This window comes from Streptomyces sp. NPDC019224, assembly GCF_040632605.1.
GTDB lineage: Bacteria > Actinomycetota > Actinomycetes > Streptomycetales > Streptomycetaceae > Streptomyces.
The window spans coordinates 1-57,671 of sequence record NZ_JBEYCF010000035.1 but is presented as its reverse complement, the minus strand read 5'-3'; the positions used below and the strand labels follow the sequence as shown (position 1 = coordinate 57,671).

Annotated in this window: 46 protein-coding genes (1 of these 46 running past the window's edge); 31 read left to right on the top strand and 15 right to left on the bottom strand. The window is 72.2% G+C overall.

The genetic code is table 11. The annotated features are described in order from the left end of the window. The 9 genes from ABZ564_RS21870 to ABZ564_RS21830 form a co-directional block, all read left to right on the top strand. On the top strand, positions 1–520 hold the end of the coding sequence (locus ABZ564_RS21870; RefSeq protein ID WP_360858907.1) for an aldehyde dehydrogenase family protein. It extends 926 nt beyond the left edge of the window; only the last 520 of its 1,446 coding nucleotides appear in the window; its start codon lies off the left edge, out of view; the stop codon is at positions 518–520. Positions 521–718: 198 nt separating this feature from the next. After that, positions 719–2,665, top strand: coding sequence for an acyl-CoA dehydrogenase family protein (locus ABZ564_RS21865; protein WP_360858904.1), 1,947 nt, complete (start codon positions 719–721; stop codon positions 2,663–2,665). 140 nt (positions 2,666–2,805) lie between these two features. Then, a complete protein-coding gene (gene aroA, locus ABZ564_RS21860; RefSeq protein WP_360858901.1) occupies positions 2,806–4,041 on the top strand; it encodes a 3-phosphoshikimate 1-carboxyvinyltransferase in 1,236 nt (411 codons plus the stop codon). 85 nt (positions 4,042–4,126) lie between these two features. After that, entirely contained in the window at positions 4,127–5,380 is a 1,254-nt protein-coding gene (dxr, locus tag ABZ564_RS21855; RefSeq protein WP_360858898.1) for a 1-deoxy-D-xylulose-5-phosphate reductoisomerase, read from the top strand. After that, on the top strand, positions 5,377–6,687 hold the full coding sequence (locus ABZ564_RS21850) for a site-2 protease family protein (RefSeq protein ID WP_360858895.1): 1,311 nt from the start codon (positions 5,377–5,379) through the stop codon (positions 6,685–6,687). The genes dxr and ABZ564_RS21850 overlap by 4 nt, the downstream gene beginning before the upstream one ends. 185 nt (positions 6,688–6,872) lie before the next feature. Then, entirely contained in the window at positions 6,873–8,027 is a 1,155-nt protein-coding gene (gene ispG, locus ABZ564_RS21845; RefSeq protein ID WP_360858892.1) for a flavodoxin-dependent (E)-4-hydroxy-3-methylbut-2-enyl-diphosphate synthase, read from the top strand. A gap of 167 nt (positions 8,028–8,194) precedes the next feature. Beyond that, positions 8,195–9,040, top strand: coding sequence for a GNAT family N-acetyltransferase (locus ABZ564_RS21840; RefSeq protein WP_360858889.1), 846 nt, complete (start codon positions 8,195–8,197; stop codon positions 9,038–9,040). Positions 9,041–9,080: 40 nt separating this feature from the next. Further along, positions 9,081–9,650: a GNAT family N-acetyltransferase gene (locus ABZ564_RS21835; protein ID WP_360858886.1), complete on the top strand. Its 570-nt coding sequence runs from the start codon at positions 9,081–9,083 to the stop codon at positions 9,648–9,650. A 69-nt stretch (positions 9,651–9,719) separates the two neighbouring features. Then, entirely contained in the window at positions 9,720–11,423 is a 1,704-nt protein-coding gene (locus ABZ564_RS21830) for a proline--tRNA ligase (RefSeq protein WP_360858883.1), read from the top strand. Between the two features lie 65 nt (positions 11,424–11,488). Here the strand turns inward: ABZ564_RS21830 and ABZ564_RS21825 are convergent, their stop codons facing one another. From ABZ564_RS21825 to ABZ564_RS21815, 3 genes are read right to left on the bottom strand one after another with little or no spacing between them, the layout of a single operon-like run. Beyond that, the gene (locus tag ABZ564_RS21825) at positions 11,489–12,412 is read right to left on the bottom strand and encodes an aminoglycoside phosphotransferase family protein (protein WP_360858880.1); all 924 of its coding nucleotides are present in this window, start codon (positions 12,410–12,412) and stop codon (positions 11,489–11,491) included. 43 nt (positions 12,413–12,455) lie between these two features. Further along, positions 12,456–12,926: a DUF4439 domain-containing protein gene (locus tag ABZ564_RS21820; protein WP_360858877.1), complete on the bottom strand. Its 471-nt coding sequence runs from the start codon at positions 12,924–12,926 to the stop codon at positions 12,456–12,458. After that, entirely contained in the window at positions 12,923–13,462 is a 540-nt protein-coding gene (locus tag ABZ564_RS21815) for a hypothetical protein (protein ID WP_360858948.1), read from the bottom strand. Before ABZ564_RS21815 ends, ABZ564_RS21820 begins: the two co-directional genes overlap by 4 nt. A 175-nt stretch (positions 13,463–13,637) precedes the next feature. On the opposite strand from ABZ564_RS21815, the gene rimP reads away from it, so the two are divergent. The 9 genes from rimP to ABZ564_RS21770 all read left to right on the top strand — a co-directional run bounded on the left by rimP (position 13,638) and on the right by ABZ564_RS21770 (position 25,689). Next, entirely contained in the window at positions 13,638–14,135 is a 498-nt protein-coding gene (gene rimP, locus ABZ564_RS21810; RefSeq protein ID WP_360858874.1) for a ribosome maturation factor RimP, read from the top strand. Between the two features lie 2 nt (positions 14,136–14,137). Beyond that, complete coding sequence (gene nusA, locus ABZ564_RS21805; RefSeq protein ID WP_147971225.1) at positions 14,138–15,178, top strand: transcription termination factor NusA; 1,041 nt, start codon at positions 14,138–14,140, stop codon at positions 15,176–15,178. 122 nt (positions 15,179–15,300) lie between these two features. Continuing rightward, the gene (locus ABZ564_RS21800; protein WP_360858871.1) at positions 15,301–15,579 is read left to right on the top strand and encodes a YlxR family protein; all 279 of its coding nucleotides are present in this window, start codon (positions 15,301–15,303) and stop codon (positions 15,577–15,579) included. A 147-nt stretch (positions 15,580–15,726) separates the two neighbouring features. Beyond that, the gene (gene infB / locus ABZ564_RS21795) at positions 15,727–18,810 is read left to right on the top strand and encodes a translation initiation factor IF-2 (RefSeq protein ID WP_360858868.1); all 3,084 of its coding nucleotides are present in this window, start codon (positions 15,727–15,729) and stop codon (positions 18,808–18,810) included. 137 nt (positions 18,811–18,947) lie between these two features. After that, complete coding sequence (locus tag ABZ564_RS21790; RefSeq protein WP_143625183.1) at positions 18,948–19,244, top strand: DUF503 domain-containing protein; 297 nt, start codon at positions 18,948–18,950, stop codon at positions 19,242–19,244. Positions 19,245–19,290: 46 nt separating this feature from the next. Further along, positions 19,291–19,734, top strand: a complete 444-nt coding sequence (rbfA, locus tag ABZ564_RS21785; protein WP_143625185.1) for a 30S ribosome-binding factor RbfA — start codon at positions 19,291–19,293, stop codon at positions 19,732–19,734. After that, positions 19,731–20,678, top strand: a complete 948-nt coding sequence (truB, locus tag ABZ564_RS21780) for a tRNA pseudouridine(55) synthase TruB (RefSeq protein WP_360858865.1) — start codon at positions 19,731–19,733, stop codon at positions 20,676–20,678. The genes rbfA and truB overlap by 4 nt, the downstream gene beginning before the upstream one ends. 216 nt (positions 20,679–20,894) lie before the next feature. Then, the gene (locus ABZ564_RS21775) at positions 20,895–24,692 is read left to right on the top strand and encodes a serine protease (protein WP_360858862.1); all 3,798 of its coding nucleotides are present in this window, start codon (positions 20,895–20,897) and stop codon (positions 24,690–24,692) included. A 43-nt stretch (positions 24,693–24,735) separates the two neighbouring features. Beyond that, positions 24,736–25,689, top strand: coding sequence for a bifunctional riboflavin kinase/FAD synthetase (locus ABZ564_RS21770; protein WP_360858860.1), 954 nt, complete (start codon positions 24,736–24,738; stop codon positions 25,687–25,689). A 46-nt stretch (positions 25,690–25,735) separates the two neighbouring features. Here the strand turns inward: ABZ564_RS21770 and ABZ564_RS21765 are convergent, their stop codons facing one another. The 8 genes from ABZ564_RS21765 to eccE all read right to left on the bottom strand — a co-directional run bounded on the left by ABZ564_RS21765 (position 25,736) and on the right by eccE (position 37,105). Continuing rightward, positions 25,736–26,737 carry an ABC transporter ATP-binding protein gene (locus ABZ564_RS21765; protein WP_360858857.1) on the bottom strand — a complete coding sequence of 334 codons (1,002 nt, stop codon included), beginning with the start codon at positions 26,735–26,737 and terminating at the stop codon, positions 25,736–25,738. After that, positions 26,734–27,762, bottom strand: a complete 1,029-nt coding sequence (locus ABZ564_RS21760; protein ID WP_360858854.1) for an ABC transporter ATP-binding protein — start codon at positions 27,760–27,762, stop codon at positions 26,734–26,736. Before ABZ564_RS21760 ends, ABZ564_RS21765 begins: the two co-directional genes overlap by 4 nt. Beyond that, complete coding sequence (locus tag ABZ564_RS21755; protein ID WP_360858851.1) at positions 27,759–28,709, bottom strand: ABC transporter permease; 951 nt, start codon at positions 28,707–28,709, stop codon at positions 27,759–27,761. Before ABZ564_RS21755 ends, ABZ564_RS21760 begins: the two co-directional genes overlap by 4 nt. Continuing rightward, on the bottom strand, positions 28,706–29,788 hold the full coding sequence (locus tag ABZ564_RS21750) for an ABC transporter permease (protein ID WP_360858848.1): 1,083 nt from the start codon (positions 29,786–29,788) through the stop codon (positions 28,706–28,708). Before ABZ564_RS21750 ends, ABZ564_RS21755 begins: the two co-directional genes overlap by 4 nt. Positions 29,789–29,887: 99 nt before the next feature. Continuing rightward, positions 29,888–31,762: an ABC transporter substrate-binding protein gene (locus tag ABZ564_RS21745; RefSeq protein ID WP_360858845.1), complete on the bottom strand. Its 1,875-nt coding sequence runs from the start codon at positions 31,760–31,762 to the stop codon at positions 29,888–29,890. Positions 31,763–31,960: 198 nt separating this feature from the next. Then, positions 31,961–34,819, bottom strand: coding sequence for an SCO5717 family growth-regulating ATPase (locus ABZ564_RS21740; protein ID WP_360858842.1), 2,859 nt, complete (start codon positions 34,817–34,819; stop codon positions 31,961–31,963). A gap of 328 nt (positions 34,820–35,147) precedes the next feature. After that, entirely contained in the window at positions 35,148–35,867 is a 720-nt protein-coding gene (locus tag ABZ564_RS21735) for a hypothetical protein (RefSeq protein ID WP_360858839.1), read from the bottom strand. Continuing rightward, positions 35,867–37,105, bottom strand: a complete 1,239-nt coding sequence (gene eccE, locus ABZ564_RS21730; RefSeq protein ID WP_360858836.1) for a type VII secretion protein EccE — start codon at positions 37,103–37,105, stop codon at positions 35,867–35,869. Before eccE ends, ABZ564_RS21735 begins: the two co-directional genes overlap by 1 nt. Positions 37,106–37,313: 208 nt before the next feature. Here eccE and eccB point away from each other — a divergent pair, with 208 nt between their 5' ends. From eccB to ABZ564_RS21710, 4 genes are all read left to right on the top strand, one after another. Then, entirely contained in the window at positions 37,314–38,882 is a 1,569-nt protein-coding gene (eccB, locus tag ABZ564_RS21725) for a type VII secretion protein EccB (protein ID WP_360858833.1), read from the top strand. Positions 38,883–38,904: 22 nt separating this feature from the next. After that, complete coding sequence (gene mycP / locus ABZ564_RS21720) at positions 38,905–40,092, top strand: type VII secretion-associated serine protease mycosin (RefSeq protein WP_360858830.1); 1,188 nt, start codon at positions 38,905–38,907, stop codon at positions 40,090–40,092. Between the two features lie 118 nt (positions 40,093–40,210). After that, positions 40,211–40,561: a hypothetical protein gene (locus tag ABZ564_RS21715; RefSeq protein ID WP_360858827.1), complete on the top strand. Its 351-nt coding sequence runs from the start codon at positions 40,211–40,213 to the stop codon at positions 40,559–40,561. A gap of 38 nt (positions 40,562–40,599) precedes the next feature. Continuing rightward, positions 40,600–40,905 carry a WXG100 family type VII secretion target gene (locus ABZ564_RS21710; protein ID WP_360858824.1) on the top strand — a complete coding sequence of 102 codons (306 nt, stop codon included), beginning with the start codon at positions 40,600–40,602 and terminating at the stop codon, positions 40,903–40,905. A gap of 96 nt (positions 40,906–41,001) precedes the next feature. Here the strand turns inward: ABZ564_RS21710 and ABZ564_RS21705 are convergent, their stop codons facing one another. Continuing rightward, positions 41,002–41,235 (bottom strand): DUF397 domain-containing protein, encoded by a 234-nt coding sequence (locus ABZ564_RS21705; RefSeq protein WP_018551844.1) that lies wholly within the window; start codon positions 41,233–41,235, stop codon positions 41,002–41,004. A 109-nt stretch (positions 41,236–41,344) separates the two neighbouring features. Continuing rightward, the gene (eccCa, locus tag ABZ564_RS21700) at positions 41,345–45,343 is read right to left on the bottom strand and encodes a type VII secretion protein EccCa (protein WP_360858820.1); all 3,999 of its coding nucleotides are present in this window, start codon (positions 45,341–45,343) and stop codon (positions 41,345–41,347) included. Between the two features lie 251 nt (positions 45,344–45,594). Between eccCa and eccD the strand changes: the two genes are divergently transcribed. From eccD to ABZ564_RS21670, 6 genes are all read left to right on the top strand, one after another. Continuing rightward, on the top strand, positions 45,595–47,043 hold the full coding sequence (gene eccD, locus ABZ564_RS21695) for a type VII secretion integral membrane protein EccD (RefSeq protein WP_360858817.1): 1,449 nt from the start codon (positions 45,595–45,597) through the stop codon (positions 47,041–47,043). Between the two features lie 175 nt (positions 47,044–47,218). Beyond that, complete coding sequence (rpsO, locus tag ABZ564_RS21690) at positions 47,219–47,509, top strand: 30S ribosomal protein S15 (protein ID WP_360858814.1); 291 nt, start codon at positions 47,219–47,221, stop codon at positions 47,507–47,509. Positions 47,510–47,779: 270 nt separating this feature from the next. Beyond that, positions 47,780–49,993 (top strand): polyribonucleotide nucleotidyltransferase, encoded by a 2,214-nt coding sequence (locus tag ABZ564_RS21685; RefSeq protein WP_360858945.1) that lies wholly within the window; start codon positions 47,780–47,782, stop codon positions 49,991–49,993. Next, a complete protein-coding gene (locus ABZ564_RS21680) occupies positions 49,990–51,369 on the top strand; it encodes a pitrilysin family protein (protein ID WP_360858811.1) in 1,380 nt (459 codons plus the stop codon). The genes ABZ564_RS21685 and ABZ564_RS21680 overlap by 4 nt, the downstream gene beginning before the upstream one ends. A gap of 38 nt (positions 51,370–51,407) precedes the next feature. Beyond that, positions 51,408–52,160, top strand: a complete 753-nt coding sequence (gene dapB / locus ABZ564_RS21675) for a 4-hydroxy-tetrahydrodipicolinate reductase (RefSeq protein WP_360858808.1) — start codon at positions 51,408–51,410, stop codon at positions 52,158–52,160. Positions 52,161–52,171: 11 nt separating this feature from the next. After that, complete coding sequence (locus ABZ564_RS21670; protein ID WP_360858805.1) at positions 52,172–52,645, top strand: tetratricopeptide repeat protein; 474 nt, start codon at positions 52,172–52,174, stop codon at positions 52,643–52,645. A gap of 60 nt (positions 52,646–52,705) precedes the next feature. Here ABZ564_RS21670 and ABZ564_RS21665 read toward each other — a convergent pair whose 3' ends face one another. Beyond that, positions 52,706–53,257, bottom strand: a complete 552-nt coding sequence (locus tag ABZ564_RS21665; protein ID WP_073963628.1) for a hypothetical protein — start codon at positions 53,255–53,257, stop codon at positions 52,706–52,708. Positions 53,258–53,351: 94 nt separating this feature from the next. Next, positions 53,352–53,591, bottom strand: a complete 240-nt coding sequence (locus ABZ564_RS21660; protein WP_360858802.1) for a hypothetical protein — start codon at positions 53,589–53,591, stop codon at positions 53,352–53,354. A gap of 197 nt (positions 53,592–53,788) precedes the next feature. Between ABZ564_RS21660 and thyX the strand changes: the two genes are divergently transcribed. From thyX to ABZ564_RS21645, 3 genes are all read left to right on the top strand, one after another. After that, positions 53,789–54,526 carry an FAD-dependent thymidylate synthase gene (gene thyX, locus ABZ564_RS21655; protein WP_360858799.1) on the top strand — a complete coding sequence of 246 codons (738 nt, stop codon included), beginning with the start codon at positions 53,789–53,791 and terminating at the stop codon, positions 54,524–54,526. 154 nt (positions 54,527–54,680) lie between these two features. Then, complete coding sequence (dapA, locus tag ABZ564_RS21650; protein WP_360858796.1) at positions 54,681–55,580, top strand: 4-hydroxy-tetrahydrodipicolinate synthase; 900 nt, start codon at positions 54,681–54,683, stop codon at positions 55,578–55,580. A 148-nt stretch (positions 55,581–55,728) separates the two neighbouring features. Continuing rightward, positions 55,729–57,414, top strand: coding sequence for a ribonuclease J (locus ABZ564_RS21645; protein WP_360858793.1), 1,686 nt, complete (start codon positions 55,729–55,731; stop codon positions 57,412–57,414). Positions 57,415–57,671 lie beyond the last annotated feature (257 nt).

Genomic DNA, 57,671 nt, shown 5'->3' with positions numbered 1-57,671 from the left:
CGCCGTGGAGGCCCAGGTCACCGGCGACCCCTCCGACCCCGCCACCGACGTCGGCCCGCTCGTCGACGAGGCCGCCGCCCGGCGCGTCGAGTCCTGGGTCGACGAGGCCGTCGCGGCGGGCGCCCAGCTGCTCGCGGGCGGCAAGCGCGACGGTTCGACGTACGCGCCGACCGTCCTCACCGGACTGCCCGACGGCGTCACCCTCGCCACCGAGGAGGTCTTCGGACCGGTCCTGTCGGTGCGGAAGGTCAACGGCGAGGCCGAGGCGTTCGCCGCCGTCAACGCCTCGCAGTACGGGCTCCAGGCAGGCGTGTTCACCCATGACATCCAGGCCGCCTTCCGCGCCCACCGCGCGCTGGAGGTCGGTGGCGTGATCATCGGCGACGTCCCCTCGTACCGCGCCGACCAGATGCCGTACGGCGGAGCCAAGCAGTCCGGCGTGGGCCGCGAGGGCGTCCGGTACGCCATGGACGACTACACCTACGAGCGCGTCCTCGTCCTCACCGGCCTCGCTCTCTGAAGCCGGCGCATGCCGCACGCGGCGGCGGGCAGTGGAGTGGTGGCCGACCCGATCGGCGCTCCGAGGCTGGTGGGGGCGGCGGGAATCGGGTACATACGGACGAGTAGAACCGGACAGGTACGCACGGGCGGACGGTCTCCGTCCGCCCGTGCGCCTGCCGGGTCCACCCACCCGACGACGCGGCGAGGTGAGCTCCTCATGTCCGCTCCATCCGCACAACAGCCCACGCCCAAGGTCACCGAACGCGAAGCGCGCCAGGTCGCCGAGGACGCGCGGGAACGGGACTGGCGCAAACCCAGTTTCGCCAAGGAACTCTTCCTGGGCCGGTTCCGCCTGGACCTGATCCACCCGCATCCGCAGCCCGCCGGCGAGGACGTCCGGCGCGGCGAGGAATTCCTCGCCCGGCTGCGCGAGTTCTGCGAGACCAGGGTCGACGGCGCGCTGATCGAACGCGAGGCCCGGATTCCCGACGAGGTCATCAACGGCCTCAAGGAACTCGGTGCGCTCGGCATGAAGATCGATGTCAAGTACGGCGGCCTCGGCCTGACCCAGGTCTACTACAACCGGGCCCTCGCGCTGGCCGGTTCCGCGAGCCCGGCGATCGGCGCCCTGCTCTCCGCCCATCAGTCCATCGGTGTGCCCCAGCCGCTGAAGACCTTCGGCAGCCAGGAGCAGAAGGACACCTTCCTGCCCCGGCTGGCCCGTACGGACATCTCCGCGTTCCTGCTGACCGAGCCGGACGTCGGCTCCGACCCGGCGAGGCTGGCCACCTCCGCCGTCCCGGACGGCGACGAGTACGTGCTGGACGGGGTCAAGCTGTGGACGACCAACGGGGTCGTCGCCGACCTGCTGGTCGTCATGGCCCGGGTCCCGAAGTCGGAGGGCCACCCGGGCGGCATCACCGCGTTCGTCGTCGAGGCGGACGCCCCCGGCATCACCGTGGAGCACCGCAACGCCTTCATGGGCCTGCGCGGCATCGAGAACGGCGTCACCCGCTTCCACCAGGTGCGCGTCCCCGCCGCCAACCGCATCGGTCCCGAGGGCGCCGGGCTCAGGATCGCGCTCACCACGCTCAACACCGGCCGGCTCTCGCTGCCCGCGATGTGCGTCGGTTCCGGCAAGTGGTGCCTCAAGATCGCCCGCGAGTGGTCGGCCGTCCGCGAGCAGTGGGGCAGGCCGGTCGCCCGGCACGAGGCCGTCGGGTCCAAGATCGCGTTCATCGCCGCGACCACCTTCGCCCTCGAAGCCGTGGTCGACCTCTCCTCGCAGATGGCCGACGAGGACCGCAACGACATCCGCATCGAAGCGGCGCTCGCCAAGCTGTACGGCTCCGAGATGGGCTGCAGAATCGCCGACGAACTGGTCCAGATCCGTGGCGGACGCGGCTTCGAGACCGCCGCATCGCTCAAAGCCCGCGGCGAACGGGCCGTACCCGCCGAGCAGATGCTCCGCGACATGCGGATCAACCGGATCTTCGAGGGCTCCACGGAGATCATGCACCTGCTGATCGCCCGCGAGGCCGTCGACGCCCACCTCAAGGTCGCCGGCGACATCATCGACCCCGACAAACCGCTCTCCGCCAAGGCGAAGGCGGGCGCCAACGCGGCCGGTTTCTACGCCAAGTGGCTGCCCAAGCTCGTCGCCGGCCCGGGCCAGCTCCCGCGCACCTACGCCGAGTTCCACCCGGCGGGCCACCCGGACCTGGCCACGCACCTGCGGTACGTCGAACGCGCCTCCCGCAAGCTCGCCCGCTCCACCTTCTACGCCATGTCCCGCTGGCAGGGCCGGATGGAGACCAAGCAGGGCTTCCTCGGCCGGATCGTCGACATCGGCGCGGAGCTCTTCGCGATGAGCGCCGCCTGCGTCCGCGCCGAGCACCTGCGCGCCACGGACGAGCACGGCCGCGAGGCGTACCAGCTCGCCGACGCCTTCTGCCGCCAGGCCCGCATCCGCGTCGAGGAGCTCTTCACCCGGCTCTGGTCCAACACCGACGACCTGGACCGGCGCGTCGTCGACGGCGTCCTGTCCGGTACGTACGGCTGGCTGGAGGAGGGTGTGGTCGACCCGAGCGGCGAGGGCCCCTGGATCGCCGACGCCACCCCCGGCCCCTCCACGAAGGACAACGTCCACCGGCCCATCCGCTGAGCCACCGCCGCCGCGCCGCGGTCTGCCGGGCCACGGGGCACCCGGCGGGGCTCCGGGCCACCGGGTGCCGCACCGCGGGGCGCGTCCAGTCGCTGGACGCGCCCCGCCGCATGCCACGGTCCACGGCAGGATGGACGCCCGTGACCGTCATCCATGTCCCCGGTTCCAAGTCCGTCACCGCGCGCGCCCTCTTCCTGGCCGCCGCCGCGCACGGCCGCAGCACACTCGTACGCCCGCTCAGCTCCGACGACACCGAGGGCTTCGCCGCAGGCCTGACCGCGCTCGGCTACGAGGTCGAGCAGGAGGCGGAGGCGTGGCACATCACCGGCCGCCCGGCCGGGCCCGCCGCCACCGAGGCCGACGTCTACTGCCGGGACGGGGCCACCACCGCCCGCTTCCTGCCGGCCCTCGCGGCGGCCGGCGCCCGCGGCAGCTACCGCTTCGACGCCTCCGCGCAGATGCGCCGCCGCCCCCTCGCCCCGCTCACCGGGGCCCTGCGCACCCTCGGCGTCGACCTGCGCCACGAGGAGGCCGAGGGCCACCACCCGCTGCGCATCGAGGCCGCCGGCATCAAGGGCGGCGAACTCACCCTGGACGCCGGGCAGTCCAGCCAGTACCTCACCGCCCTGCTGATGCTCGGCCCGCTCACGGAGACCGGGCTGCGGATCACCGTCACCGACCTCGTCTCGGCGCCCTACATCGAGATCACCCTCGCGATGATGCGCTCCTTCGGCGTCGAGGTCACCCGGGGCGGGCCGGGTGACGCCGTCTTCACCGTGCCGCCCGGCGGCTACCGCGCCACCGCCTACGCCGTCGAACCCGACGCCTCCACCGCGAGCTACTTCTTCGCCGCCGCGGCCCTCACCGGCCGCGAGGTCACCGTCCCCGGGCTCGGCGAGGGCGCCCTCCAGGGGGACCTGCGGTTCACCGACGTACTGCGCCGCATGGGCGCCGACGTGCACACGTCGGCCGGCTCCACCACGGTCCGCTCCACCGGCACCCTGAGCGGTCTCACCGTCAACATGCGCGACATCTCCGACACCATGCCCACGCTCGCCGCGATCGCCCCCTTCGCCTCGGGGCCCGTACGCATCGAGGACGTCGGCAACACCCGCGTGAAGGAGTGCGACCGGCTGGAGGCGTGCGCGGACAACCTGCGGCGCATGGGCATCACGGTCACCACGGGCCCCGACTGGATCGAGATCCGGCCCGGCACGCCCCGGCCCGTGGAGATCGAGAGCCACGGCGACCACCGCATCGTGATGTCCTTCGCCGTCACCGGCCTGCGCACCCCCGGCATCACGTTCGATGACCCCGGCTGCGTACGCAAGACGTTCCCCGGCTTCCACGAGGTGTTCGCCGCAGCCACCGCCTGAGGGGAGGAGGCGGGGACGGGACACGCACGGGGTGATCCGGGACACCCTGTCCCCGCACACAGAACGAGCGGCGACAATGGGGGCCATGACCGACAGCCCTGCCCCTCTCGCCGACCCGCACCTCGTCTTCGACGCCGTGGAAGGCCGCCGGGATCTCGTCCTCCTCGGTTCCACCGGGTCCATCGGTACCCAGGCCATCGACCTGGTGCTGCGCAACCCCGACCGCTTCCGCGTCACCGCGCTGTCCGCGGCCGGCGGCCGGGTCGGCCTCCTCGCCGAGCAGGCCCGCCTGCTGAAGGTGCGCGCGGTCGGGGTCGCCTCGCCCGAGGCCGTACCCGCCCTGCGCGAGGCCCTGCGGCGGGAGTACGGGACCGCCGAGCCGCTTCCCGAGATCATCGCGGGACCCGACGCGGCGACCGAGCTGGCCGCGAGCGACTGCCACACCGTGCTCAACGGGATCACCGGCTCCATCGGCCTCGCCCCTACCCTGGCCGCCCTGGAGGCGGGCCGCACCCTGGCGCTCGCGAACAAGGAGTCGCTGATCGTCGGCGGGCCCCTGGTCAAGGCGCTGGCCGCCCCGGGGCAGATCATCCCGGTCGACTCGGAGCACGCGGCGCTCTTCCAGGCGCTCGCGGCCGGTACCCGCGCCGATGTGCGCCGGCTCGTCGTCACCGCGTCCGGTGGTCCGTTCCGCGGCCGGACCAGGAGCGAGCTCGCGGACGTCACCCGGGAACAGGCCCTCGCGCACCCCACCTGGGCGATGGGCCCGGTCATCACGGTCAACTCGGCGACCCTGGTCAACAAGGGCCTCGAAGTCATCGAGGCGCACCTGCTCTACGACGTCCCCTTCGACCGCATCGAGGTCGTCGTCCACCCCCAGTCGTACGTGCACTCGATGGTCGAGTTCACCGACGGCTCCACCCTCGCCCAGGCCACCCCGCCCGACATGTCCGGCCCGATCGCCATCGGCCTCGGCTGGCCGCAGCGCGTCCCCGACGCGGCCCCCGTCTTCGACTGGACCAAGGCGTCCACCTGGGAGTTCTTCCCGCTGGACACCGAGGCGTTCCCGTCCGTCGGCCTCGCCCGGCACGTGGGCGCCCTCGGCGGCACCGCGCCCGCCGTCTTCAACGCCGCCAATGAAGAGTGCGTCGACGCATTCCTGTCCGGCGCGCTGCCCTTCAACGGCATCATGGACACGGTCACCGCGGTGGTGGGCGAACACGGAACGCCCGCGTCGGGAACTTCTCTCACCGTCGCGGACGTACTTGAAGCGGAGACCTGGGCACGGACCCGGGCCCGGGAACTCTCGGCCAAGGCCACTGCGGAGGCACGCGCATGAGCATGACGACGATCCTGCTGACGATCCTCGGCATCGCCGTCTTCGCCTTCGGTCTGCTCTTCTCCATCGCCTGGCACGAGCTGGGCCACCTGTCGACCGCCAAGCTCTTCGGCATCCGCGTCCCCCAGTACATGGTCGGCTTCGGCCCGACCGTCTGGTCCCGCAAGAAGGGCGACACCGAGTACGGCATCAAGGCCATCCCGGCCGGCGGATACATCCGCATGATCGGCATGTTCCCGCCCGGCGCGGACGGCCGTCTCGAAGCCCGCTCCACCTCGCCCTGGCGCGGCATGATCGAGGACGCCAGATCGGCCGCCTTCGAGGAGCTGGAACCGGGTGACGAGAGCCGCCTGTTCTACACGCGCAAGCCGTGGAAACGCGTCATCGTCATGTTCGCCGGCCCCTTCATGAACCTGGTCCTGGCCGTGGCGATCTTCCTCGGCGTCTCCATGTCCTTCGGCTTCCAGACCAACACCACCGAGGTCGCCGGCGTCCAGAAGTGCGTCATCCCGCAGAGCGCCGAGCGTCAGACCTGCAAGAAGTCCGATGCCGTCTCGCCCGCGCAGGCCGCCGGACTGAAGAAGGGCGACAGGATCGTCGCCTTCGACGGCGAGCGGATGGACTCCTGGGACACCCTCTCCGACCGCATCCGCGACACCATCGGCCCCGCCACCATCACGGTGGAACGCGACGGGCAGGAGAAGGACCTGCACGCGGTCCTCCTGAAGAACGCCGTCGCCAAGAAGGACTCCCACGGCGAGACCGTCCCCGGCGAGTACGTCACCGCCGGCTACCTCGGCTTCGCCGCCCAGCCGGAGATCATCCCGCTCTCCTTCGGCGACTCGGTCGTCCGCATGGGCGACATGCTGGAGGACGGCGTCGATTCGATCATCGCCCTGCCCTCCAAGATCCCCGCCCTCTGGGACGCGGTCTTCGGCGACGGCGAGCGCGCCGCCGACTCCCCGGTCGGTGTCGTCGGCGCGGCCCGCATCGGCGGCGAGGTGATGACGCTGGACGTCCCGGCGGAGAACCAGGTCGCGATGATGCTGTTCCTGCTGGCCGGCTTCAACCTCTCGCTGTTCCTCTTCAACATGCTGCCGCTGCTCCCGCTCGACGGCGGCCACATCGCGGGGGCCCTGTGGGAGGCGCTGCGCCGGCACACGGCACGGATCTTCAAGCGCCCCGACCCCGGCCCGTTCGACGTCGCCAAGCTGATGCCGCTCGCCTACGTGGTCGCCGGGGTCTTCATCTGCTTCACCCTGCTCGTCCTCGTCGCCGACCTGGTCAACCCCGTCAAGATCACCTGAGCGGGGCGCCGGACGCGCTCGGTGCACCGCGAGTGACAGGCGGTGCGCGGGGCGCGTCCGGCGGGCCCGACATTCCGTACGGGCCCGGACGCGGTGTGCTCCCGGCCGCCCCCGGTGACGTAACCTCGAAGGCCGGAGCCCGCCGATACCGGGACCTCGATCCACACCTTGGGGATGCTCAGCGCATGACTGCGATTTCTCTCGGAATGCCCGCCGTTCCGACCAAGCTCGCCGAACGGCGGGCCAGCCGAAAGATCCAGGTCGGATCGGTGGCGGTCGGAGGGGACGCGCCGGTCTCGGTGCAGTCGATGACGACGACGCGTACGTCGGACATCGGCGCGACGCTTCAGCAGATCGCCGAACTCACCGCCTCCGGCTGCCAGATCGTGCGCGTGGCCTGCCCGACGCAGGACGACGCGGACGCCCTGAAGACGATCGCCTCGAAGTCGCAGATCCCGGTGATCGCGGACATCCACTTCCAGCCGAAGTACGTCTTCGCGGCGATCGACGCCGGCTGTGCGGCGGTGCGCGTGAACCCGGGCAACATCAAGCAGTTCGACGACAAGGTCAAGGAGATCGCGCGCGCCGCGAAGGACGCGGGTACGCCGATCCGGATCGGCGTCAACGCCGGTTCGCTGGACGCCCGGCTGCTGAAGAAGTACGGCAAGGCCACCCCCGAGGCGCTCGTCGAGTCCGCGCTCTGGGAGGCGTCGCTCTTCGAGGAGCACGACTTCCGCGACATCAAGATCTCGGTCAAGCACAACGACCCGGTCGTGATGGTCAACGCCTACCGCCAGCTCGCCGCCCAGTGCGACTACCCGCTGCACCTCGGCGTCACCGAGGCGGGCCCCGCCTTCCAGGGCACCATCAAGTCGGCAGTCGCCTTCGGCGCCCTGCTCAGCGAGGGCATCGGCGACACCATCCGCGTCTCGCTGTCCGCGCCGCCCGCCGAAGAGGTCAAGGTCGGCATCCAGATCCTGGAGTCGCTGAACCTGCGGCAGCGCCGGCTCGAAATCGTCTCCTGCCCCTCCTGCGGCCGCGCCCAGGTCGACGTCTACAAGCTCGCCGACCAGGTCAGCGCCGGCCTGGAGGGCATGGAGGTCCCGCTGCGGGTCGCCGTCATGGGCTGCGTCGTCAACGGCCCCGGCGAGGCCCGCGAGGCCGACCTCGGTGTCGCCTCCGGCAACGGCAAGGGCCAGATCTTCGTCAAGGGCGAGGTCATCAAGACCGTGCCCGAGTCGAAGATCGTGGAGACCCTCATCGAGGAAGCCATGAAGATCGCCGAGCAGATGGAGAAGGACGGCGTCGCTTCCGGCGAGCCCGAGGTCTCCATCAGCTGAACCCCCTTGCGAACCCCGGCAGCGCCCCCCGAGGAACCCTCGGCGGGGCGCTGTCCGTGAGCGGGCTCACGGCATCCGCGCACAGCCGTTTCCGGCCCCGGGCGGCGTTCGACAGGCTCTTCGGTTACAGTGCGGAAATCAGCAGACCGCATGGTGAGGCCCCCCTCGTGTTGACGCACACCACTACCCGGGTCCTCGAACCCAGCGACCTCGGCGCCGCCCTCGCCGTCCTGGAGAGCGAGCCCGTGGCCAACGCCTTCGTGACGTCCCGCGTCCACATCGCCGGACTCGACCCCTGGCGCCTCGGCGGCGAGATGTGGGGCTGGTACGCCGACGGGCGGCTCCGCTCCCTGTGCTACTCGGGCGCCAACCTCGTCCCCATCTGCGCGGGCCCCGAAGCCGTACGCGCCTTCGCCGACCGCGCCCGCCGGGCCGGCCGCCGCTGCTCCTCGATCGTCGGACCCGCCGAGCCCACCGCCGAGCTGTGGCGGCTCCTCGAACCCGGCTGGGGCCCCGCCCGCGAAGTCCGGGCCAACCAGCCCCTCATGGTCACCGAGAGCCCGTCCGCCGATGTGGAACCCGACCCGCTCGTGCGCCGCGTCCGCAAGGACGAGATGGACATCCTGATGCCGGCCTGCGTGGACATGTTCACCGAGGAGGTCGGTGTCTCCCCGCTGACCGGCGACGGCGGACTCCTCTACCAGGCCCGGGTCGCCGAACTCATCGGCGCCGGCCGCTCCTTCGCCCGGATCGACGACGGCAAGGTCGTCTTCAAGGCGGAGATCGGCGCCACCACACCGCAGGCGTGCCAGATCCAGGGCGTGTGGGTCGCCCCCGAGTACCGCGGCCGCGGCCTCTCCGAGACCGGCATGGCCGCCGTGCTGCGGTACGCGCTGGCCGACGTCGCGCCGGTCGTCAGCCTGTACGTCAACGACTACAACACCCCCGCGCGCAAGGCATACCGCCGTATCGGCTTCCGGGAGACCGGTGCCTTCATGAGCGTGCTGTTCTGACCGGGCCACGCCACAGCGGCCCGGACAGTAGGGTCGGTCCATGGCAGCAGTTTTCGGGGGCGGCCCCCGCATCACCGGCGTCCGGATCGGGCCGATCGACCTCGCCGCACGCGTCGACGAGGCGCTCGCCGTACAGGCCGTCGCCTTCGGCCTGGGCGCCGAGGAGATCGAGGTGCGCCGCCACATCGTGCTCCGGCACCTCGACCACCCGCACGCCCGCGCGCTCGGCGCCCTGACGCCCGAGGACCGGCTCGTCGGCTTCGTCTACGGCATGCCCAACGACCGCGGCCACTGGTGGTCCACCGTCGTCGAGCCCTACCTCCGCGCCACCGGCAGCGCCCACTGGCTCGACGACTCCTTCGTGGTCACCGAACTGCACGTCCACCCGGACTTCCAGAACCGGGGCATCGGACGCAGCCTCATCACCACCCTCACGGACGCGGTCGGCCGGCCCCGCTCGATCCTCTCCGCCATCGACACGGACAGCCCGGCACGCGGCCTCTACCACTCGCTCGGCTACCAGGACCTGGCCCGCCAGGTGCTCTTCCCCAGTGCCCCCAAGCCGTACGCGGTCATGGGAGCACCCCTCCCGCTGCGCCGCCCACGCTGAATGGATTTCCGCCCGCACGGGCCGCCCCGCTAACCTCGGGCCCACCACCCTTCCGAGCAGGAGTTCACCATGGCCCAGGTCCAGCGCATGTCCCGATTGATGATCAAGACACTGCGCGACGACCCGGCGGACGCCGAGACGCTCAACCACAAGCTCCTCGTCCGAGCCGGCTACGTACGACGCACCGCCGCCGGAATCTGGTCCTGGCTGCCGCTCGGCAAGAAGGTCCTGGAGAACATCACCCGCGTCGTCCGCGAGGAGATGGACGCCATCGGCGGCCAGGAGGTCCTGCTCCCCGCGCTCCTGCCCAAGGAGCCCTACGAGGCGAGCGGCCGGTACGACGAGTACGGCGACCTGCTGTTCCGGCTCCAGGACCGCAAGGGCTCCGACTACCTCCTCGGCCCCACCCACGAGGAGATCTTCACCCAGGTCGTCAAGGACATGTGCTCGTCCTACAAGGACCTGCCGGTCATCCTGTACCAGATCCAGACCAAGTACCGCGACGAGGCCCGCCCCCGCGCCGGTGTGCTGCGCGGCCGCGAGTTCCAGATGAAGGACTCGTACTCCTTCGACACCACCGACGAGGGCCTGGCCGAGGCGTACCAGCTGCACCGCGCCGCGTACATCCGCATCTTCGAGCGGCTCGGTCTCGACCACCGCATCGTCTCCGCGGTCTCCGGCGCCATGGGCGGCTCCGCCTCCGAGGAGTTCCTGGCCCCGGCGCCCGCCGGCGAGGACACCTTCGTCGACTGCCCGAACTGCGACTACGCGGCCAACACCGAGGCCGTGACCTTCAACGCCACCCCCGGCGACGCCTCGGGCGTCGGGCCCGTCGAGGAGCTGGACACCCCCGACACCCCGACCATCGAGACCCTGGCCGCCCACCTCGGCGTACCGGCCTCCGCCACCCTGAAGAACCTGCTGGTCAAGGTCGACGGCGAGATCGTCGCCGTGGGCGTGCCCGGTGACCGCGAGGTCGACCTGGGCAAGCTCGGCGAGCACCTGGCGCCGGCCGTCGTCGAGCTGGTCACCGCCGAGGACTTCGTGGGCCGCCCCGACCTCGTGCGCGGCTACGTCGGCCCGCAGGGCCTGGAGAAGGTCCGCTACATCGCCGACCCCCGTGTCGCCGCCGGCACCGCCTGGATCACCGGCGCCAACAAGGAGGGCAAGCACGCCAAGAACGTCGTCGCGGGCCGCGACTTCGAGGTCGACGACTACCTGGACGTCGTCGTCGTCGAGGCGGGCGACCCCTGCCCCAAGTGCGGCACCGGCCTCCAGGTCGACCGCGCCATCGAGATCGGCCACATCTTCCAGCTCGGCCGCAAGTACGCCGACATCTTCGCGCTCGACGTGCTCGGCCAGCAGGGCAAGCCCGTCCGCGTCACGATGGGCTCGTACGGCATCGGCGTCTCCCGCGCGGTGGCCGCCCTCGCCGAGCAGACCGCCGACGACAAGGGCCTGTGCTGGCCCCGCGAGGTGGCCCCGGCCGATGTGCACGTGGTCGCCGCCGGCAAGGCCCTCCAGACCGAACTGGCCCTCGACGTCTCCGACAAGCTGGCCGCCGCCGGCCTGCGCGTGCTGGTCGACGACCGCGCCGGCGTCTCGCCCGGCGTCAAGTTCACCGACTCCGAGCTGATCGGTGTCCCGAAGATCCTGGTCGCCGGCCGCCGTTCGGCCGAGGGCGTCCTGGAGCTGAAGGACCGCCGCACCGGCGAGCGCGAGGAGCTGACCGTCGACGAGGCGATCGCCCGCCTCGCCGAGCAGCAGGACTGACCGGCCGCTGTACGCGCGAGGACCCCGCACGGAACGTTCCGTGCGGGGTCCTCGCGCACAAGGTCCTACAGCCAGTCCGCGAACTCCAGGGTCACTTCGCCCTCCTGGCGGCGCCCGGCCGCCAGCGCCCGGGTGCCCGACTCCACCGCACGGAACAGCGTCCAGCCGTGCAGCCGCTGCTGGTCCATGTCCAGCGAGTCGGCGAGCTTCTTGATCCTGCGCCGGGCCGTCGCCGCGCCGGCGGGCGAGGCGATCAGGTCCTCCACCCGGTCCCGGACCAGCCGCGCCAGGTCGTAGGCCCGCTCACCGACCAACGGCTCCGGGCCGACCGTCAGCCAGGGCGCCCGCTCACCCGCGAGCACCTTGCTCTGCCGGAAGTTGCCGTGCAGCAGCAGCGTCTCGGGGGAGTCGGCGACCAGTTCCTCGCGGGCCGCCAGCGCCGCCGTGACCAGGGGCTTCAACGCCGGGTCCGACGCGGCGGCGGCGCGCATGGCCTCGGTGCGCCGCCCGGTCCGCTCGGCGACCGTCTCGAAGCCGTGCCCGGCCGGCGGGTCGACCCACAGCCGCCGCACCGTCCCGGCCGCCTCCAGCAGCGCCTTCGCCTCCGGCAGCGAGCGCAGCGACATCTCCGGGTGCAGCCGCTCCAGCAGCAGCGCCTCCTCGACGGGGCGCCCGCCGTCCGCGGGATCGAGGAGCCGTACCGCCCCCCAGCCGTTCCAGTGCGCCAGCGCCGCCCGCTCAAGCCCCGGCGCGGCCGCGGACGGGGCGAGCTTCAGGGCGGCCGGGGTTCCGTCGGCCCCCCGGACCAGCAGGACCAGACTGCTGCGCCCGCCGGGGGCCGCGACCCGCTCCACGACCAAGGAGCGCCCGGTCGCGGCCAGCGCCTGTTCGGTCAGTGCCGGAAGCCCCGCGAGCCAGTCCCCGGCGGCCGTATCCCCGTACGACTCGCCGAGCGCTCGCACCAGACGCTGCGGCGGTTCAAAACCCATACGTGCTGTGTTCCCTTTCAGAGCCTTCTACAGTGCGCCTTGTTCAGTGCGCGGCGCCGGCCCCGGCCTGCGTGTCCGCCCCGGCCTTCGCCCCGGCCCGCTCGGCGAGCCCGGGAAAGGGTACGCCGCTGCCCCGCCAGCGCGCCGCGCGCACCGCTGCCTCCCGCAGCGCGTCCGCAGCGCTGCGCCGCAGCGAACCGTCGGCGGCCCGGACCAGGTCGGAGTAGACGTACGCGACGCGGTCCTCCAGCACGGCGGCCAAACGCACCGCGGCCGCCGCGTCCGGCACCGCGAACGGCAGAGCGTACGCGGCGTCCGAGGCCACCGGCTCACCGCCCAGGTCCCGGACCGTGCGTACCAGGGCGTCCCGGCGGGCGCGGTGGGCGTGGTGCGCGGCGCTCGCCTCGGCCCGGCGCGCCGCCGCGACCCGGCCGCCCGCGACCCCGTAGCCGTAGACCGCCGCGTGCTCGGCGGCCAGCGCCGCCTGGGCCGCTTCCAGGGTGCCGTCGCTCATGCGGGGGTCTCCTTCGCCAGTTCCGTCAGCAGGTAGGCGTGCACCGCGCAGGCGGCGGCCACCGAGGCCAGCAGCCGGGCCAGCTCCCCGGGCGCCTCCCCGAGCAGCGCGGTGTACGCGTCCGCCGCGCCGCGCTCGGCGGCGGCCAGCTCCCTGACCGCGGCGGCCGGTCCGGTGGCGCGCGAGCGGGCCACGCCGAGCGCCGGGGCCTTGCCCGGTGAGACGGCCTTCAGATGGGCGCGGACCGCGTCGCGCAGGGGGGTGAGCGCGGCCGCCGTCGACGGATGGGCCCTGAGCACGTGCTCGTAACCGGCGAGCAGGGTCGCCGTGGTGCGTGAGGCGCTGGTGCGCAGGACCTTCTCCGTACGTACCGAGGACGCACCGTCGGCGGCGGTCCGCGCGCCGCCGTGCGTGGAACCCTTACGGGCCCCGCCCGTGTCGTCGGCGTCGCTTCCGCAGCCCGACAGCACCGCCCCGGCGACGAGCGCGCCCGTCGCCGCGAGCGCGCCCCTGCGCGTCGTCCCCGTACGCCGCACTTGTTCTCCTTCGGGCTGGATCTGTCTTGACTGGATCTGTCCGGAAGTGATCACCGCCTGTGAGCGTACCCGCGCTCGGGGGGCCGGCGGACAGCAACACCCCTTGCGACCGGATACCCTTTGACCAGACACGCGAGATACCCACAACAGCACACGCGGCCGAGGAGTCACCCGGATGAGCACCACCCAGAGCGAGAGGCTGCGCGGGCTGGTCGAACCGCTCGTCAGCGCCGAGCAGCTGGAGCTGGAAGAGATCGAAGTCTCCCGGGCGGGCCGCCGCAGGGTGCTGAGGATCGTCGTGGACTCCGACGAGGGCGTCGAGCTGGACGCCTGCGCGGAACTGAGCCGCGCGATCTCCGCGAAGCTGGACGAGACCGATGTGATGGGCGAGGACGAGTACGTCCTGGAGGTCAGTTCCCCCGGGGCCGACCGCCCGCTGACGCAGCACCGCCATTACGTACGCGCCACCGGCCGGCTGGTCGGCCTGACCCTGCGCGAGGGCGGCGAGCTGGTGGCCCGCATCCTCGCGGTGGACGAGGACGGTCTCGACCTGGAGGTGCCGGGCGTCAAGGGCCGCAAGCCCACCGCCCGCCGGATCGCCTTCGACGAGATCGCCAAGGCCCGCGTGGAGCTGGAATTCAACCGCAAGGACAAGAAGGAAGAGGAGGCGTAGCCGTGGACATCGACGTGAAGCTCCTGAAGGGCTTGGCGCAGGACAAGGAGATCCCGTTCGACGTCCTCGTCGAGGCGATCGAGTCGGCCCTCCTCATCGCGTACCACCGCACGGACGGCAGCCACCGCAGGGCTCGGGTGGAGCTGGACGAGCGCGGCCATGTGACGGTGTGGGCCAAGGAGGACCCGGCCGACCTGGAGGAGGGGCAGGAGCCCAAGGAGTTCGACGACACCCCGTCGGGCTTCGGCCGGATCGCCGCCACCACCGCCAAGCAGGTCATCCTCCAGCGGCTGCGCGACGCCGAGGACGACCGCACGTTCGGCGAGTACGCGGGCCACGAGGGCGATGTCGTCACCGGCGTCGTCCAGCAGGGCAAGGACCCGAAGAACGTCCTGGTCGACATCGGCAAGCTGGAGGCCATCCTGCCGGTGCAGGAGCAGGTGCCGGGCGAGGAGTACACCCACGGCCTGCGGCTGCGCACCTATGTCGTGCGCGTGGCCAAGGGCGTGCGCGGTCCCTCCGTGACGCTGTCGCGCACCCACCCCAACCTGGTGAAGAAGCTCTTCGCGCTGGAGGTCCCGGAGATCGCCGACGGCTCCGTGGAGATCTGCGCGATCGCCCGCGAGGCCGGCCACCGCACCAAGATCGCGGTCCGCTCGACCCGGTCCGGGCTCAACGCCAAGGGCGCCTGCATCGGCCCGATGGGCGGACGCGTGCGCAATGTGATGGCCGAGCTGCACGGCGAGAAGATCGACATCGTGGACTGGTCGGACGACCCGGCCGAGATGGTCGCCAACGCCTTGTCACCCGCACGGGTGAGCGAGGTGGAGGTCGTGGACCTCGGCGCCCGTTCCGCCCGGGTGACCGTGCCGGACTACCAGCTCTCCCTGGCGATCGGCAAGGAGGGGCAGAACGCCCGTCTCGCCGCCCGCCTGACCGGCTGGCGCATCGACATCCGTCCCGACACCGAGACCGACGCCGAGCGCGATGTCGCCGACCGTGAGCGGGCCGAGCGGGCCCGGGAACGCTCGGAGCGACGCTGAGCGAGGGCCGTGAGTGGCGCCGGAGGGAATAGATTCCGTCGCCAGGTCGCTGAGATCACGACAACGTACGTTCGATTTTTGCCCCAAAGGGGTGAGGTCGGTGCGGGGAGGTAGACTTAACCGTGTCTGGCCGGACGCACGCCCGCGCTTGCCCTGAGCGAACCTGTGTGGGATGCCGGGAGCGGGCGGCCAAGAACGAGTTGCTGCGCATCGTCGCGGACGGGGACGCCTGCGTCCCCGATCCTCGCGGTACGCTGCCCGGCCGGGGTGCGTACGTGCATCCCGTCCCCGACTGTCTGGGCCTGGCGGTTCGCCGCCGGGCGTTCCCCCGGGCCTTCAAGGCCAAGGGGCCGTTCGACCCCACCGCGGTACAGCGGTTCGTCGAGCGGGTGACACCGTAAGAAATGAACGGCACGGGTCCCCGTGCGGTCAGGTACCTCGCGAGTTGGAAGTAGGTCGAGATTGCGATGAGCACTCGATGAGTACGCGATGAGTACGCCCATGAAGTAGCGACGGTCCGGCGGTAACCCGGACCTAAAAGGAGCGAAGTGGCTAAGGTCCGGGTATACGAACTCGCCAAGGAGTTCGGAGTTGAGAGCAAGGTCGTCATGGCCAAGCTCCAAGAACTCGGTGAGTTCGTACGTTCGGCGTCCTCGACGATCGAGGCGCCGGTTGTACGCAAGTTGACTGACGCACTGCAGGGGCCCGGCGGCAACGCCGGCAAGTCCGCTGCAAAGCCTGGCGCGCCCCGTAAGGCCGCCCCCGCCAAGCCCGCGGCGCCGTCTCCGGCCGCCGCGGCACGTCCGGCTGCCCCGAAGCCCGGCGCCCCGGCCCCCAAGCCGGCCGCCGCCGAGGCCCCGAGCAGCACCCCCTCCGCCCCGTCGGCGCCGGCTCCCGGCCCGCGTCCGGGCCCGAAGCCCGCGCCGAAGGCCCCGGTCACGCCGGTGCCCGCCGCGGAGTTCTCAGCTCCGGCCCCGGCCCAGCCGGCCGCGCCGCAGGCGCCGCGCCCCACCGGCGCGACCCCCGGCCCCCGTCCCGCGCGTCCGGCCCCGGCCGGTCAGCAGGGCGGCGGCCAGCGTGACGGCGGCCAGCGCGACGGTGGCCGCGGCGGCGAGCGCCCCGCGCGTCCCGCCGGCCAGGGCGCCCCGCGCCCCGGCGCACGTCCGGCCGGTCCCCGTCCGGGCAACAACCCCTTCACCTCCGGTGGCTCGACGGGCATGTCCCGTCCGCAGGCACCCCGTCCCGGCGGCGCCCCGCGTCCCGGTGGCGGCCAGGAGCGCCCCGGCGCCCCGCGTCCGCAGGGCGGCCCCGGTGGCGCCCCGCGCCCGCAGGGCCAGGCCGGCGGTGCCCGTCCGACCCCGGGCGGCATGCCCCGTCCGCAGGCGCCCCGTCCGGGCGGCGCCCCCGGTGGTAACCGTCCCAACCCGGGCATGATGCCGCAGCGTCCCGCTGCCGGCCCGCGTCCCGGTGGTGGCCCCGGCGGTGGCCGCGGTCCCGGTGGCGGCGGTCGTCCGGGCGGCGCGGGCCGTCCCGCTGGCGGCGGCTTCGCGGGCCGTCCGGCCGGTCCCGGCGGCGGTGGCGGCGGCTTCGCCGGCCGTCCCGGTGGCGGCGGTGGCGGTGCGGGTCGTCCCGGTGGCGGCGGCGGTGGCTTCGGCGGCCGTCCCGGCTTCGGTGGCCGTCCCGGCGGGCCCGGTGCCCGTGGTGGCACGCAGGGCGCCTTCGGTCGTCCCGGCGGTCCCGCGCGTCGTGGCCGCAAGTCGAAGCGGCAGAGGCGCCAGGAGTACGAGGCCATGCAGGCCCCGTCGGTCGGCGGCGTGATGCTGCCCCGCGGCAACGGACAGGCCGTCCGCCTGTCGCGCGGTGCCTCGCTCACCGACTTCGCCGAGAAGATCAACGCCAACCCGGCGTCGCTCGTCGGCGTGATGATGAACCTCGGCGAGATGGTCACGGCCACGCAGTCCGTGTCTGACGAGACCCTCAAGCTCCTCGCGGACGAGATGAACTTCGTCCTGGAGATCGTCAGCCCGGAGGAGGAGGACCGCGAGCTGCTCGAGTCCTTCGACATCGAGTTCGGCGAGGACGAGGGCGGCGACGAGGCCCTGGTGCCGCGTCCGCCGGTCGTGACCGTCATGGGTCACGTCGACCACGGTAAGACCCGACTCCTGGACGCGATCCGCAAGACGAACGTCATCGCGGGCGAGGCCGGCGGCATCACCCAGCACATCGGTGCCTACCAGGTCTCCGCCGACGTCAACGGCGAGGACCGTCGGATCACCTTCATCGACACCCCGGGTCACGAGGCGTTCACCGCCATGCGTGCCCGCGGTGCGAAGTCCACCGACATCGCGATCCTCGTGGTGGCGGCGAACGACGGTGTGATGCCCCAGACGATCGAGGCGCTGAACCACGCCAAGGCGGCCGACGTGCCGATCGTGGTCGCGGTCAACAAGATCGACGTCGAGGGCGCCGACCCGACCAAGGTGCGCGGCCAGCTCACCGAGTTCGGGCTGGTGGCCGAGGAGTACGGCGGCGACACGATGTTCGTCGACATCTCCGCCAAGCAGGGTCTGCACATCGACCAGCTGCTGGAGGCCGTCGTCCTCACCGCCGACGCCTCGCTCGACCTGCGGGCCAACCCGGAGCAGGACGCGCAGGGCATCGCGATCGAGTCCCACCTCGACCGCGGCCGCGGCGCCGTCGCGACCGTCCTGGTCCAGCGAGGCACGCTGCGGGTCGGCGACACGATGGTGGTCGGCGACGCCTACGGCCGTGTCCGCGCGATGCTCGACGACAAGGGCGAGAACGTCGAGGAGGCGGGTCCGTCGACCCCCGTCCTCGTGCTGGGTCTCACCAACGTCCCGGGCGCCGGCGACAACTTCCTGGTCGTCGACGAGGACCGTACGGCCCGCCAGATCGCCGAGAAGCGCGCCGCCCGCGAGCGCAACGCCAACTTCGCCCGCAAGGGTGTCCGGTTCTCCCTGGAGAACCTGGACGAGGCGCTCAAGGCCGGTCTGGTCCAGGAGCTCAACCTCATCATCAAGGGCGACGCGTCCGGTTCGGTGGAGGCCCTCGAGTCCTCGCTGCTCCAGCTCGACGTCGGTGAAGAGGTCGACATCCGGGTCCTGCACCGCGGTGTGGGTGCGGTCACCGAGTCGGACATCGACCTGGCGACCGGCTCCGACGCCATCGTGATCGGCTTCAACGTGCGCGCCGCCGGGCGTGCGCAGCAGATGGCCGACCGCGAGGGTGTGGACGTCCGCTACTACTCGGTCATCTACCAGGCGATCGAGGAGATCGAGGCGGCCCTCAAGGGCATGCTCAAGCCGGAGTACGAAGAGGTCGAGCTGGGTACGGCGGAGATCCGCGAGATCTTCCGCTCGTCCAAGCTGGGCAACATCGCCGGTGTGCTCGTCCGGTCCGGCGAGGTCAAGCGCAACACCAAGGCGCGCCTGCTGCGCGACGGCAAGGTCGTCGCGGAGAACCTCACCATCTCCGGTCTGCGCCGCTTCAAGGACGACGTCACCGAGATCCGCGAAGGCTTCGAGGGCGGTATCAACCTCGGCAACTTCAACGACATCAAGATCGACGACGTCATCGCGACGTACGAGATGCGCGAGAAGCCGCGAGGCTGACCCGTACCTCAACAGTCGGGGCCGGTCGACGGGACCTATTTCCGTCGATCGGCCCCGGCCGTTCCGTGTACGGTTCTTGTGTCCCCGCCGATCATCGGCGGGGCGCGAACCCGAACCGGCGGGACATCCGGACATACATGTATGTGGGGACACTGTCCTTCGACCTGCTTCTCGGCGACGTACGGTCGTTGAAGGAGAAGCGCTCCGTGGTCCGTCCGATCGTTGCCGAACTCCAGCGCAAGTACGCGGTGAGCGTGGCGGAGACGGGCGGACAGGATCTCCATCGCAGGGCCGAGATCGGCCTTGCCGTGGTCTCCGGGGACACCCGGCACCTCACAGACGTACTCGACCGGTGCGAGCGCCTCGTCGCCGCCCGGCCGGAAGTGGAGCTGCTGTCCGTACGACGGCGGCTGCACAGCGACGAAGACGATTGAGCAGGTCCGATTCCGGGTCGGACCAAAGGCAGAAGGAGACGGACCAGTGGCCGACAACGCGCGGGCTAAGAAGCTGGCGGACCTCATCCAGGAGGTGGTCGCCGGGAAACTGCAGCGCGGCATCAAGGACCCGCGGCTGGGGACGCACGTGACCATCACGGACGTCCGGGTCACCGGTGACCTGCGGGAGGCCACGGTCTTCTACACGGTCTACGGCGACGACGAGGAGCGGGCGAGCGCTGCGGCCGGCCTGCAGAGCGCCAAGGGCATCCTGCGGTCCGCGGTCGGCTCGGCGGCGGGTACGAAGTTCACCCCGACGCTCACCTTCGTGGCGGACGCGCTCCCGGAGAACGCCCGGGCCATCGAGGACCTGCTCGACCGGGCACGGGCCTCGGACGCCAAGGTGCGTGAGGCGTCCTCGGGCGCCACGTACGCCGGCGACGCGGACCCGTACCGCAAGCCGGAGGACGAGGACACCGCCTCCGAATGACGCAGAACAACAGGACGCCTCGGGAAAGGGGCGCGAGCGCAGCGACCCCGGGCAGTGGCGAGCGGGAGAGCGGACTTGTCATCGTCGACAAGCCGTCCGGCTTCACTTCGCACGACGTCGTCGCCAAGATGCGCGGCATCGCCCGCACCCGCCGCGTCGGCCACGCCGGCACCCTGGACCCGATGGCGACCGGTGTGCTCGTGCTCGGCGTCGAGAAGGCGACCAAGCTCCTCGGCCACCTCGCGCTGACCGAGAAGGAGTACCTCGGTACGATCCGGCTCGGCCAGAACACCGTCACGGACGACGCGGAGGGCGAGATCACCTCGTCCGCCGACGCCTCCGGTGTGACGCGTGAGGCGATCGACGCCGGGGTCGCCGCCCTCACGGGCGCCATCATGCAGGTGCCGTCCAAGGTCAGCGCCATCAAGATCGACGGCAAGCGGTCCTACGCGCGGGTGCGCGGCGGCGAGGAGTTCGAGATCCCGGCCCGGCCGGTGACCGTCTCGTCCTTCCGCGTCTACGACGTCCGCGAGGCCGTGGCCGAGGACGGCACCCCGGTCCTCGACCTGGTCGTCTCGGTGGTCTGCTCCTCCGGTACGTACATCCGAGCCCTCGCCCGCGACCTGGGCGCCGGGCTCGGTGTGGGCGGCCATCTGACCGCCCTGCGGCGCACCCGCGTCGGCCCGTACGGGCTGGACGCCGCGCGTACGCTCGACCAGCACCAGGAGGAGCTGGCCGTGATGCCGGTGGCCGAGGCCGCCGCCTCGGCGTTCCCCCGCTGGGACGTCGACGAGAAGCGGGCCGGGCTGCTGCTGAACGGCGTACGGCTGGACATGCCCCCCCACCCGCCGGGGCCGGTCGCCGTCTTCGGGCCGGACGGGCGGTTCCTGGTACTCGTCGAGGAGCAGAAGGGCAAGGCCAAGAGCCTCGCCGTCTTCGGCTGATCCGGCACCGGCCGCCGTCGCGCGGCCGTGCGGACCCACATCGTGGAGCGGGCAGAGCCCCCGTGCCCGCTCCACGATCCCCCCACCGCTTTCTGTCCACCGAACGCCCCTGATTCACCCCAACGGGCAGGCGCTCGGAGTGAATCAGGGGGGTGACGGGGGCGCTTTCGCCCGGAGTGGCCCTCGCGGGGATCTTCGCCGCCCTACCGTCGGATCATGGGATGCGGGGACCGGGCGACGCTGGTACGACTGTGCGATCCGGCCGGCCGGCCGCGAGGGACCGGCTTCGTCGCCGACGACCGGGGGACGGTCGTCACCAGCCACGAGGCGGTCGACGGCCTGCCCTACCTCCTGCTGCACGGCACGGACGGCCGTAGCCGCCGCGTGGAGGCCGCCGACATCACCGCCGTGCCGGAACGGGATCTCGCCCTCCTGCCCACCGGGGGACCGGACACCCTCGGTGTCCGGCCGCTGCCGGTCTGCGCGCGGGAGCGCATCGACCCCGGTACGTATGTGACGGTGGTGGCCCACGGTCTGCGCGAGGCGCGGATCCTGGGCCGTACGCCGGTGACGTACACCAGTCACGGCCGCACCCACCGGATCGACCGGGCCCTGGAGCTCGCCCTCGGTACGGACGGCAGCGACGCGCTCCGGCTGGGCGGCGCGGCGGTGGGCGGGCCCGTCCTCGACCCGGAGAGCGGGGCGGTCATCGCCGTCCTCGGCCTCGCCCTGCGGGCCTCGCACGCCACCGCGGGCTGCGCGACACCGCTCGCCGGGGCGCCCGGGGAGGGGCCGCTGGGCGAGCTGCTGCGGCGCAACGCCGTGACCGTCCCCGGCTACGGGCCCGGTCTCAACCTCGCCGGGGCCCTCCAGCTCACCGCCATGTCCGTGGGCTCGGCGAGCGGCCCCGGCGACCGGCACGACCCGGTGGAACGGCCCGACGTCCGCACCGAGTCCGAGGCGTTCGCGACGGCCGGCCCGGGAGAGTCCGCCGTGGTCCTGGGCCTCGTCGGCGAGCCCGGCACCGGCCGCACCACCGAGCTCGCCGCCATCGCCGCGCGCCGGGCGACGGGACCGGTGCCCGCGCCCACCCTGTGGCTGCGCGGCGCCGACCTCCTCGCGGACGACACCTCCGTCGCCGACGCCGTCGCGCGCACGCTCCAGCAGGCCGGGCGCATCGTCAGCGCCGCCGGGGCCACGGGCGACATGGCGAGCGCCACCCCGGAGCGGGTCGCCCGGCTGGCCGCCGACGCCGGTGTGCCGCTGCTCGTCCTGCTGGACGCCCCGGAGGAGATGCCGCCCGTCCTGGCGCACCGGCTGGCCGCCTGGACCACGGGCACGGTCGGCTGGCTCCGTGAGAACGGCGCCCGGCTCGTCGTCGGCTGCCGGCCCGAGCACTGGGAGACGGCCGGAGCGCTCTGCCCGCCCGGGGCGCTGCACCGGCCCGCCAGGCCCGCCCGCCGGCTGCCCCCCGCCGTCCGCGTCACCGACTTCACCGCGGGCCAGGCCGAACACGCCCGGGAACGGCTCGGCCTGCCGCCCGACGCCCTCGCCGCGGGCCACGACCGCCACCCGCTCACCCTTCGGCTGCTGGCGGAGGTACGCGCGGCCCTGCCGCCGGACACGCCCGGGCGCCCCGGTACGGAGGAGGTCTTCGCCGCCCACCTCGACCTGATGTGCCTGCGCATCGCCGTCCGCATCGCCGCCGGGAGCCGGCCCGGCGGCACGGCGGTGCGGCGCCTGGCCGCACGGGTGGCGGGGCAGGTCCACGAGGCGGCCCGGCGCTGCCTCGGCCCCGGACAGGGGGAGCTGGACCGAGCCGCCTTCGAGGAACTCTTCCCCTGGCGCACGGGCTGGGCCCCGGCGGTGCTCACCGAGGGACTCCTCGTCCCGGCGGGCGCCGGCTACCGCTTCGCGCACGAGGAGGTGGGGGACTGGATCCAGAGCACCCACCTCGATCTGGACGCGGCGCTGCGGGCGCTGGTGCACCGGTGGCACGCGGAGGCGGGGGAGGACGGCGGCCGGGTGCCGCGCCCCCGCCGGAGCGGACCGGCCGGGTCGAGCGAGGGTCCTCCTCCGGCGGGCCCGCGCAGCCTCCCCGTACCCCGGCACCGGATTGGCCCGGTGATCCAGGCCCTGCTCCTGCTGGCCCGCCGCCATGGCACGGCCGCCCTGGCCCATCGCCTGGCCGACCTGATCGAAGCCCTGGACCGGTTGCCGGAAGGTGTCGGAACCGGAGAGGGGGCCGACGCCGGCGGTGCGGCAGCGGGGTCCGGCGGAGCCGGTGATCCCGTGGGTTCCGTCGGCGGGGCGGGTGCGGGCGCCTACGCCGCGCGCGCCGGCGGTGCGCTCGGCCCCCTCGGCGGGCCCGCGGGCGAGGGAATCGGCCCGGTCCGCGCCGACGGGCCGCCCGCGCCGGTCGTGCCCGGTCGTGCCCGCCCGCTCTCCGACCCCCGCTGGTGGGCCGCTCACCTGCTCGCCGAGACGCTGTCGCGGGTCCCCGACGCGCGTCCCTACCTCGGGGTGCTCCGACTGCTCGCCGGGCGCGTCGTGCGGAGTTCGGACGAGGACGGCGGGGCCGGCGGGGCGTACGCCGAGTTCGGCCCCTGGTTCTGGCGGGGGCTGCGGCTGCCCGAGGCGGACCGGATGGATCTGTTCCGGCGGCTCGTCCCCGCCGACGGGCCGCCCGGTGCCGGGAACGGCGAGGGACGGTTCCTGGACGCTGTCGACCGGCGGCTCGCCGCCCATCCGCGTACCCTCATGCCTCTCCTGTGCACCTGGTTCACCGACGAGCGACCGCTCGCGGCCGGCCCGGACGCCGCGGTCCGGCCGACCGTCGCCGCCGCCGCGCAGGCGCTGCTGTACGCCCGCCGGGACCTCGCCGTCGACGACCTGGCCGACGCGCTGGTCTCGGCCGGACACCCCAGGGCCGAGGAACTGCTCGCCGCGCTCGCCGAGGACGAGCCGGCCGCGCTCTGCCGGGCCGTCGAGCGGTGGGCCGGGGACGGGGACCGGCGCGGCCGGCGGGTCGCCGCCGTCTCGTACGCGGCGCTCGTCGCACCCCGGCTGACCCACGACGCCGATCGCGACCGTCTGCGCCGGGCCGCCCTCGCGGTGCTGGCCCGTCCGGCCGACAGCGAACTGCACGGGCCGGTCCTCGCCCTGCTCGTCGCCGACCCCCGGACCCGGGACCGCTACCTCCCGCAGGCCGTCCGGGCGTTCACCGCCGTCGGGCCGCAGGACGTGCGGGTGCCGGCCGCCGCGCTCGCCGCCGCCCTGCCCACGCACCCGGAGGCCGTGGTGGGCGCGTACCGGGACCGGCTCGCGCGGCCGGACCAGGGCGCGGGGGAGGTGCTGCGGGCCCTGGCCGGGATCGACGCGCCCGCGCTCGCGCTGCACGCCGCCGGACTCGTACGCGCCTATGCCGACGGCCACCCGGAGGACACCGCGCACACCGCCGCGTACCTCGACCGCCGGCTGGAGCACGGGCCCGCCGCGCGCGCCCTGCTGCTGCCGCTGCTCACCGGCCTGCTCCGGGGCCGCCCGGTGGCCCCGCCGGTCCGGGGCTCGCTGGCCGCGGTGCTCGCCTCGCCGGGCAGCCCCGCCTCTCAGCCCACCCGGGACGAGCTGCTGGAAGTGCTGCTGGACTTCGAGCAGGGCGGGGGAGCCCCGGACCCGGTGGTGCTCGATGCGCTGCTGCGGGCCACCGCGACCGGATGCGGCGGGCGGTCGCCGGTGCGCACCAGGGCGCTGGTGCACCGGACCGGGATGCTTCTCGTGCGTACCCCCGAAGGGGCCGCGCTGTTCGACCGGCGGCTGGTCGCGCTCGTCCGCGAGGTCCCGGGGTTCGGCGCCCTGGTCGCGGGCTGGCTGGCCGAGGCGCCGCGGGAGTGGGCGGCCGTCGTCGGGCCCGGCGCACGGCGGACGGTGGAGGGGCTGACGGTGCCGGAGCCCGCGATGCCCATGCCGATGCAGGCCGCAGGGCGTGAGCATGGCAGTCTTAGACCTGCGTAAGCGAGACAACCACGTACACAGGTTCGGGCGAGGAGCGGTCAGAGTGCAGCGCTGGCGAGGCTTGGAGGACATCCCCCAGGACTGGGGGCGCAGCGTCGTCACCATCGGCTCGTACGACGGGGTGCACCGCGGGCATCAGCTGATCATCGGCCGGGCCGTCGAACGGGCGCGGGAGCTGGGTGTGCCCTCGGTCGTCGTGACCTTCGACCCGCACCCCAGCGAGGTGGTCCGGCCCGGCAGCCACCCGCCGCTGCTCGCCCCGCACCACCGGCGCGCGGAGCTGATGGCGGAGCTGGGCGTGGACGCGATGCTGATCCTGCCGTTCACCACGGAGTTCTCGCGGCTCGCGCCGGCCGACTTCATCGCGAAGGTACTCGTCGACAAGCTGCACGCCCGGCTGGTCATCGAGGGCCCCAACTTCCGTTTCGGCCACAAGGCCGCGGGGAACGTCGAGCTGCTGACCGAGCTGGGCGCCGAGCACGACTACCGCGTCGAGGTCATCGACCTGAGGGTGCGCGGCGAGGCGGGCGGCGGCGAGCCGTTCTCCTCCACGCTCACCCGGCGCCTGGTCGCCGAGGGGGACATGGCCGGGGCCGCCGAGATCCTGGGCCGCCCGCACCGCGTCGAGGGTGTCGTCGTCCGGGGTGCTCAGCGGGGGCGCGAGCTGGGTTTCCCCACCGCCAACGTCGAAACCCTCCCGCACACCGCGATTCCCGCCGACGGTGTGTACGCGGGCTGGCTGCACGCGAACGGTGAGGCGATGCCCGCCGCGATCTCGGTCGGCACCAATCCCCAGTTCGACGGCACCGAGCGCACGGTGGAGGCGTACGCGATCGACCGCGTCGGCCTCGACCTGTACGGCCTGCACGTCGCCGTGGACTTCCTGGCGTACGTACGCGGGATGCTGAAGTTCGACACGATCGACGACCTGCTCGTGGCGATGGCCGCCGACGTGAAGAGGTGCGGCGAGCTGATCGCCGCGGCCGAGCGGGACTGACCGGCGGGGTTTCCCGGCCTGCGCGGCCGGGAAACCCGTACGACCGTCAGGAAGCGGGTGCCGTGACCTTCGCGGTGGCCCAGTGACACGCCACCTGGGTCTCCCCGCCGCCCGCCAGGACCGGCAGGTCCTGCGTACGACACAGGTCCGCGACGCCCGCCCGCTCCGCCTCGCCCGACGCCAGCACCTGGCAGCGGGCGTGGAAGCGACAGCCGGACGGGACCCGGGACGGGTCCGGCGGCTCACCGGTCAGCACCACCGGATCGCCCGGCGCCTCCGGCAGCACCGACAGCAGCGCCTGGGTGTAAGGATGGCGCGGGGCCGTCAGGATCTGCTCGACGTCACCCGTCTCCACGATGCGGCCCAGATACATCACCGCGACCCGGTCCGCGATGTTCCACGCCAGACCGAGATCATGCGTCACCACCAGCGCGGACAGGCCCAGCTCCTCGCGCAGCCGCAGCAGCAGCGCCAGGATCTCGCCGCGCACCGACGCGTCCAGCGAGGCCACCGGCTCGTCCGCCACGATCAGCTCCGGCTCCAGGACCAGCGCCCCCGCGATCACGACACGCTGTCGCTGACCGCCGGACAGCTCGTGCGGGTAGCGCAGGAAGAACCGCTCCGGGGGACGAAGCCCGGCCCGTGACAGCGCGTCGTGCACCGCCTGTCGCTCGTCGCCCCCGTAGCCGTGGATGCGCAGGCCCTCGGCCACCGCGTCGTACACCGTGTGGCGCGGGTTCAGCGAACCGCTGGGGTCCTGGAGGACCAGCTGCACCCGCTTGCGGTACGCCTTGAGCGCCCGGCTCCCGTAGTCCAGCGGCTTCCCGTCGAACGTGACCTGCCCGGCCGTCGGCGGGACCAGGCCCAGCAGCGAACGGGCCAGCGTCGTCTTGCCGCACCCCGACTCGCCGACCAGCGCGACGATCTCGCCGGGCCGGATGTCCAGGTCCACGCCGTCCACCGCACGCGCCGGTGCGGCCCCGTGCCGGCCGGGGAAGGTGATCCGGAGCCCCTGCGCGCTGAGCAGGTCCACGGGGGTCGTCGTCATGATGTGCTCCTTGCTTCCTCGGCGCCCGGCAGGACCGGCGCGGCGGCCCCCTCCGGATCCACCAGCACGCAGGCGGCCTGCCGCCCCGGGCCCGCGTCCCGCAGCTCCTGGTCCAGCGTGGCGCAGGAGTCCAGGGCCAGCGCGCAGCGCGGGTGGAAGGTGCAGCCGGCCGGCAGCGCCGACGGGTCGGGCGGGTCGCCGGGCAGGCCCTGGGGCGCGAACCGGGACGCCGGGTCCCCGATGCGCGGGAAGGCGCCCGACAGGGCCCTGCTGTACGGGTGGTGCGCGTTCTCGTAGACCTCGGACGCCGGACCCTGCTCGACGACCCGGCCCGCGTACATCACCGCGAGCCGGTCGCAGGTGTCGGACAGCACCGCGAGGTCATGGCTGATCATGATCAGGCCGAGATCCTGTTCGGAGACCAGCTCCTCGATCAGCCGCAGGATCTGGGCCTGGATCATCACGTCCAGGGCCGTCGTCGGCTCGTCGGCGATGATCAGACCGGGGTCGCAGGCGAGCGCCATCGCGATCATCACGCGCTGCCGCTGCCCGCCGGACAGCTCGTGCGGATAGGCGTCCGCCCGGGCCGCGGGCAGCCCGACCTGTTCCAGCAGCTCACCGGCCCGTTTGCGGGCCGCCGCCGGGGTCGTCCTCCTGTGCAGCAGGATCGGCTCGGCGATCTGGTCCCCGATGCGGTGGACCGCGTTCAGCGAGTGCATCGCGCCCTGGAAGACGATCGATGCGCCCGCCCAGCGCACGGCCCTCACCTGGCCCCACTTCATCGCGAGGACGTCCTCGCCGTTCAGCAGGATCTCGCCGGTCACCTTCGTGCCCGCGGGCAGCAGCCGCAGCAGGGCCAGCGCCAGCGTGGACTTCCCGCAGCCGGACTCCCCGGCGATGCCGAGCTTGCGTCCGGCCTCGACCTCCAGGTTCACCCCGCGGACGGCCTGCGCCCCGCCGGCGTACGTCACCGTCAGGTCGCGTACCTCCAGAAGAGGCGCCTTGCGGATGCTCGTCGTACTCAACGGGCCACCCCCAGCTTGGGATTGAGGACGGACTCGATGGCGCGGCCGCACAGCGTGAACGCCAGGGCGACCAGGGCGATGGCGATGCCCGGCGGTGCCAGGTACCACCAGTCGCCGGCGCTCACCGCCCCCGCGGCGCGCGCGTCCTGGAGCATGCTGCCCCAGGAGGTGATGGTCGGGTCGCCGAGGCCGAGGAAGGCCAGCGTGGCCTCGCTCAGGATCGCGCTGGAGATCGCCAGCGTGGTCTGGGCGAGCACCAGCGGCATCACGTTCGGCAGGACGTGCCGCAACATGACGTGGCCGTGGCCGCCGCCCAGCGCGCGGGCGCGCTCGATGTACGGGCGGGACTCCACGGCGAGGGTCTGCGCCCGCACCAGCCGGGCGGTGGTCGGCCAGGTCGTGACGCCGATCGCGATGACGATGGTCCACAGGGAGCGGTCCATCACGGTGGCGAGGGCGATGGCCAGTACCAGGGTCGGCATCACCAGGAACCAGTCGGTCACCCGCATCAGCACGGTCGAGTACCAGCCGCGGTAGTGGCCGGCGATGATTCCGACGATCGTGCCGATGGCGACGCACAGGAACGCCGCGAGCAGCCCCACGGTGAGCGAGACGCGCGCGCCCCACACCAGCAGCGCGAGCACGCTGCGCCCGAACTGGTCGGTGCCGAGCGGGAACTCGCCGCTCGGCGACTCCAGCGCCCCACCGGACGCCTCGGTGACGCTCTGCGAGTCGGCTCCGACGAGCTGCGGCGCGGCCAGCGCGATCAGGGCGATCAGCACCAGACAGCTCAGGCCCCACATACCGCCCTTGTGCGTGCGGTACTCCCGCCAGAAGCGGGCCACGGACTGGCGTTTGCGGGCCCGGGCCAGGGCACGGGCACTCCTGACCGGCCCGGGCGGGGCCGGCGCCGGTGCCGGCGTGGGCATGGAATCGGTCGTGGTCATCGGCCCACCCGGGGATCGAGCAACGGATACAGCACATCGGCAAGGGTGTTCGCCAGGATCACCGCGGTGGCGAAGACGAAGAACAGGCCCTGGACGAGAGGCAGGTCGGGGGTGCTCAGTCCCTGGTAGAAGAGGGAACCGAGACCCGGCCAGGAGAACACGGTCTCCACCAGGATCTGCCCGGCGACCACATGCCCCAGGTTGACGAACATCAGGGTGAAGGTGGGCAGCATGGCGTTGGGGACGGCGTGCTTGCGGCGCACGACGTCGTCCCGCAGCCCCTTGGCGCGGGCCGTCGTCAGATAGTCGCTGCCCATCTCGTCCAGCAGCGAGGAGCGCATCACCAGCAGGGTCTGCGCGTAGCCGACGGCCACCAGGGTGATGACCGGGAGCACCATGTGGTGCGCGACGTCGGCGATGTGGCCGAAGCCGCTCGCCCCGTCGCCCGACGTCATTCCGCCCGTCGGGAACATTCCGGGGATCGGGCCGACGCCCACCGAGAAGACGATGATCAGGAGCAGCCCGAGCCAGAACGACGGCACCGAGTAGAGCGTGAGCGCGAGCGCGGTGTTGAACCGGTCGTTCGCCGAGCCGTTGCGCCACGCGGTGCGGGTGCCGAGCCACAGGCCGAGCAGGCTGTAGAGGACGTAGGCGGTGCCGGTGAGCAGCAGCGTCGCCGGCAGCTTCTCGACGATCTTGTCGATGACCGGTGCGTGGTACGCGTAGGAGGCGCCGAAGTCGCCGGTGAGCGCGTCCCCGATGTAGCTGGTGAACTGCTGCCACATCGGCTGGTCGAGCCCGAACTGGTGGCGCATCGCTTCGAGCTGTTCGGCCGATACGCGCCGGCCGCCCGTCATCTGTTTGACCGGGTCGCTCGGAATGAGCCGGAAGAGGAAGAAGCTGGTGACCAGAACCGCGAACAGCGAGACGACGGCGCCCGCGATCTTGGCGGCCACGTACTTCAGATAGGCCTTGGTGTTGCGCGCCCGTGGACCGCGTGCGGCCGAGGGGCCGGCCGGAGGGCCGTCCGTGGCCGCGTCCGCCTGTTGCACGAGCGCCGGAGTGCTGTCAGCTGTCATGGGGAACTCTCGTTACTCGTGTCGTTCCTGGAAGAACCGGCCGGCGCGGGCCCGGTACCGCACCCGCGCCGGCCGGTTCCTCTCATCCCGTTCGAGAACCTACTCGCGATCGTCCGCGGTGGTGCGGCGGCGCCGCGAGATCAGGAACCCGCCACCTGCGAGGACCACGACCGCGACGACGATGCCGATGATCACACCGGTGGACGAGCCGGAGCTGTCACTGTCCGAGTCGCCGCTGCCGCTCGCCGGCACGGCCGACCACCAGCTCCAGTAGCCGTCCTGGCCGTAGATGTTGCCGGCCGCCTCGGGCATGGTCGTGATCGACTTGATCTGGTCGGTGCGGTATGCCTCGACCGCGTTCGGGTAGGCGAGGACGTTCATGTACCCGGAGTCGTACAGCCACGACTGCATCTGTCCGACGATCTCGGCCCGCTTCGCGGGGTCGTACTCGGCGAGCTGCTTCTTGTACAGCCCGTCGTACGTCTTGTCGCAGATGAAGTTGTCGGTGGCCGCACTGGCCTTGGCCTTGAGCGGCAGAGCCGCGCAGGTGTGGATGCCGAGGACGAAGTCCGGGTCGGGGTTGACCGACCAGCCGTCGAAGGCGAGGTCGTACTCGCCGGCGTACCAGGGCACGGAGACGTCGTCGAGGCAGTCGACCTTCAGCCCGATGCCGAGCTTGCCCCACCACTCCTTCAGGTACTTGCCGACCGCCTTGTCGTTCGGGTCGGTGGCGTGGCAGAGGATGCGCAGGTCCAGCGGCTTGCCGTCCTTGCCGACGCGCTGGGCGCCCTTGAGCTTGTAACCCGCCTGGTCCAGCAGCTGCGCCGCCTTGTCGGGGTCGTAGTTCAGGGCCTGGCTCGCGGACGGCTCCCAGGAGTACGCCGAGAAGCGCGGCGGGATGTAGCCCTTGCCCTCGACGGCGTGCCCCTGGAAGACCCTGTCGATGATCGTCTCGCGGTCGATCGACAGGAACAGCGCCTGGCGGACCTTCTGGTCGAGCAGCGCCTTGTTGCCGTTGCCGAACTTCTTGCCGTCCTTGGTCTGCGCGCCGGGGTTGGTCGCCAGTGCGTAGAAGCGGCGGCCGGGACCCTCGTTGACCTTGATGTTCTTGTCGCCCTTGAGCGAGTTCGCCTGAGCGGGCGTCAGCGCGGGCGAACCGGCGACGAAGGAGACCTCGCCCTTGCGCAGGGCGGCGACGGCGGCGTCCTGGTCCTTGTACGTCTTGAAGACCAGCTCGTCGAACTTCGGCGCCCCGCGCCAGAAGTCCTTGTTGGCCTTGAGCTTCACGTACTGGTCGACCTTGTAGTCCGTCAGGATGAACGGTCCGTTGCCGACGACGGGGAACTTCGTGTCGTTGTTGAACTTCGAGAAGTCCCCGACCTTCTCCCACACGTGCTTGGGCACGATCGGCACGTCGAGCGCGGCCATGGTGGCCTGCGGCTCCTTGAGCTCGATGACGAGCTCGGTGGGGCTGGGTGCCGTCACCTTCTTGAAGTTGGTGACGAAGCTGCCATTGGACTGGGCCGCGGCCTCGTCGTCCATGATCTTGTTGAACGTCCAGGCGGCGTCCTCGGCGGTGGCCTGCTGCCCGTCGGACCACTTCGAATTGGTCCGAATGGTGTACGTCCACGTCAGCTTGTCGGCGGACGGCTCCCACTTGGTGGCGAGGCCCGGGACGGCGTGGTTGTCCTTGGCGTCGTAGTTCGTCAGGAAGTCGTACATGAGCCGCGAGACGCTGGTGCTCAGCAGCTTCTGGGCGAGGAACGGGCTCAGGGAGTCGACGCTCTGCGCTACCGCGACGGTCAGCGTCTTGCCGCCGCTGTCGGCGGCCTGCGCCTGCTGGGGCGCGGCCCCCAGAGGCATGCCCGGTACGACGGACCCGGCTGCGAGAGCGAGGGCGGCGGCACCGGAGGCCAGGAACACACGCAGGCGTGAGCGTGGCTGGGCGGAGGGTGGTGGAACTCTTACGACCATGGTCGGGGTCCTCGCGTCATGACTCGCACGGAGAAGGCGGGTTGAACTCTGGTTCGCCGGCTGGTGATGCGAAGGTCTATCAGCGGTGGTCGAGCCGCGTCAACGGTCACCGAAAACGGCGTGTGGTCTGCGGATATGCCAAAAGGGTCCGCATCGCGGAGGCGATGCGGACCCTCATTGGTTCAGACCTCTGACGCCCTACTGCTGAGGCGCTGGCGGTGGCTGCTGCTGCCATCCGGCGGGCGGTACGGGACCCTGCAGCCCGGGGTGCGCGGCGGGGCCGGGCTGTTCCGGCCTGCCCTGCCGGCCGGGGTGACCTGGCTGGTCGCCGTGGGGCTGGGGCTGCTGGTACGGCTGTTGGGCCTGCGCGGGCGGCTGCTGCCGGCTCTGCCCGGCGCCGGATGCCTGCTGCGGGGGATAGGGCTGCTGGCCGCCGTACGGCTGCTGCGGGTACGGCCGGCCGGGCTGCTGGGGGGCGTAGGGCTGACCGGGGTACTGCGGGTGCCCCGGCTGCTGGGGCGCGTACGGCTGCTGGCCCGGGGCCTGCTGACCGGGCATCGGCTGTACCGGCACCTGCTGGCCGGGAATCTGCCGGCCCGGAAGCGGCGGGGCGTACTGCGGCGGCGGGCTGCTGCCGTCCGACGTCCACAGCCCCTGCTGCTGCTGGGCGCGCGCGAAGTCCTCGGCGACGAGGGCGGAGAGGTTGAAGTACGCCTCCCGGGTCTTCGGCCGCATCATGTCGAGGTCGACCTCCGCACCCGCCGACAGGTGTTCGTCGAACGGCACGACGACCACCCCGCGGCAGCGCGTCCGGAAGTGCTGCACGATGTCGTCGACCTTGATCATCTTTCCGGTCTCACGTACCCCGGAGATCACGGTGATGGACCGTTGCACCAGTTCGGCGTACCCGTGCGCCGACAGCCAGTCCAGGGTCGTGGAGGCACTGGAGGCGCCGTCGACCGAGGGCGTCGAGATGATGATCAGCTGATCGGCCAGGTCCAGCACGCCGCGCATGGCGCTGTACAGCAGACCGGTGCCCGAGTCCGTGAGGATGATCGGGTACTGCTTGCCGAGCACGTCGATCGCGCGCCGGTAGTCCTCGTCGTTGAAGGCCGTCGAGACCGCCGGGTCCACGTCGTTGGCGATGATCTCCAGACCGGAGGGCGCCTGCGAGGTGAACCGGCGGATGTCCATGTACGAGTTGAGGTGCGGGATGGCGTGGACCAGGTCGCGGATGGTCGCCCCGGTCTCGCGGCGCACCCGGCGGCCCAGCGTGCCGGCGTCGGGGTTGGCGTCGATGGCGAGGATCTTGTCCTGCCGCTCGCTGGCCAGGGTCGCACCGAGCGCGGTGGTGGTCGTGGTCTTGCCGACCCCGCCCTTGAGGCTGATCACCGCGATCCGGTAGCAGGAGAGCACCGGGGTGCGGATGAGGTCGAGCTTGCGCTGCCTCTCCTGCTCCTCCTTCTTGCCGCCCAGCTTGAAACGCGAGGCGCCCGAGGGATTGCGACTGCTCCGCGTCTTCTGCTTGCCGCGGATCAGCCGGTCGGACGTGAGCTCCACCGCCGCCGTGTACCCCAGCGGGGCGCCCGGCATGGAGCGCTCGCGCTGATCGTGGGCGACCGGCGTGGGCCATGCGGCGCCCACCCGCGGGTCGACAGGCTGAGCCTGCGGGTGCGGCTGGGGCTGGTGGGGCTGGACCTGGACGGGGAGGTTCGGGGCGCCGCCCTCGGCCGGCGGGTGCGGAGCGCCCGGGGCCGGCGCCTGCGCGGCCTGCGGGAAGCCGTAACCGCCCTGCGGCTGTGCCTGCTGTGCCTGCTGTGCCTGCGGGGGCTGCTGTGCCTGTTGTTGGGCGGGCCAGGCGGCCTGCGGCTCGGGGGCCTGCAGGGCCTGAGGTGCGGGCGGCTGCGGGCGCTGCGCCGGGAGACCGGCCGCCGGGGCGGCCTGGTGCGGCTGGGCCTGTGGCTCCGGCTGCTGGGGCTGCTGGGGGAAGCCGTAGCCGGACTGTGGGGCAGGGGCAGGGGGCGGGGTCGGGGCGGGGTCGGGGGCCGGCGTCGGGGCCGGGCCCGGGGCCTGCGGTTGTACGGCTTCGGGCTGCTGGGCCTGCGGCTGCGGGGCTGCCGGCCGGAACTCGGGCGGCAGCGGCGGGAGACCGCCCTGCGCCGGAGCCGGAGCCCAGGGCGTGGCGTTCTGCGGTGCGCTGCCGGCCTGCACGCCGCCGGGGACCGCATCCGGGGCGGCACCGGAGGCGGGGGTGTCGGACGGCGTGACGCTGGACGAGGCGGCGGTGGGCGGGGCGGCCTCGGAGGAGGTTGCGCCCGACGGTGCGTCGTCGGCCGCTGCGTCGTCGTCCGCCCGGGGGGAGCCGACCTCGGCGGCGCCCGTTGCGGTGGCGTCGAGCGGCGAGGCCTCGGACGGGCCGGTGTCCGAGGGGGCGGCAGCGGCCGGTCCGGAGGCGTACGGCTCCGAGGGCGCGCCGGCCGGCGTGAAGCCGGCTTCGTCGTCCGCGTGCACCGAGGCAGGGGCAGGGGCCGGGGCCGGGGCCTCCGCCTCCTCGGGCTCGAGGCCGAAGACCCTGCCCGCGGCGTCGTCGTCCCGTGCGTCCGCGCCCGGCGTACCCGTCACCGCGTCGTCCGAACCGGAATCGGCAGCGGAGGAGTCGCCCTCGGCGCCGGACGGCGCGCCGCTGCTCACCGCCTCGGCGGCCGCCTCACGCTCCGCGATCTCCTGCTTCAGCGCGGCGGCCGAGAACCGCATGGTGGCGCCGCTCTCCAGGTCGCTGCTGTCGGAGGGCTCCGGGGGGGCCGGCGTCCAGTCGGGGTCGAAGCCGCGGTGTGCCGTCGGCGGAGGCAGCGGCACCGGCTCTCCGCTCGGCGGCGGGGGCGGTGCCGGCGGGGTGCCGGCCCCGTCCGAGGAGGCGCCCGGTGCGTTCTGCGTATACCAGGCGGGCGGGGTGTAGTCGATGGTGAACTCACCCGTCGCATCGGCGGGCTCCGCGTCGGACGACTCGTCGACGGGCTTGTCCCAGCCCTCGCGCATCTCGTTCCGATCGCCGTTCACTTTGCCTCCTGGTGTGGTCGAGCACCCTTGTGCCGTGGTGGGTGGGGGCGTTCCCGTAACGCGAACCGCCCGGCTCTACCCCTGGGACGCACATGGCCTGCCCGCAGGTTCTCTGCCGCGTCCGGACCCACCCTAATCGCCAGGAGGGCCGCCACGGCAGGCCGTACGGCACCGCGAACGCTGTCCCGTACGTCACGTACTGCACCCAAGTGGACTGAGTGCGGCACGCAATGGAAATCAAAGCGGTCAAATGCGTACAAGTGCAACGGGAATGCCGACTGTCCTGCCCCTGCTACCAGGCAGAGTCGGTCAGGCAGGGCGGGGACCGTCAATCCACCCGGCGTGCGGCGCCCAGCAGTCCCGACTCGGCGTCCGTCGGCCGGGTCGTCACCAGTCGGCTCTCTCGCCGCGTGCACCAGAGGGTGGCCCCGTCCTCCAGGGCGGGCAGCGCGCGGACCGCGTCGGCCGGCAGTCGCATGAGGTGCCCGACCTGTTCCGCTTCCTCGGGCGATACGCGCTGGACGCCGACCAGGGACGCCTTTCCCAGCAGCCCGGGCGCCGCCGCGCCCAGATACGGCAGCAGCGTCACCACCGACTGCCACGGCCCCGGCACGGCCCGCCCGTGCGGCGGCCGCATGCCGCAGTCCCGCACCACGACGACCGGCGATGCCGCCGATGCGCCCGGCTGAGGCACCCGGCCGACCTCGTGCAGCGCCACACAGCCGCTGTCGCCGGTGGCCCGCGCCAGGCTCGCCCAGGCATGCGACCGCGCCGTCTCCACCACGATCCGGGCCCCCGTCGCCGCTGCCCGCAGGGCAAGCACCTGCGCCGTCCACAGCCCGCCGACGAGCGTGATGTCGTACGCGGACGGCCGGTTGAGACCGAGTACGGCGGGGAAGCCCTCCTCGTCCACGCCGATCACCACCCCGTCGTCGCCCACCGGCAGGGTCAGCGAATCCAGTTGCTCGGGCCCGATGGTGTACCGCCGCCGACGCGGGCCGACCGGCCCGAACCCCAGCCTGCCCCGCGCGCGCCCGGCCGACGCCATCAGCGGGTCCTCCCCAGCGGCAGCGTGGCGAGCACCCCGGGCAGTTGCTCGCGGTCGAGTCGCACGAGCGAGACCCGCACCCCACGCGCGACGCGCTCCAACTCGCTCCGCGCAGCGCGAAGTTCCTCGCCGCTGCGGGCGCTGATCCGGAGGTGCCCCGAGGCGGCGACCTCCTGCCGGTCGCCCCGTGCCAGCGTGAGGCTGAACGTCGTGGCCAGTGCGGGGACCGAGGTGAGCAGTGCGACGAGCCGGGGCATCGGCGCGTTGCCGGAGCGGGGCCAGCGGCGCACCCAGTACGCGGTGTGCCAACGCCCGTCGCAGCTCCAGGTCCTCGAGGTCTCCCGGGTGCGGCGGGCGGGCGGCACGGGCGGCGCGGAACCGTCGCCGACCGTCGCCGCGGTATCCGCACAGGCCGCGGCGGCGAGCGCCGAGCCGAGCTCCTGCTCCGTCAGCACCGTCGCGCCGAACCCCGCCCCGGTCAGGCGGCCGGACAACTGCTCGGCCACCCGCAGCAGGCACCGCTGCGCCCCGGCGAGGCCGCCGCCGCGGGCCCGTACGGCCTCCGGGCAGAGCTCCGGGTCGAGCGTCAGCGTGATCCAGGTGAGGCGTACCGCCGGTGACCCCGTACGGGCCTGCAAGGGGGCGTAGTTGAGCGTGGCGACCGCATCACCGGGAAGGTGCGGGGCGGGGGCGGTCCGGGTGTGCTGCACGATCCGCGCCGACTCCAGCCGGATGCCGTCGACGTCCATCACCTCCCGTACGAGCCCCGGCGGCAGCGGCCGTACGGTCCGGTCCGCCCGCAGCACCGTGTCCTGCGCGTCGACCCGGAGGACCACCGTGAGGTGCGTGCCGTCGCCGACCATGCCGACCGGCCGCCGGTCCCGGTGTGTGAACGAGCAGGTGTGCAAGGCCGGTACGCATTCGGTCAACGGGGCGACCGGGGAGGCTGCGCCCGCAGCGCCGGTCGCCGGCAGCTGCGAGGCGGCCCTCCGGGCCCGCGTCCGCAACGCGACGACCGTGCCCAGCCACGCCGGGAGGGAGCGACGACGCCGGCGCACGGCGGCGAGGACCACGAGCACCGCGGCCGCCACCCCCGCGGGCCCCAGCAGTACAGGCCCGACGACCCAGGCACACAGCAGAACCGCAACCGCGATTTCGAACAGCACCAGCTGTTGCAATCGAAAAGTTCCGATCGGTCCCGCACGTCGGTTCCAGCGCGCGCCACCTCTGGACGTCATCGTGACATGCCCCCGTTCACACAGGCCCGGCCCGCGCCGCGCCCGTCCCGCCGGGGCCTCCGGCGAGAGCGAACAGCGTACCGGTACTCGGTCAACACGCAGGCCCGGACGGCATAGTGGTCGACGGCGGCGGGGAGCCCCGCCGGGTTGCGAGCGGTGAGCGTCCGTCGGTGTGCGGCACGGGCGGACAGGGAAGGCAGGCCGGGCCATGGTGACCCGACGGGATGAACTGAACGCGTACACCTTTGTGAAGAGGAGGACCCTGGCCGCCTTTCTCCAGCCCTCGCCCTCAAGCTCCGACGAGGGCGCTCCGCGCCCGCTGCGCGCCGTCCTGCCGGGCGTTCTCGCCGGCGCCCTGCTCCTCGCGGGCTTCGGGGCCTACGGCATGTTCCGTCCGATCGCACCGAAGGACTGGGACCGCCCCGGCGTCAAGGTCGTCGTCGGCAAGACGTCGACCACCCGCTACGTGGTGCTCACCACCGGCCGGGGCGCCCATCGCCGTACCCGGCTGCACCCCGTGCTGAACCTCGCATCGGCGCGGCTGCTGCTCGCTCCGGACAACTACGGCGTCGTCCAGGTCGCCGACGACGTCCTCGACGCGGGCAAGCCCCCGCGCGGCCCGGTCCTGGGCATTCCGTACGCCCCCGACCGGCTCCCGGACAAGGAGGACGCGGGCACCGCCAAGCGGTGGGCCGTCTGCGTACGGCCGGGAGGCAAGGGCGCCGGTGTGCAGAAGGCCGGCTTCGTCCTCGCCGCCCGCGACCACCGGCTCACCGAGGGCCCGAACCGGCTCACCGGCGGCCAGGTGCTCTACGTACGCGACCCGCACGGCACCCGGTACCTCGTCGATGCCCGGGGCACCAAATACCGTGTCGACGAGCGGCCCGCCGACCTCGGCCACCTCACCGACGCCCTGGTCGGCGGTGCCCGGCCGCAGCCCGTCACCGGCGAGTGGCTCGCCACCCTCCACACCGGCAGCCCGGTCACCTTCCCCGTGATCCCCGGCGAGCCCGGCGCCCCCGCCCGCGTCGAGGGCCACCTGTCCCCGCGCGAGAACCGGATCGGCGCGGTGCTGCGGACCACGACCGGCGCGGGACCCGCGTACTACGTGGTGCTCGACCGGAAGGTCCAGCGGGTCTCGGAGTTCACTGCCTGGCTGCTCGTCAACTCCCCGCAGACCGCCCCCCTAGATCAGGCCGGCACGGCGTACCACGCCGGGCTGCAGGACTTCGTGCCCAACCCCGTCCCCTTCGCCGGCCAGGCCGCGCACTGGCCCGCCCACAAGGCCGTCCGGGGCGACACCGCGCACCGGAACACCCTCTGCTCCGTACTGCGAGGAACGGACGGCAGGGGCCGCACCATCCTGAGCACCTGGGCGGGCACCGCCTACCCCGCGTCCGTCGGCGCGGGCGGCACGAACACGTACGTCACCCCCGGCAGCGGACTCCTGTACACCCAGGTGCGGGGCAGGCAGACCAGGCCCGACGGATCACTCTTCCTGGTGACGGACACCGGATTGAGGTACGCGGTTCAGGGGAACGGCGACGGCGATGCCGGGCGCTCCGCGCCCGGCGCCGACGGACCCAGCGGGCCACCGGCCGGCGATGTGCCCCACGGCCCGAGCGGCTCCTCCGGGCCGGGACGGGGCAACGAGGCGCAGATCCGGCTCGGCTACGGCGAAGTGAAGCCCGCCCTCGTACCGGCCGCATGGTCGGAGTTCCTTCCCAGGGGCCCACGGCTCGACACCACCAGCGCGCGCCGCCCACAGGGTTCCTGACAGCAGAGGAGAACGAACAGCCATGGCGTACCGGACGACGACGCGGACGGCGGCGGCCGTCGCCGCGCTGACCACCCTGGCCGTGGCCCAGCCCGCGCAAGCGGCCACCGGCTCGGACGGCGGCGCGTGTGCCTTCCCGGCGAAGCGGCAGTTCGAGGGCCGCCCCTGGTCGTTGCAGCGAGTGCTCCTGGACGAGCTGTGGCACGACACCCGGGGCGAGGGCGTCCGCGTCGCCGTCATCGACACCGGGGTGGACGACACCCACCCGCAACTCGCCGGCGCGGTGGACACCGCCGCCGGCGCCGACCTGCTGGGACGCGGTGACGGCACCGACGACGCGGTGGGCCACGGCACCGAGGTCGCCGGCATCATCGCCGCCCGCCCCCGCGAAGGGACCGGCTTCGTCGGGCTCGCCCCCGGGGCGACCGTCATCCCCGTCCGCCAGAACGACGCGCGCGACAGCGGCACCGACGCCTCGATGGCCGCCGCGATCCTCCACGCCCTCGCCAGGGGCGCCCAGGTCATCAACATCTCCCAGGAGACCACCCGGCCGCGGGCAGCCGGTTCGGCCCTGGGACGCGCGGTGGCCGAGGCCGTCCGCCGGGACATCGTGGTCGTCGCCTCGGCCGGCAACAACGGCATGGACGGCACCCGCACGCCCACCTATCCCGCCGCGTTCCCCGGCGTCCTCGCCGTCGCCGCGTCCGACCGCGACAACGAACGCGCGCCCTTCTCCAGGCCCGGGACCTTCGTCGACGTCGCCGCTCCGGGCGTCGACATCGTCTCCACCGTTCCCGGCCACGGCCACTGCGCCGACAGCGGAACGAGCTTCTCCGCCCCGTACGTCAGCGCGGTCGCCGCACTGATGCGCGCCAAGTACCCGCACTGGACGGCCGCGCAGATCGCCGCCCGTATCGAACAGACCGCAGAACGCTCCGTCAACGGCCGTGACGACTTCGTCGGATGGGGTGTAGTCGACCCGGTCCGCGCGCTGTCCGGCGACGACTCCCCGCAGGACGTCCCGCACCCCGACACACCGCCCTCCGGAGCCCGGGCACCCGACCCGGCGCCCCTGTCGACGGCGGAGACCCCGCAGCAGCGCGATCGGCGCTACGCCGCCTGGGCCATGGCCCTCGCGGTCCTGCTGACCGGTGCGGTGACGGGCGCGGCGGCCGTCACCCGGGACCTGCGCCGGCGCCGCACGAGGTGAGCCGGACGGTCCCGGCAGGCCCCCTTCGCGCGCCCGTACCGTGCCTCGGCGGTGTCCGGGGCCGGGCGGTGAACTGACTAGCCTGAGCCGCCTGAACGGCCCAGAGAGAGGACCTCGTATGACCAGCCCCGCGAGTGGATTCGCGCTTGCCGACGATCCGGTCGTCCAGGCGAGGAACAAGATCGTCCATACGGCCGAGGCGGTGTCCCGGCAGGCCCGGGAGCTGGCCGACGTCCTTGCGACGGTCGGGGCCGGCTGGACCGGCGCCGGCGCCTCCGGATTCACCTCGGCCCAGCTCGTGATCAACGAGGACCACGACGAGATCCGCCGCCTCCTCGGCGTACTGCTGCACGCCGTGGACGGCACCAGGAACCTCAGCCACGCCAACGACGAGGAGGTCCGCGCGGCCTTCAAGGCGGTACGGGAACCGGCCTCCACGGGCAGCTCCTCCGCCCTGAACGGCGTCTGAACCGGACGCCGTTCCCCGATACGACCAGAGGAAACCCCATGGGGAACGACCCGAACACCAAGGTCAGGTACGAGAGCGTCCAGGAGGTCGCCAACCGCATCCGCGCGGTCTCTCGGAACATCTGCCAGGACCTGGAGGAGATGGACGGCGCGCTCAAGGTCGTCACCGACACCTGGGACGGCCAGGCACACGCCGAGTACGTGGCGCTCCAGCACAAGTACCGGGGCAAGGCCGACCACATGAAGGGCCGGCTGGAAGAGGTCGCGAGGATCATCGAGACCGGCAAGGACCACTACCGGGCCACGGACCTCCGGTCCTCGCGTCTGTTCACCGAGGCGTACTGAGCCGAGCCGGCCGGTCCTGAGCCGATCCGGCCGGGGCCGGCCGCACGAAGGGGGCACGTTCACCCGAACGTGCCCCCTTCGTGTACCCGGCCATGACTACTTCAGGTCGAACTCGCCGTCCCTGGCGCCCAGGACGAAGGCACGCCACTCGGCCTCCGTGTACCTGAGCACGGTGTCCGGGTCCAGAGAGGACCGCATGGCCACCGCCCCGCCGGGAAGGTGCGCGATCTCGACGCGCTCCTCGTCCTGCTCGGTCCCGGGCGCACTCAGCCACTCCACCCCAGAGATGTCGAGTGCGTACAGCTCGTCCTTCTCCGCCTGCGTGCCCATCGTGAGGGTTCCTTTCCGTACCTGGCTCTGCACGGCACCGTACAGGCAACGCCGCGGCGGGGAAGCCGGTCCGCCGAACCCCCGCTCCGGCTCGCCGAGCCGGTGACGCTCACCCCCGTTCCGGCAGCCAGCCGGTCTGCACGAGCCTGTTCCCGCCGCGCCGGGTCGTCAGGCACGCGCGCCCCGGCGGCATCGGCCGCCCGCGCACCGACCCGACGAGATCGCCCTCCGCAGGGTCGCCCGACAGCACCACGCCCTGCGCGCCCAGCTCCTTGAGGCGCTGGAGGAACGGCTCGTACATCGCGCGCGAGGCCCCGGCGCAGTTGCGCGCGACGACGAAGCGCACCCCGGTGTCACGGGCGAATGGCAGGCAGTCGGCCAGAGCGGCCAGCGGGCTGCCCGTACCCGTCGCGACCAGGTCGTAGTCGTCGACGACGACGAAGATCCGCGGGCCCGTCCACCAACTGCGCTCCCGCAGTTGCCGGGGCGTGACGTCCGCCGGCGGCCGGCGCCGCGCGAACACCCCTGCCAACGCCTCCATATGCGTCCTCAGCGTGTCCGGAGTAGGCGCGTACTCCAGCAGATGGCTCTCCGGCAGAGCGCCCAGCAACCCACGCCGGTAGTCACCGACCACGAGCTTCGCCTCGTCGGGGGAGTAGCGGCGGGCGATCTGCCGGGCGAGCAGACGCAGAAGAGCCGTCTTCCCCGATTCGCCCTCACCGAAGACGAGCAGGAAGGGATCGGCGTCGAAGTCGACGAACACCGGTTCCAGATCGGTCTCGGCGATACCGATCGCGACCCCCCGTTCGGGGAACTCGTCCCCCTTGGGCAGCCGTTCGGCCCGCAGCACGGTGGGCAGCAGCCGGACGGGCGGCGCCGTCGGTCCCGACCAGTCCGCCCCGATCCGCTCGACCAGTGCCGCCGTACGGTCCGCGAGGCACGCCGCGTCGTCCGTCCGACCGGTGCACGGCAGCGCGGCCATGAAGTGCAGCCCCTCCGCCACCTGCCCACGGCCCGGCACACCGGTGGGCACCTGGGCGGCGACCTTCCGGTCGAACTCGGAGTCCGAGACGTCACCGAGCCTCAGTTCGAGCCGTCCGGTCAGCTGGTCCTTCAGTGCGGCCCGCACCTCCAGATAACGGGCGGCCGTGAGGACCACATGCACCCCGTAACCGAGGCCACGGGCGGCGATGTCGGTGACGACCGGCTCCAGCTCCTCGTACTCCGTGCGGAAGCCGCCCCAGCCGTCGACGACCAGGAAGACATCACCCCACGCCTCACCGGGCAGCCCGCCCCGGGCCCGCTCGCGCCGGTACGCGGCCATGGAGCCGATGCCCCGCGCGCGGAACAGTTCCTCGCGGCCGCGCAGCACCCCCGCCACCTCGGCGACCGTGCGCCGCACCCGCTCGGGGTCCAGCCGGGAGGCGATCTGGCCCACGTGCGGCAGCCCCGACAGCGAGGAGAGCGCGCCACCGCCGAAGTCGAGCCCGTAGAACTGCACTTCGCGCGGGGTGTGGGTGAGCGCGAAGGACATGACCAGGGTGCGCAGCACCGTCGACTTCCCGGACTGCGGGCCGCCGACCACCAGCATGTGCCCCGCCGCCCCCGAGAAGTCCCGGTACAGCACCTCGCGCCGCTGCTCGAACGGCTTGTCGACGAGCCCGAGCGGGACGGTCAGCACACCGGGTGCGCCGTCACCCGTGACGGTGAAGCCGCGCTCCGGGTCCGTCGCGAGTTCCGGCAGCAACTCGTCCAGACCGGGGGCCCGGTCCAGCGGGGGCAGCCACACCTGATGGGCGGGCACCCCCTGCCCCTCGAGCCGTCGCACCACCACGTCGAGCACGGTGTCCGCGAGGGCGTCCTCCTCGCGGGCCGGGGGAGCGATGGCCGGGGCGACGGGCTCGTCCGCCACCGGCACCGGCAGCGCACGGAACAACGCCGCCGTGCGCCCGCCCGGCACCTGCCCCAGGACGGGCCCGCGACCGCCCGGCCGGTACGGCCCCGAGACGTACGCCGCTTTGAAGCGCGTCATCTCCCGCGTACCGGACTTCAGGAACCCCGAACCGGGCACCGGCGGCAGGTCGTAGGCGTCCGGCACCCCCAGCGCGGCACGCGACTCCTCCGCCGAGAACGTCCGCAGCCCGATCCGGTACGAGAGATAGGTCTCAAGACCTCGCAGCCTGCCCTCCTCAAGCCGCTGGGACGCCAGCAGCAGATGCACCCCCAGTGACCGGCCGATGCGGCCGATCCGGATGAACACGTCGATGAAGTCGGGTTTGGCGGTGAGCAATTCGGAGAACTCGTCGATGACCAGCACCAGCGAGGCCAGCGGCTCGAGCGCCGCGCCCGCCGCCCGCGCCCGCTCGTAGTCGTGGATACCGGCGAAGTTGCCCGCCGCCCGCAGCAGCTCCTGGCGGCGCTGGAGCTCGCCGCGCAGCGCGTCGCCCATGCGGTCGACCAGCGCCAGGTCGTCGGCCAGATTGGTGATGACGGCGGCCACATGCGGCATTCCCGCCATCCCGGCGAACGTCGCGCCGCCCTTGAAGTCCGCGAGCACGAAGTTCAGCGTCTCGGAAGGATGAGTGACCGCGAGACCGAGCACCAGGGTCCGCAGCAGTTCGGACTTCCCCGATCCGGTCGCTCCCACACACAGACCGTGCGGCCCCATCCCGTCGAGCGCCGCCTCCTTCAGGTCCAGCATCACCGGGTCACCGTCCTCGCCCACCCCGATGGGTACCCGCAGCCGCTCCGCCACCGGCCGCGGCCGCCACGTCCGCTCCACATCCACCGCGCCCGCGTCGCCCAGCTCCAGCAGGTCCGTGAAGTCCAGCTCGGCCAGCAGCGGTCCGTCCCCGTCCCGTCCGCCGGCCCGCAACGGGGCCAGCCGCCGGGCCAGCGCCTCCGCCGCGGACAGCGACAGCCCGTCCGGCACGCCGTCCCCCGCCTCGGATCCCACCTCCAGCAGACCGGGACGCACCCCCGGCAGTGGCGCAAGCCCATCCAGCTGATGGCCCACCTTCAGCAGACCGGGACGCACCAGCACCGGCAGAGCACCGCGCGGCCCCTCCGCGTCACCGGGGGCCACCTCGATCAGCGTCACCCCCTGCACGCCCCCGGCCGCACCCAGCACCGAACCAGGCGCCACCACCGCCCCGTCCAGGACCACCACCACATGCGGCCGGTCCGCCGGCGGTGTCCCCTCCGGCCCGAAGCGCCCCCGCCCCTCCAGCAGCCCGCCGAGAAGAGGCTCCAGGCCGGCCGGCTCCCGTACGAACAGCCGCTTCGTACCAGCCCCGTCCACCTCGCCCGGCAGCTGGACGTGCGGCAGCCACTTCACCCAGTCCCAGCACCCCACCGCCTCCGGAGCCGCCATGACCGCCACCACAAGATCCCGCGGCGAGTGCAGCGTCACCAGCTGGGCCACCAGCGCCCGCGCGGCCGACCGCACCGGCTCCGCCGAACCGCTCAGCCGCACCCGGTACGCCTCCCGCAGCGAGACGCACACCGGCAGGCCGTCCAGCGAACCGTGCACCGCCACGAACCGCCGCACCGCGTCCTCGCACACCGGATCCGGCTCACCCGAAGCCTCCTCCGGCACGCATAACGGCGTCGCGAGCCGCTGCCTGCCGAGCCCGATCCGCACCAGCCCGAAGTCCGCGTCGCCGGGCCGCCGCTCCCACACCCGGCTGCCCTCGGCGACCACCGACCACAACTGGTCCGGAGCGGGATGCGTGTACAGCAGGCCGTCCCGCTGCGCCCGTGCCGTCCGCCGCACCGCACGGCGGACCCGCGCCAGCCGGCCGAGGTAGTCCCGCCGCACGTCAGCTGTGCGCCCCTGCGTCCCGCGGCGGTACCGGACGACCTGGGCCACCACCATGGCCAGCGTCGACACCAGCATCAGCACACCCATCACCCGCATGAACCGCGGCGCCTGCGGTGAGAAGAAGAACACCACCGACGAAGCCATGCCCAGTACCGGAAGGAGCTGCATCAGCACCCCCTCGCGCTCCCCGCGCGGCAACACCGGAGGCGGCTCCAACAACACCTCTTTCGTGGGAACTTCCTGCGGCAGGGTGCGAGGCGGACGCTTCACGACGATCTGGCTCACCGGTACATCGATCCTTGGGTGCGGGCGGGCGTAGGACGGGCGAAAAGGGGGAAAGCGGGCGGTCGGCTCAGCGTGGGCCGCGCACAGGCGGATGCGATCACACCGGCACCGATGACCTCGCGCCCCCACCGGCCCGCCTCGGAGCGCCCGTGATCCTACGCACTGTCAGCCTTCGCCCCGTTCCGCCCGATAGGGTGGCCCGCCCATCGTGCGGACACCGCCGACCAGCGACGAACAGGGGCCCCCGACACGTGAGTCCGACCGCAACGACCGGCTTCTGCCGGGTCACCGTCGTCACCCCCGACAGCCGGGTCGACGTCGCCCTGCCCGAGGACATCGCCGCCGCCGACGTCTGGCCGGAGATCCTCCGCCTCACCGGTCCGGCCGGGGCGCCCACCGCACCCCCCGGCCACCACCTCGTGCGCCTCGACGGCACGGTCCTGGACGGCGCCCGCACCCTCGCCGCGCAACGCGTCCTCGACGGCGAACTCCTCACCCTGCGCCCCTTCGCCGCCTCGCTGCCCCCGCCCGTCTTCGACGACGTCGCGGACGCCGTGGCCTCGGCCGTCGGCCGCGACCGCCACCTGTGGAGCGACGAGCTGCTGCGCTGCGCGGCCCCGGCGGCCGGTGCGCTGCTCCTCCTCCTGGCCGCCCTCGTCCTGTGGCGGGCCGATCCGGTCCGCCACGACATGCACGGCCCGCCCGGAGCCGTCGCCGGCGTCGCGGGACTCCTGCTGACCACTGTCGCGGGGGTGCGCGCCCGGGTATACGCCGATCGCGCCACCGCCGCAGCGCTCGGTCTCGGCGCCCTGCCCCTTGTCCTCCTCGCGGGCTCCGGCCTCATCGCCCCCGACCCGGACCGCGGAGCGGGGCGGCTGCAGTTCCTGCTCGGCTGCATCGCCGTCCTCGTCGCCTCCGCCGCCCTGACCGCGCTCGCCCCGCGCGGCGACGCCCCCTTCGTGGGCGCCGCCTTCCTGGCCGGCGCCGGCGCGCTGGCCGCCTTCGGCGCGATCCTCACCGAAGCCTCCGCCACTGCCACGGCCGCGGTCTGCGTGCCCGCCGCCCTCGGGCTCATCGCGTTCCTGCCCGGCCTCTCCGCCCGTTTCGCCCGTCTCCCGACCGGGTACGCGCCGGCCCGGCCCGCCGCCACGCCCACCGACGAGGACACGGACCCCGAAGCGGGCGCGGACCCGCCCCTCGCCCCCGTCGACACCCGCCTCGTCGCGGACCGGGCGTGGCGCGGCCACGAACTGCTGCTCGGCCTGGCCGGCGGCTGCGCGGGCCTGGCCGCGGCGGCCGCCGCCGTGCTCGGCGCCTCCGGCGACACCTGGGGCCGCCTCCTCGCCCTCACCGCCGGGCTCGCGCTGCTGCTGCGCGCCCGCCTCTTCCGCTACACCGCACAGGTCGTCTGCCTGCTGGCGGCGGGCATCGGCGCCCTCGCCGCCCTGACCACCGGCCTCGCCCTGGCCGTCCACGGAGCCGGCCCGGCCCCGTATCCCCGTACGACCGGACTGTGCGCGGTGCTCGCCGCGGGCGCCGTACTCCTCACCGCCGCCGGGGCGAGCGTCCCGCGCAAGGGCCTCTCCCCCTTCTGGGGCAGATTCCTCGACCTGGCGGAGAGCGCGCTCCTGCTCTCCCTTCTCCCGCTCTGCCTCGCGGTCCTCGACCTCTTCGCCCGTGCGAGGGCGCTCACCGGCTGACACCGTCGGGGCCGGTCCGGGCGGCTGGTAGTCTGGCTGTGGCCGTTTGTGTACGCGTTCCCGGTTCGCTCTGGGAACTGCGCCCATCGGACCCTCGCTCCCGAGTCACCCAAGCTCCCCTGAGAACCAGACCAGGGGCACTCGTGGGCGCATCGAACACCAAGAGGAGTACCGCGTGCCGCTCGACGCCGCTACGAAGAAGCAGATCATGACCGAGTTCGCGCAGAAGGAGGGCGACACCGGTTCCCCCGAGGTTCAGGTCGCCATGCTCTCGCGCCGCATCTCGGACCTGACGGAGCACCTCAAGACGCACAAGCACGACCACCACTCCCGCCGTGGTCTGCTGATCCTGGTCGGCCAGCGTCGCCGCCTCCTGCAGTACCTGGCCAAGAAGGACATCCAGCGCTTCCGTACGCTCGTCGACCGCCTCGGCATCCGCCGCGGTGCGGCCGGCGGCGCCAAGTAAGGACGCTGCGCAAGGGAGCGGTTCCCTCACCCAGGGGGCCGCTCCCTTTGCCGTACGTGCGGTACCGGGGGCAACCTCAGTAACCTGGACGTACAACAACAGACGAGGAGAGGCGCCGCACAGCCGCCGCCGGTCCTCGGTAGTGGCCCCCGGGACAACGCCCGGGAGCTTCGATCGAAGACCGGCCCCGCATACACGGCGCGCTTCTCCGCTCTGTCCGGCGCCACACGGGCGCCCGGACAAAAGACGACGAGTATGGAGAATTCACTAGTGGAGAACGAGACCCACTACGCCGAGGCCGTTATCGACAACGGAACCTTCGGCACCCGCACCATCCGCTTCGAGACCGGTCGCCTGGCCAAGCAGGCCGCCGGCTCCGCCGTCGCGTACCTGGACGACGACACCATGGTGCTGTCGGCCACCACCGCTTCCAAGCGGCCCAAGGACCAGCTCGACTTCTTCCCCCTGACGGTGGACGTCGAGGAGCGGCAGTACGCCGCGGGCAAGATCCCCGGCTCGTTCTTCCGCCGCGAGGGACGCCCCTCCGAGGACGCGATCCTCACCTGCCGTCTGATCGACCGCCCGCTGCGCCCCTCCTTCGCCAAGGGCCTGCGCAACGAGATCCAGATCGTCGAGACGGTCATGGCGCTCAACCCGGACCACCTGTACGACGTCATCGCGATCAACGCCGCCTCCTGCTCCACGCAGCTGGCCGGCCTGCCCTTCTCCGGCCCGATCGGCGGCACCCGTGTCGCCCTGATCAAGGGCCAGTGGGTCGCCTTCCCGACGCACACCGAGCTCGAGGACGCCGTCTTCGACATGGTCGTCGCGGGCCGCGTCCTGGAGGACGGCGACGTCGCGATCATGATGGTCGAGGCCGAGGCCACCGAGAAGACCATCCAGCTCGTCCAGGACGGCGCCGAGGCCCCGACCGAAGAGGTCGTCGCCGCCGGTCTGGAAGCCGCGAAGCCCTTCATCAAGGCGCTCTGCAAGGCCCAGTCCGACCTCGCCGCCAAGGCCGCCAAGCCCACCGGTGAGTTCCCGGTCTTCCTCGACTACCAGGACGACGTCCTGGAGGCCCTCACCAAGGCCGTCAGCACCGAGCTCGCCAAGGCGCTCACCATCGCCGGCAAGCAGGAGCGCGAGGCGGAGCTCGACCGCATCAAGGAGATCGCGGGCGAGAAGCTCCTCCCTGAGTTCGAGGGCCGCGAGAAGGAGATCTCCGGTGCCTACCGCGCGCTGACCAAGAAGCTCGTCCGCGAACGCGTCATCAAGGACAAGATCCGCATCGACGGCCGCGGCGTCACGGACATCCGTACGCTGGCCGCCGAGGTCGAGGCCATCCCGCGCGTGCACGGCTCCGCCCTGTTCGAGCGTGGCGAGACCCAGATCCTGGGCGTCACCACCCTCAACATGCTGCGCATGGAGCAGCAGCTGGACACCCTCTCCCCGGTGACCCGCAAGCGCTACATGCACAACTACAACTTCCCGCCGTACTCCGTCGGCGAGACCGGCCGCGTGGGTTCGCCCAAGCGCCGTGAGATCGGCCACGGCGCGCTCGCCGAGCGCGCGATCGTGCCGGTCCTGCCGTCCCGCGAGGAGTTCCCCTACGCGATCCGCCAGGTCTCCGAGGCCCTGGGCTCCAACGGCTCGACGTCCATGGGTTCGGTCTGCGCCTCCACCATGTCCCTGCTGAACGCCGGTGTGCCCCTCAAGGCCGCCGTCGCCGGCATCGCCATGGGCCTGATCTCCCAGGAGATCGACGGCAAGACCCACTACGTCGCCCTCACCGACATCCTCGGCGCCGAGGACGCGTTCGGCGACATGGACTTCAAGGTGGCCGGTACGAAGCAGTTCGTCACCGCGCTCCAGCTCGACACCAAGCTCGACGGCATCCCCGCCTCGGTCCTGGCCGCCGCGCTGAAGCAGGCCCGTGACGCCCGCCTCCACATCCTCGACGTGATGAACGAGGCCATCGACGTCCCGGACGAGATGTCCCCGAACGCCCCGCGGATCATCACCGTCAAGATCCCGGTGGACAAGATCGGTGAGGTCATCGGCCCCAAGGGCAAGATGATCAACCAGATCCAGGAGGACACCGGCGCCGACATCACGATCGAGGACGACGGCACCATCTACATCGGTGCCCAGCAGGGCTCGCAGGCCGAGGCCGCCCGCGCCACGATCAACGCGATCGCCAACCCGACCATGCCGGAGGTCGGCGAGCGCTACCTGGGTACGGTCGTCAAGACCACCACCTTCGGTGCGTTCGTGTCGCTCATGCCGGGCAAGGACGGCCTGCTGCACATCTCGCAGATCCGCAAGCTCGCCGGTGGCAAGCGCGTGGAGAACGTCGAGGACGTGCTCGGCGTCGGCTCCAAGGTCCAGGTCGAGATCGCCGAGATCGACTCCCGCGGCAAGCTCTCCCTCATCCCGGTCATCGAGGGTGAAGAAGACGAGAAGAAGGACGACGCCGCCAAGTGACGTCCCGTAGTTCCGCGACGACGGCCCGCCCCTCCTCGGAGGGGCGGGCCGTCGCCCGTACCCAAACGCTCCTCAAGGGCAGCAACGGCATCGGCACGGTCCGCCGCACGGTCCTGCCCGGCGGTCTCCGCGTCGTCACCGAGACCCTGCCCTCCGTACGCTCCGCGACCTTCGGCATCTGGGCCAACGTCGGATCCCGCGACGAGACCCCCGCCCTGAACGGCGCGACGCACTACCTCGAACACCTCCTCTTCAAGGGCACCGCCAAGCGCAGCGCCCTCGACATCTCCTCCGCCATCGACGCGGTCGGCGGCGAGATGAACGCCTTCACGGCGAAGGAGTACACCTGCTACTACGCGCGGGTCCTCGACACAGATCTGCCGCTGGCCATCGACGTCGTCTGCGACATGCTGACCGGCTCGCTGATCGACCCCGAGGACGTCGACGCCGAACGCGGTGTGATCCTCGAAGAGATCGCGATGACGGAGGACGACCCCGGCGACTGTGTGCACGATCTGTTCGCGCACACCCTGCTCGGCGACACCCCGCTCGGCCGCCCCGTCCTCGGTACGGTCGACACGATCAACGCCCTGAACCGCGGCCAGATCGCCCGCTTCTACAAGAAGCACTACGACCCCACCCGCCTCGTCGTCGCCGCCGCGGGCAACATCGACCACGCCACCGTCGTACGCCAGGTCCGCAAGGCGTTCGAACGGGCCGGCGCGCTCTCCCGTACCGACGCCGTCCCCACCGCGCCCCGCGAGGGCTCCCGCGCCCTGCGCACCGCCGGCCGGGTCGAGGTCCTGGGCCGCAAGACCGAGCAGGCCCACGTGGTCCTCGGCATGCCCGGCCTGGCCCGCACCGACGAGCGCCGCTGGGCCCTCGGCGTTCTCAACACCGCCCTCGGCGGCGGCATGAGCTCCCGCCTCTTCCAGGAGGTACGGGAGAAGCGCGGCCTCGCCTACAGCGTCTACTCGTACACCTCCGGCTTCGCCGACTGCGGCCTGTTCGGCGTGTACGCGGGCTGCCGCCCGAGCCAGGTCCACGACGTCCTGAAGATCTGCCGCGACGAGCTCGACCGGGTCGCGTCGGACGGGCTCAGCGACGAGGAGATCAGCCGTGCCATCGGCCAGCTCTCCGGCTCCACCGTCCTCGGCCTGGAGGACACCAGCGCGCTGATGAACCGTATCGGCAAGAGCGAGCTGTGCTGGGGCGAGCAGATGTCGGTCGACGAGATGCTGGCCCGTATCGGCGAGGTGACACCGGACGACATCCGCTCGGTGGCGGGCGAGATCCTCGGACACCGCCCCTCGCTGTCCGTCATCGGACCGCTCAAGGACAAGCAGGCAGGCCGTCTCCACGAAGCGGTCGCCTAAACCTCCGTGCCCAGATCCTCCCGTAAGGAAGCAGAGCAATGAGCAAGCTGCGCGTGGCCGTTCTCGGCGCCAGGGGCCGTATCGGCTCCGAGGCGGTACGAGCCGTCGAGGCCGCCGACGACCTGGAGCTGGTGGCCGCACTCGGCCGGGGCGACAAGTTGGAGACCCTCGCGGAGACGGGTGCCCAGGTCGCCGTCGAGCTGACCACCCCCGCCTCGGTGATGGAGAACCTCGAGTACTGCGTCGGCCACGGCATCCACGCGGTGGTCGGTACCACCGGCTGGACCGACGAACGGCTCGCGCAGCTGAACACCTGGCTCTCCGCCTCCCCGGAGACCGGTGTGCTCATCGCACCGAACTTCTCCATCGGCGCGGTCCTCACCATGAAGTTCGCCCAGCAGGCGGCCCGCTACTTCGAGTCCGTCGAGGTCATCGAGCTCCACCATCCCAACAAGGCCGACGCGCCCTCGGGCACCGCCGCTCGCACCGCCCAGCTCATCGCCGCAGCCCGCCGCGAGGCCGACTGCGCCCCTCAGCCGGACGCCACCAGCACCGCGCTGGACGGGGCACGCGGGGCCGACGTCGACGGCATCCCGGTCCACTCGGTCCGGCTCCGCGGCCTGCTGGCCCACCAGGAGGTGCTGCTCGGCGGCGAGGGCGAGACCCTCACCATCCGGCACGACTCCCTGCACCACAGCAGCTTCATGCCGGGCATCCTGCTCGGCGCCCGCCGCGTGGTGACCACTCCCGGCCTCACGTTCGGCCTGGAACACTTCCTCGACCTGAACTGACTGGCCCCGCCATGCGCGCAAAGATCACTTACGTCGTCACCGCTGCCGTCCTGGTCTTCTATTTCGTCCTGGTCGGCAGCCGTGGCGTCCTGCTCATCGAGCACGGCACGCTGATCACGGTGACCTTCGGGCTCGCCGTGCTGGTCCTGCCGGCGATCGGCATCTGGTTCCTGTGGAAGAACACCCAGTTCGTCCGCAGGGCCAACGCCCTGGCCGCAGAACTGGACGCGGAGGGCGGCCTGCCGGTCGACGAACTGCTGCGTACACCCAGCGGCCGGATCGACCGGGCCTCCGCCGACGCGGTGTTCGAACGCCGCCGCGAGGAGACGGAGGACACCCCGGACGACTGGCGCTGCTGGTTCCGCCTGGCGGTGGCCTACCAGGACGCCCGTGACACCCCCCGAGCCCGCAAGGCCATGCAACGAGCGATCGCCTTGCACAAGGCGAGCACGTCCGGCGGACAATCCAGCCTGTCCGGCGTTTGAGCAAAAAGAAGCCGTCCGGTGACTGAGGACACCTCAGTCACCGGACGGCACTGTTCCCCGCTACCGCGGCCGGTACTCATCCCCCCACGCCTCAATCGTGTCGGCGGCACGGTCGAACGCCTCCCCCCGCGCAAGGAAGTCCGCGTTGGAGTCCGTGAGCAGCGGCGGCACCGCATCCCCGCCCTTGCGGACGACGATCAGTGCCTGGCCCTGCACGGTACGGGGGAACCCGAGCCACTTCACCGGCTGCTGCACCGTCCGTACGGCGGTCGCCCGGCTCCACGGCACGGTCGTCGTCCGGAAGAAGCCGACGCGGCGCACACCGTGCCGGCTCACCCAGGCGCCGATGCGCAGCATCCGCAGGGCGCACAGGATGATCGCGAGGGCGAGCGCCAGGCACGCCCCCGCTCCGGGCAGTGCTCCTGCGAACGCGATGATCATTCCGGCGAACAGGATGAACGAGGCGAGCAGCAGCAGACCGGCCGCGGCGGCGACCCGCCACGGACCGGGACGGTAGGGCCGCCGCCAGCTGTCGTGGTCGTCGAACGGCAGCGCGACGTCCTCAGCGTTCGCGTCAAACGCGCGGTCGGCCGTCAGGAAGGGCAGGGGCACGACTGATCCTCACTCACAAGCACGCTCGATTGCTGTGCCCGGTGAGGCTACCGAGGAGATGCCCGGACGGACCACCCCAGGGGGTCCGTCCGGGTCAGCGCTTGTGCGCGGCCTCGGTCTGCTGCGTGTGCGACGGCGCCTGCTCGGGCCCCAGCGCCGGCAGGCCCAGAAGCAGCGAGCCGACGAGGCCGGCGACGACGGCGAGACCGACCAGGACGCGGCCCGCCCGCTCGGAGACGGTACTGCGGGGGCGGGGCGGCGGAGTGACGTTACTGCGGAATCGGTCGGCCTCGGCCACGAACGAGAACGGGACGGATTCACGCCGGCGGAACATGGGGTGGCTCTCCTTGGAGTCTTTTTCGGGTGGTGCTACCGAGTCAGACGCACGACGGGCCCATTCGGTGCCGCGAATCGCCGGTTCGTCCGAAGAAATCCTAAAAATATTCTCTGCCGGTACTGGTGTAAACGGGGCGAGACCCGGCCCGTAGAGTGGACGCCGCCCGAGCGACGCCATTGGAAGGACCCCCGCCGGTGACCGACACCCCCGAGCCCACTAAGGCCCACTTTCGCAGCGATGTCACCGTTGACCTGGTGAAATCCGCAGCGGGCGACGCCGACGTCCTGTTCGCCGCCCGAGTCTCCACGGCTGGTGAGCAGTCCCTGGAGGAGATCTCCAAGGACCCCGAGCGCTCCAAGGGGCTCATCAACTACCTGATGCGGGACCGGCACGGGAGCCCGTTCGAGCACAACTCGATGACCTTCTTCATCAGCGCCCCCATCTTCGTGTTCCGCGAGTTCATGCGGCACCGCGTCGGCTGGTCGTACAACGAGGAATCGGGCCGCTACAGGGAGCTGCAGCCGGTCTTCTACGTCCCCGACACGTCCCGCAAGCTCATCCAGCAGGGACGCCCCGGCAAGTACGAGTTCGTCGAGGGCACCCCGGAGCAGCACGCGCTCACCAGCCGCGCCATGGAGGACTCCTACCGGCAGGCCTATGAGGCCTACCAGGAGATGCTGGCCGCGGGCGTGGCCCGCGAGGTGGCCCGCGCGGTGCTTCCGGTCGGCCTGTTCTCCACGATGTACGCCACCTGCAACGCGCGCTCGCTGATGCACTTCCTCGGCCTGCGTACGCAGCACGAGATGGCGAAGGTGCCGTCGTTCCCGCAGCGCGAGATCGAGATGGTGGGGGAGCAGATGGAGGCTCACTGGGCGCGCCTCATGCCGCTCACCCATGCAGCCTTCAACAAAAATGGGCGTGTCGCCCCGTAGGGCGGTGTCCGTATTGCGGCGTTTCGAGAAGTTCATCTAGGCTGATCAAACGGACCCGGTACTGCCTGAACCCCCGAGCAGGCAGTACCGGGCTCCTCTTGTCTTGTCCCCCCGAGGGGGCACTGTGCGCCGAGCAACGAGTAGCGTGTTACCCATGGCTCCGATCTCCACTCCGCAGACCCCCTTCGGGCGGGTCCTCACCGCTATGGTCACGCCGTTCACGGCGGACGGCGCTCTCGACATCGAGGGCGCGCAGCGGCTCGCCACCCACCTGGTGGACGCAGGCAACGACGGCCTGATCATCAACGGCACCACCGGCGAGTCCCCGACCACCAGCGACGCGGAGAAAGACCAGCTCCTCAGGGCAGTCCTCGAAGCGGTGGGCGACCGGGCGCACATCGTCGCCGGTATCGGCACCAACGACACCCGTCACAGCATCGAGCTGGCCCGCACCGCCGAGCGCAGCGGCGTTCACGGCCTCCTCGCCGTGACCCCGTACTACAACAAGCCGCCGCAGGAGGGCCTGCTGCGGCACTTCACCGCCATCGCGGACGCCACCGGCCTGCCGGTGATGCTGTACGACATCCCGGGCCGCAGCGGTGTGCCGATCGACACCGAGACGCTCGTGCGGCTCGCCGAGCACCCCCGCATCGTTGCGAACAAGGACGCCAAGGGTGACCTCGGCCGGGCCAGCTGGGCCATCGCCCGGTCCGGCCTCGCCTGGTACTCCGGCGACGACATGCTGAACCTCCCCCTCCTTTCGGTCGGCGCGGTCGGCGTCGTCTCCGTCGTCGGCCACGTCGTCACGCCGGACCTGCGGGCGCTCATCGAGGCCCACCTCGGCGGGGACGTGCAGAAGGCCACCGAGATCCACCAGAAGCTGCTGCCGGTCTTCACCGGGATGTTCCGCACCCAGGGTGTGATCACGACCAAGGCCGCGCTGGCGCTGCAGGGCCTTCCGGCAGGCCCGCTGCGCCTGCCCCTGGTCGAGCTCACCGCGCAGGAAACGGCTCAGCTCAAGATCGATCTCGCTGCCGGCGGGGTAGAGCTCTGACAACGGACTTCACAACTGAATACGTGCTCCACAACTGAAGACGCGGACCAACCGCACCCCAGCACCACCCAAGACAACAGCAAGTGCACGATTGACATGCGCGCCACGTGCCCAAGCGGTACGTGGCGCGCGTGGTAAGGAGAGTCTTTTGAGTCATCCGCATCCTGAACTCGGGACCCCGCCGAAGCTCGCGAAGGGCGCCCTCCGGGTCACCCCGCTCGGCGGTCTCGGTGAGATCGGCCGGAACATGACGGTCTTCGAGTACGGCGGCCGCCTGCTCATCGTCGACTGCGGTGTCCTCTTCCCCGAGGAGGAGCAGCCCGGCATCGACCTGATCCTGCCGGACTTCACGACCATCCGGGACCGCCTCGACGACATCGAGGGCATCGTCCTCACGCACGGCCACGAGGACCACATCGGCGGTGTCCCGTACCTGCTCCGTCTGAAGCCGGACATCCCGCTCATCGGCTCCAAGCTGACCCTCGCCCTGATCGAGGCCAAGCTCCAGGAGCACCGCATCCGTCCGTACACCCTGGAGGTCGCGGAGGGGCAGCGCGAGCGCATCGGGGTCTTCGACTGCGAGTTCATCGCCGTCAACCACTCCATCCCGGACGCCCTCGCGGTCGCCATCCGGACCCCCGCCGGCATGGCCGTCGCCACCGGTGACTTCAAGATGGACCAGCTCCCGCTGGACGGTCGCCTCACCGACCTGCACGCCTTCGCCCGGCTGAGCGAGGAGGGCATCGACCTTCTGCTCTCCGACTCGACGAACGCGGAGGTGCCGGGCTTCGTACCGCCCGAGCGGGACATCCAGAACGTCCTGCGCAATGTCTTCGCCAACGCGCAGAAGCGCATCATCGTGGCGAGCTTCGCCAGCCATGTACACCGCATTCAGCAGATCCTGGACACGGCCCACGAGTACGGCCGCAGGGTCGCCTTCGTCGGGCGTTCGATGGTCCGCAACATGGGCATCGCCCGGGACCTGGGCTATCTGAAGGTCCCCGCCGGTCTTGTCGTCGACGTCAAGACCCTGGACGATCTGCCGGACGACGAGGTCGTGCTCGTCTGCACCGGTTCGCAGGGCGAGCCGATGGCGGCCCTGTCCCGCATGGCTAACCGCGACCACCAGATCCGCATCGTCCAGGGCGACACCGTCATCCTGGCCTCGTCCCTTATCCCGGGGAACGAGAACGCGGTCTACCGCGTGATCAACGGCCTCTCCCGCTGGGGCGCCAACGTCGTCCACAAGGGCAACGCCAAGGTCCACGTCTCGGGCCACGCCTCGGCAGGCGAGCTGCTGTACTTCTACAACATCTGCCGGCCGAAGAACCTGATGCCGGTCCACGGCGAGTGGCGCCACCTGCGGGCCAACGCCGAGCTGGGCGCCCTCACCGGCGTGCCGAAGGACCACATCGTCATCGCCGAGGACGGGGTGGTCGTCGACCTCATCGACGGCAAGGCCAAGATCGTCGGCAAGGTCCAGGCGGGGTACGTGTACGTGGACGGCCTCTCGGTCGGCGATGTCACCGAGACCTCCCTCAAGGACCGCCGCATCCTCGGCGACGAGGGCATCATCTCGGTGTTCCTGGTGGTCGACAGCACCTCGGGCAAGATCGTGGGCGGCCCGCACCTCCAGGCACGGGGCTCCGGTATCGACGATGCGGCGTTCACCGCGGTCGTGCCGAAGATCGAAGAGGCGCTCAACAAGTCGGCCCAGGACGGAGTGATGGAGCCCCACCAGCTCCAGCAGCTCATCCGCCGCACGGTGGGCAAGTGGGTTTCCGACACCTACCGCCGGCGCCCGATGATCCTCCCCGTCGTCGTCGAGGTCTGACCCTCCGACAGGCGCGAACTCCGGAGCGGGGCCCTCGATTTGCATCGGGGCGCCCCGCTCCAGTACGTTTACGTCTCCGCCTCACCGGGAAGCAGCGAGCGCACTCGTGCGTCTGAAGCTTCCGAAGAGGGGGTGGAAATTCCGACTCAGAACTTCTGATAAAGTCGGAGTCGCCGGAAAGGGAAACGCGGAAGCGGAGAACTGGAAAGCGGAAATTGCTTGACCCGCTTCGGCCGGGAATCGGACACGGAAGAGTC

Excerpts from the sequence above, each read along its gene's own strand:
- ABZ564_RS21865 (WP_360858904.1), top strand. The coding sequence starts at position 719 with ATGTCCGCTCCATCCGCACAACAGCCCACGCCCAAGGTCACCGAACGC.
- dxr (WP_360858898.1), top strand. The coding sequence starts at position 4,127 with ATGACCGACAGCCCTGCCCCTCTCGCCGACCCGCACCTCGTCTTCGAC.
- ABZ564_RS21850 (WP_360858895.1), top strand. The coding sequence starts at position 5,377 with ATGAGCATGACGACGATCCTGCTGACGATCCTCGGCATCGCCGTCTTC.
- ispG (WP_360858892.1), top strand. The coding sequence starts at position 6,873 with ATGACTGCGATTTCTCTCGGAATGCCCGCCGTTCCGACCAAGCTCGCC.
- ABZ564_RS21835 (WP_360858886.1), top strand. The coding sequence starts at position 9,081 with ATGGCAGCAGTTTTCGGGGGCGGCCCCCGCATCACCGGCGTCCGGATC.
- ABZ564_RS21830 (WP_360858883.1), top strand. The coding sequence starts at position 9,720 with ATGGCCCAGGTCCAGCGCATGTCCCGATTGATGATCAAGACACTGCGC.
- ABZ564_RS21825 (WP_360858880.1), bottom strand. The coding sequence starts at position 12,412 with ATGGGTTTTGAACCGCCGCAGCGTCTGGTGCGAGCGCTCGGCGAGTCG.
- ABZ564_RS21820 (WP_360858877.1), bottom strand. The coding sequence starts at position 12,926 with ATGAGCGACGGCACCCTGGAAGCGGCCCAGGCGGCGCTGGCCGCCGAG.
- rimP (WP_360858874.1), top strand. The coding sequence starts at position 13,638 with ATGAGCACCACCCAGAGCGAGAGGCTGCGCGGGCTGGTCGAACCGCTC.
- ABZ564_RS21790 (WP_143625183.1), top strand. The coding sequence starts at position 18,948 with ATGTATGTGGGGACACTGTCCTTCGACCTGCTTCTCGGCGACGTACGG.
- truB (WP_360858865.1), top strand. The coding sequence starts at position 19,731 with ATGACGCAGAACAACAGGACGCCTCGGGAAAGGGGCGCGAGCGCAGCG.
- ABZ564_RS21775 (WP_360858862.1), top strand. The coding sequence starts at position 20,895 with ATGGGATGCGGGGACCGGGCGACGCTGGTACGACTGTGCGATCCGGCC.
- ABZ564_RS21765 (WP_360858857.1), bottom strand. The coding sequence starts at position 26,737 with ATGACGACGACCCCCGTGGACCTGCTCAGCGCGCAGGGGCTCCGGATC.
- ABZ564_RS21755 (WP_360858851.1), bottom strand. The coding sequence starts at position 28,709 with ATGACCACGACCGATTCCATGCCCACGCCGGCACCGGCGCCGGCCCCG.
- ABZ564_RS21750 (WP_360858848.1), bottom strand. The coding sequence starts at position 29,788 with ATGACAGCTGACAGCACTCCGGCGCTCGTGCAACAGGCGGACGCGGCC.
- ABZ564_RS21745 (WP_360858845.1), bottom strand. The coding sequence starts at position 31,762 with ATGGTCGTAAGAGTTCCACCACCCTCCGCCCAGCCACGCTCACGCCTG.
- ABZ564_RS21735 (WP_360858839.1), bottom strand. The coding sequence starts at position 35,867 with ATGGCGTCGGCCGGGCGCGCGCGGGGCAGGCTGGGGTTCGGGCCGGTC.
- eccE (WP_360858836.1), bottom strand. The coding sequence starts at position 37,105 with ATGACGTCCAGAGGTGGCGCGCGCTGGAACCGACGTGCGGGACCGATC.
- eccB (WP_360858833.1), top strand. The coding sequence starts at position 37,314 with ATGGTGACCCGACGGGATGAACTGAACGCGTACACCTTTGTGAAGAGG.
- mycP (WP_360858830.1), top strand. The coding sequence starts at position 38,905 with ATGGCGTACCGGACGACGACGCGGACGGCGGCGGCCGTCGCCGCGCTG.
- ABZ564_RS21715 (WP_360858827.1), top strand. The coding sequence starts at position 40,211 with ATGACCAGCCCCGCGAGTGGATTCGCGCTTGCCGACGATCCGGTCGTC.
- ABZ564_RS21710 (WP_360858824.1), top strand. The coding sequence starts at position 40,600 with ATGGGGAACGACCCGAACACCAAGGTCAGGTACGAGAGCGTCCAGGAG.
- ABZ564_RS21705 (WP_018551844.1), bottom strand. The coding sequence starts at position 41,235 with ATGGGCACGCAGGCGGAGAAGGACGAGCTGTACGCACTCGACATCTCT.
- dapB (WP_360858808.1), top strand. The coding sequence starts at position 51,408 with ATGAGCAAGCTGCGCGTGGCCGTTCTCGGCGCCAGGGGCCGTATCGGC.
- ABZ564_RS21670 (WP_360858805.1), top strand. The coding sequence starts at position 52,172 with ATGCGCGCAAAGATCACTTACGTCGTCACCGCTGCCGTCCTGGTCTTC.
- ABZ564_RS21660 (WP_360858802.1), bottom strand. The coding sequence starts at position 53,591 with ATGTTCCGCCGGCGTGAATCCGTCCCGTTCTCGTTCGTGGCCGAGGCC.
- dapA (WP_360858796.1), top strand. The coding sequence starts at position 54,681 with ATGGCTCCGATCTCCACTCCGCAGACCCCCTTCGGGCGGGTCCTCACC.